We start from the raw sequence: 55,997 nt of genomic DNA on the forward strand, positions 1-55,997 counted from the left end.
TGTAGACATGATGGATGACCTGCCAACCTCGTAAACGTGGGTTATGTTTCGAGGTTGGAGAACTTCGTAACACAGAGCCATTAACGAGGAGACAGGTCATGGAAAAGTTTAACGGCATTTATGTTGGCTTGGACGTACACAAAGCCACGATAGCGGTGGCGCTCGTCAGGGGGCTGCGCTCACAGGTGCAGTACTTTGGCGAAATCGCCAACACACCCGCGGAAATCAAAAAGCTGGTCAAAAGACTCAGCCCGCAGGGCGAAGTGATGAACTTCTGTTATGAGGCCGGAGGCTGTGGGTACGAGGTCTACTACCAGCTCAAAAAGCTTGGTCAGGCGTGCGAGGTGGTGGCGCCCTCGCTGATCCCGCGCAAGGCTGGCACGCGCATCAAGACAGATCGACGCGATGCCATGATGCTGGCCAAACTGCACAGCAGTGGAGATTTGACAGCCGTGTGGGTACCCGACAAAGAGCAGGAAGCCATGCGAGACCTCAGCCGCGCCCGCGAGGACATGATGCAAATGCAAACCAAGGCGCGCCAAAGACTGGGGGCGTTCTTGCTGCGCCACGGCAAGGTATATGAAGGCAAGAGCCGCTGGACCCAGGCTCATTGGCGCTGGATGGAGACGATCACCTTTGAGACGGCCATGCAACAGATTGTGCTGCAAGAATATATCGAAGCAGCCAAAGACCTGGAGCGCCGGGTGCTGGGCTTGGAAGGCCAGATCAGACTGGCCATGGCGGGCTGGAACCTGGAGCCGGTGGTCAAGGCCCTGATGGCACTGCGCGGGGTCAGCATGATCACGGCCGTCGCCACAATCGCCGAACTCGGAGACCTCACTCGCTTTGACACCCCGAAAGAACTGATGGCCTATCTGGGTTTGGTGCCCAGCGAGCACTCCAGTGGAGGCAGCAAACGCCAGGGTGGCATCACCAAAACGGGCAATGGCCACGTTCGCCGCATGTTGGTGGAGTCTGCTTGGAACTACCGCTTTGCGCCAAGAAAAACGCGCGACATCCAAAAGCGCGCTGAGCAAACCAGCGAGCAGGTGCAGGCGATCGCTTGGGAAGGGCAAAAGAGGCTATGCGCCCGGTATCAAAAGCTGATCAATGCAGGCAAGATCAAACAGCAAGTGACCACGGCGGTGGCGCGAGAGCTCACGGGCTTCATTTGGGCTATCGCCTGTGAAGTCAGTGGCAAGGCGCACGCCAGCAAGGCCACCCAATGAGCACCAGAGTCGGTGACTGCGGTTCAGGGGTTGCAGGAGCCTTTTGCAGAACCCCTGACGCTCCCATGTGGCGCTTCTTTGCAAAAAGGAGCTGACCCACGACTGTAGAGAAGGGCAGCTGCGCGATGAAGACAAGTCAGGTCGGTAACCAACCCACGCATATCAGAGTGATCCACCGTCGCCCCACAGCCTTGTAGCCCCTGAACCACAGTCACTGACTCAGAAAAACCAAGAAACAGAGAAAAAACCTAATCAACTTATTGACAGGTCAATCCATATCGGGAGCGAGATTGGAGCTATGCAACTTGTGGTCAAATTATAGGTTTCACTCTTTAGCGACCACGCCCGGAGGGACTTTGAAGACCATACGCAAATCAGCCAAACTGGCCAACGTCTGTTATGACATTCGCGGCCCGATCATGGACGCCGCGCGCCAGATGGAAGAAGAGGGTCACAAGATCATCAAACTCAACATCGGCAATCTGGCGGTGTTCGGCTTTGATTCGCCTGAGGAAATCCAGCAGGACATGATCCGCAACCTGCCCAATTCGGCGGGCTACTCCGACAGCAAAGGCATCTTTGCCGCGCGCAAGGCGGTCATGCACGAAACCCAGAAACAGGGCATCAAAGGCGTCACACTGGACGACATTTACCTCGGCAACGGCGCCAGCGAACTGATCGTGATGGCCACCAACGCTCTGCTCGACGATGGCGACGAGATTTTGCTGCCATCGCCAGATTACCCTTTGTGGACGGCAGCTGCCAGCCTGTCGGGCGGCACGCCGGTGCATTATCTTTGTGATGAGGCCAATGGCTGGATGCCCGACCTCAACGACATTCGCGCCAAGATCACGCCGCGCACCAAGGGTCTGGTGGTGATCAATCCCAATAATCCGACGGGTGCGCTGTACGCCGATGAATTGCTGGTATCCCTGGTGCAAATCGCCCGTGAACACGGCCTGGTGATTTTTGCCGACGAAGTCTATGACAAGGTGCTATACGATGGCGCCAAGCACACGGCCATGGGCTCGCTGAGCGAGGATGTGTTGACGCTGACGTTTAATTCACTGTCCAAAAGCTACCGCTCGTGCGGCTACCGCGCGGGCTGGATGATTGTCTCGGGTGACAAAAAACCCGCCAAGGACTACATCGAGGGCCTGAACATGCTCTCCAACATGCGCTTGTGTTCCAACGTGCCGGGCCAGTGGGCGATTCAGACGGCGCTGGGTGGCTACCAGAGCATCAACGATCTCGTCTGTGAGGGCGGCCGGTTGCGCCGTCAGCGCGATCTGGCCTATGAACTCATCACTGCGATTCCGGGTGTGAGCTGCGTCAAGCCCATGGCCGCGCTGTACATGTTCCCCAAGCTTGACCCGGTCATGTATCCCATTGCCGACGACCAGCAGTTCTTTTTGGAACTACTGCAGGAAACCAAGGTGATGCTGGTGCAGGGCACCGGCTTCAACTGGCCTGCGCCCGACCATTTCCGCATGGTGTTTTTGCCCTATGAAGACGAGTTGCGCGAGGCCATTGGCCGTGTGGCCAAATTCCTAGAAGGCTACCGCAAGCGGCACAGCAACTAAATTTTTTCCTTATCAACTTTATGAAATCTATTCAAGTCGGCCTGTTGGGCATCGGAGTCGTGGGCTCGGGCACTTTCAATGTGCTCAGGCGTAATCAGGAAGAAATCAAGCGTCGCGCCGGGCGCGGCATCGAGATCACACAAGTGGCCGACCTGAACGTGGCGCGTGCCCAGGAACTGGTGGGGCCGGATGTGACCGTGGTCAACGACGCCCGTGCCGTCATTGCCAACCCCGACATCGACATCGTGATCGAGCTCATTGGCGGTTACGGCATTGCCAAAACGCTGGTGCTCGAAGCCATTGCCGCGGGCAAACATGTGGTCACGGCCAACAAGGCCTTGCTGGCTGTGCATGGCACGGAGATTTTTGCGGCAGCATCAGCCAAAGGCGTGATGGTGGCGTTTGAAGCAGCCGTGGCCGGTGGCATCCCGATCATCAAGGCGCTACGTGAAGGGCTCACGGCCAACCGCATTCAGTGGATTGCCGGCATCATCAATGGCACCACCAACTTCATTTTGAGCGAAATGCGCGACAAGGGGCTGGACTTTGCGGTGGCGCTCAAACAAGCGCAAGCATTGGGCTATGCCGAAGCCGACCCGACTTTTGATATTGAAGGCATTGATGCCGCACACAAGGCCACGTTGATGAGTGCGATTGCCTTCGGCGTGCCGGTGCAATTCGACAAGGCCTACATTGAGGGCATCACCAAGCTCGGTGCCGCCGACATCAAATACGCCGAGCAACTGGGTTACCGCATCAAGCTGCTGGGCATCACCAAGCGGCGCCAAGGCGACGCGACCAAGGGTACGGTGGATGGCATCGAGCTGCGCGTGCATCCCTGCCTGATTCCAGCCAAGCGGCTGATTGCCAATGTCGAAGGCGCCATGAACGCCGTGGTGGTGCAGGGCGACGCTGTGGGCACCACGTTGTACTACGGGAAAGGCGCCGGTTCAGAGCCCACGGCCAGCGCGGTGATTGCCGACCTGGTGGACATCACCCGCCTGCACACCGCTGACCCCAAGCAGCGTGTGCCGCACCTGGCCTTCCAGCCCAACGCCATGAGCGACCTGCCGGTGTTGCCGATGGGCGAGGTCGTGACCAGCTATTACCTGCGCTTGCGTGTGGCCGACGAGACCGGCGTGCTGGCCAAGGTCACGGGCATTCTCGCGGATGCTGGCATCAGCATCGACGCGGTGCTGCAGCGCGAAGCCGACGAGATTGGCATCGAGGTGGCCAGCGGCCAGCCCCAGGTGCCGCAAACCGATGTCATCATCCTGACCCACGACTGCATGGAAGCCCGCATGAACGCGGCCATCGCGCAGATGCAGGCGCTGCCAACGGTGCTGGAGCCCATCACCCGCATTCGCAAGGAAGAACTGGCCTGACATGAAGTACATCTCGACCCGGGGCGACCAAAGCCCCAAGCATTTTTGCGACATCCTGCTTGAAGGCCTGGCGCCTGATGGTGGTTTGTACCTGCCTGAGTCTTACCCGCAGATTGACGATGCCACGTTGAGCCGCTGGCGTGGTGTGTACCACAGCCAAGGTTATGCCGAGCTCGCTTTCGAAGTGCTGTCGCTTTACATCGACGACATTCCCGCGGCCGACCTGAAGGCCCTGTGCCACAAGACCTACACGTTTGAAGTGTTCGGCACCCCGGAGATCGTGCCGCTACGTCCGCTTGAAGATGGCATCTGGCTGGAGGCCCTGTCCAACGGCCCGACGCTGGCCTTCAAGGACATGGCGATGCAATTGCTGGGCAACTTGTTTGAGTACGAGCTGGCGCGCCGTGGCGAAGAGCTCAACATTCTGGGTGCCACCAGCGGCGACACCGGTAGCGCCGCTGAATACGCCATGCGCGGCAAAAAGGGCGTGCGCGTCTTCATGACCAGCCCCGCCGGGCGCATGAGCCCGTTCCAGCAGGCGCAAATGTTCAGCCTGATGGACGACAACATCGTCAACATCGCGGTGGACGGCGTGTTCGACGACTGCCAGGACATGGTCAAGGCGGTCAGCAACGACCTCGATTTCAAGCGTCAGTACAAGATTGGCACCGTCAATTCGATCAATTGGGCGCGCCTGCTGGCGCAGGTGGTCTATTACTTTGCCGGTTACTTCCAAGCCACTCAAAAGAATACCGAAAAAGTCAGCTTCACCGTGCCCAGTGGTAATTTTGGCAATGTCTGCGCCGGGCATGTGGCGCGCATGATGGGCTTGCCCATTGCCCGTCTGGTGGTGGCCACCAACGAAAACGACGTGCTCGACGAATTTTTCAGGACCGGCGTTTACCGGGTGCGCAGCAGCACCGACACGCACGAGACCTCCAGTCCGTCGATGGACATTTCCAAGGCGAGCAACTTCGAGCGCTTTGTGTTCGACCTGTTGGGGCGCGACGCGGCCTTGACCAAATCGTATTTCGGCGATGCCCTGAGCCGCGTGGGTTTCTTTGACCTCGAAGCGCACCCGGCCTTCAGTCAAGCGGCCAGACGCTACGGCTTCGACAGCGGCAAAAGCACCCATGCGGACCGCCTGGCGACCATCAGGGACACCTGGGAGCGCCACGGCATGATGATCGACACCCACACTGCGGACGGCGTCAAGGTGGCACGAGAACACGTGCAGGCTGGCGTGCCGATGATCGTGCTCGAAACCGCTTTGCCCATCAAGTTTGCCGAAACCATCGTCGAGGCCACCGGCCGCGAGCCGGACCGTCCGGCCAAATTCATCGGCATCGAGGCCCTGCCCAAGCGCGTGGTCAGCATGGCGGCCGATGTGCAGGCCATCAAGACCTTTGTCGCCGGGCATTGCGCATGAAGGTGGTTGGCTTTGCCGGTTTTTCCGGTTCGGGCAAGACCACGCTGGTCGAGCGGCTGATTCCAGCGCTGCGGCTCAAGGGCCTGCGCGTCTCGGTGGTCAAACACGCCCACCACCGTTTTGACATTGACCACGAAGGCAAGGACACGTATCGCCATCGCGAGGCCGGGGCCTTTGAAGTGGTGGTGGCATCCGACAAACGCATGGCTCTGATGCGCGAATTCGAGGTCGCCAGGCGGCCCACGGTGCACCAGTTGCTGGCCGAGCTGTACGAGGGCGTGGACTGGGTGCTGGTGGAGGGCTTCAAGGATTCCGATTTGCAAAAAGTGGAAGTCTGGCGCGCCGTATCGGAGAAGCCCGCGCGCTACCCGCAAGACGACTTCATCACGGCCATCGCCACCGATTCGCCCGATCACTTGCCCGTGCCCACGCAACTGCCGGTGCTCGATCTCAACGACCCCGATGCGGTGGTGGACTGGCTGATCGCGCAAGGGCCGCGTTTTGACTATCATTTTGAGAATTACGCATGACCACAGCCCGTCCCGCCCCCAAGCCTTTGATGGCGCTCGATGATGCGCTGGCACAATTGCTGGGCCACGCCACAGCGCTGGTGGGTCAGGAGCAGGTGAGCACTTTCGATGCCGATGGGCGGGTGCTGGCGCAAGATTTGGTGTCGCAACTGCAAGTGCCGCCGCAAGACAACAGTTCGATGGACGGTTACGCGCTGCGGTGTGCTGATTTGGCTGACCTGGCTGATCTGACCCAGTCGCTGCCTGTGTCGCAGCGCATCCCGGCGGGAAGCGCGGGCGCGCCCCTGAAGCCCGGGACCGTGGCGCGCATTTTTACCGGTGCGCCGATTCCGTCAGGCGCCGATGCCGTGGTGATGCAGGAAGACTGCGATGTGCTCGCCGATGGCAGCGTGCGCGTCAAGACCCGGCCTGAATTGGGGCAGTGGATACGTCGCGCTGGTGAAGATGTCACGCGCGGCGCGGTCGTGCTTCAGCAAGGCCAGCGGCTCACGCCCGCCGCATTGGGAATGGCGGCCAGCATTGGCATGGATGTGCTGAGCGTGGCACGTCGCCCCAGGGTGGCCCTGTTTTCAACCGGCGATGAGCTGGTGATGCCGGGCACGGTGGCACCGCAGGACATGCCGCCCGGTGCCATTTACAACTCGAACCGATTTTTCCTGAGGGCCCTGCTGATTCGCCTGGGTTGCGAGGTGACCGACCTGGGAATCGTGCCTGATCAGCGCGATGCCACCATCGACGCCTTGCGCGGTGCTGCCGAACATCACGACGTGATTTTGACCAGCGGCGGAGTTTCGGTGGGTGAGGAGGATCACATCAAGCCTGCGGTGCAAAGTCTGGGGCATCTGGACCTGTGGCAAATTGCCATCAAACCGGGCAAGCCGTTCGCTTACGGTCGCGTTGCCAAGGCACACGTTATCGGCTTGCCGGGTAATCCGGTGTCGAGCTTCGTCACCTTTTTGCTGCTGGTGCGGCCGTTTTTGCTGAAGCTGCAAGGGGTACCGGACGTTGCGGCCAAGCCCATTGCCATGACGGCTCATTTCAGCTGGCCCAAGGCTGACCGGCGGCGCGAATTTTTGCGCGTCAAGCGCGACGGGGCGGGCGGCCTCGACCTGTTTGCCAACCAGAGTTCGGGTGTCTTGACCTCGGCGGTATGGGGCGACGGTTTGGTGGACAACCCGCCGGGCTGCCTGATTGCGCCCGGTGATGTCGTGCGTTTCATTCCCTTTTCGGAGTTGCTGGCATGAAGGTCACCGTTAAATATTTTGCCTCCATCCGCGAAACCATCGGCACCGCCAGTGAACAGCGTGACACCCGGGCAAACTCGCTGGCCGCGCTGCGCGATGAACTCATCGCCTTGGGCGGCGGCTACGCCGAGGGTTTGGCGCGCGGCAAGGCGGTGCGCCTGGCGCTCAACCAGGTGATGTGCGATGAAAGTGTGGTCCTGGGTGAGGGCGTCGAAGTGGCGTTTTTTCCGCCTGTGACCGGAGGCTAAGTTCATGCGCACTGGCAACACGCCCCGGGTTTCCATTCAGACCTCCGACTTCGACCTCGGCGCTGAAGTCGCGGCATTGCGTGCGCAAGATCCGCGCGTAGGTGCCGTTTGCAGCTTCATCGGCACTGTGCGCGATCGCACCGCGGGCGAACCTGGCGCCATCGCGAGCATGGAACTGGAACACTACCCGGGCATGACCGAGAAGTCGATCGAGGCCATGATCGATGCGGCACATCAGCGCTTTGATATTTTTGGTGCCCGCATCATCCACCGTGTCGGGCTGTTGAAACCCCTGGATCAAATCGTCATGGTGGCGGTGACCTCAAAGCACCGGGGCGAGAGTTTTCAGGCCTGCGAGTTTTTGATGGATTACCTCAAGACCCAGGCGCCCTTCTGGAAAAAAGAACAAACGCCGACAGGCGCACGCTGGGTCGATGCCCGCGTCAGTGATGACGCGGCGCTGGCCAAATGGGGCATTGCCCTCGAAAATACGAGCTTATAAGCCCAACCATAGATTGACATGCAAGACAAGACCCCCGAAACGCAAGCTGATCACCGCGTCATCAAGAAGTATCCCAATCGCCGTCTCTACGACACTAAGACGTCCAGCTACATCACCCTGTCGGAAGTGAAGGGCCTGGTGATGCAAAGCGAGCCGTTCGAGGTGGTGGACGCAAAGACCGGGGACAACCTGACGCGCAGCATTCTGCTGCAGATCATTCTGGAGGCCGAGACCAGCGGTTCACCGATGTTCACCGCGCCGGTGCTGGAAAGCCTGATCCGCTTTTACGGCCACGCCATGCAGGGTTTCTTGGGCGGCTATCTGGAAAAAAATATCCAGACCCTGATCGACACCCAAACCCGTTTTGCCGAGCAAACCAAGGGCTTCACACCCGAGATGTGGAAACAGTACACCACCCTGCAGCCACCGGCGATGCAGGCCATGCTGGGCGGCAGTCTGGAACAATCCAGGTCGTGGTTGGCGCAAATGCAGGAGCAAATGCAAAAGCAGGCCGGACAAATGCTTGGCGCCTTTGGCATCAACAACGCGCCTCCCAAAAAAGGTTGAATGTTTGAATGAATGCATCCATCTTGCCGGCGGTTAGAGCGCCGAAAGTAGGCTTTGTCAGCCTGGGGTGTCCCAAGGCGCTGACCGACTCCGAACTGATCCTGACGCAGCTCAGCGCCGAGGGCTATCAAACCTCCAAGACATTCGAGGGTGCCGACCTGGTCATCGTCAATACCTGCGGCTTCATCGACGATGCCGTCAAGGAAAGCCTCGACACCATTGGCGAAGCGCTGGCCGAGAATGGCAAGGTGATCGTGACCGGCTGCCTGGGCGCCCAAACGGGAGAGGGCGGAGGCAACCTGGTGCGCCAAATGCATCCCAGCGTGCTGGCCGTCACCGGTCCGCAGGCTACCCAAGAGGTGATGGACGCGGTACATGCCAACCTGCCCAAGCCGCACGATCCATTTTTCGATCTGGTGCCCAACGCCTTCGGTGTGGCGGGTATCAAGCTCACGCCCCGGCATTACGCCTACCTCAAGATCAGCGAAGGCTGCAACCACCGCTGCACCTTTTGCATCATTCCGTCGATGCGCGGTGACCTGGTGTCGCGTCCGATTGGCGATGTGCTCAAGGAAGCGCAGGCGCTGTTCGCGGGCGGTGTCAAGGAATTGCTGGTGATCAGCCAGGACACCTCGGCCTATGGCGTTGATGTGAAATACCGCATGGGTTTCTGGAACGGCAAGCCCATCAAAACGCGCTTGTTCGAGTTGGCCCATGCCTTGGGCGAGATGGCGAAAGCGAATGGTGCCTGGGTGCGACTGCACTATGTCTATCCGTACCCAAGCGTGGATGACATTCTGCCGTTGATGGCCAGTGGGCTTATCCTGCCTTATCTGGATGTGCCGTTTCAGCACAGCCACCCCGATGTGCTCAAGCGCATGAAACGCCCGGCCAGTGGTGAGAAAAACATGGAAAGGCTGCTGCGCTGGCGCGAGGCTTGCCCGGACATCGTGGTGCGCAGCACCTTCATTGCCGGTTTTCCGGGCGAAACCGAAACCGAGTTCGAACACCTGCTGGATTTTGTGCGCGAAGCACAAATTGACCGTGCCGGGTGTTTTGCCTACAGCCCGGTGGCAGGCGCTGCCGCCAATGAGCTTGGCGGCATGTTGCCCGAGGCGCTGCGCGAGGAGCGCCGTGCCCGCTTCATGGCGGTGGCCGAGGCTGTTTCTGCTTCCAAGCTGCAAAAGCGGGTCGGCACCACAATGCAGATTCTGGTGGACTCGGCGCCTGGCCTGGGGAAAAAAGGGGGCGTCGGGCGCTCTTATGCCGATGCGCCAGAGATCGATGGCCTGGTCAAGCTGCTGCCGCCGGAGAAGATCAGCAAAACGCTGCGCGTGGGCGAATTCACCAAGGCGAGAATCGTCGCGGCGCAAGGCCATGATCTGATTGCCCAGCCATTTTGACGGTCCCGGTTAAAATGGCTGTAACCCACAAAAAAGCCGTTGCAGAAATGTCCACTTTGGTGGCCACTCATGCAACGGCTTTTTGTTCAAAACCCCCAATTACTTTCACAAAAGATAATTGGAATTCATTTATATTGGTGCCCAGGAAGGGACTCGAACCCCCACGAAGTTACTCGCTAGTACCTGAAACTAGTGCGTCTACCAATTCCGCCACCTGGGCATTTCAGGAAAGAAAGGCATTGTATCAAAAATACCAAGCAAACCAGCGCACTGCTGGAAGAAGTTGAGGGAATAGTTCAAGGGCATCGCGACGGTCACGGCTTTGTCATCCGCGATGATGGTGAGGCCGATATTTACCTGCCACCCAACGAGATGCGCGCGGTGCTGCACAAGGACCGCGTCAAGGTGCGCGTGGTGCGCAGCGACCGCAAAGGCCGGCCGGAAGGGCGCGTGGTCGAGATTGTGGAGCGCAGCACCCAGGTCATCATTGGCCGCCTGCTGTGCGAGAGCGGCATCTGGATCGTGGCGCCCGAAGACAAGCGCTATGGACAGGACGTGATGATCCCCAAGGCAGCCACCGGTTTGGCCAAGGTGGGCCAGGTGGTGGTGGTCGAGCTGACCGAGCCACCGGCGCTGTTCGGGCAGCCGGTGGGCCGCATCAAGGAAGTGCTGGGCGAAATGGACGACCCCGGCATGGAGATTGAAATTGCGGTGCGCAAATATGATGTGCCGCATGAATTCTCGGAGGCCTGCATTGCGCTGGCCCGCACCTTGCCCGATACGGTGCGCCCGCAAGACAAAAACCAGCGTGTCGATCTGACCGATGTACCGCTGGTCACCATCGACGGCGAAGACGCGCGCGACTTCGACGATGCCGTCTATTGCGAGCCCACCAAGATCGGCCGTGGCAAGGCGGCTGTGCCGGGCTGGCGTTTGCTGGTGGCCATTGCAGATGTCAGTCATTACGTGGGAAACGGCTCGGCCATCGACATCGATGCCTACGAGCGCGCCACCAGCGTCTATTTCCCGCGCCGGGTCATTCCGATGCTGCCCGAAAAACTGTCCAACGGCCTGTGTTCGCTCAACCCCGAACTGGAGCGCCTGTGCATGGTCTGCGACATGTTGGTGAGCCAGGACGGCGAGGTCACCGCGTACCAGTTTTATCCAGCAGTAATGTGGAGTCACGCGCGCTTTACCTACACCGAGGTGGCCGCCATTTTGGCCAACACGCGCGGCCCGGAGGCAGCCAAGCGACCGGAGCGCATCACCGACCTGATGAATCTGCACGACGTTTACCGTGCCCTGCTCAAGTCGCGTGAGCGCCGCGGTGCGGTTGATTTTGAAACGGTGGAGACGCAAATCGTCTGTGACGAGGCGGGCCACATCGAGAAAATTGTGCCGCGCACGCGCAACGACGCGCACAAGCTGATCGAGGAAGCCATGCTGGCGGCCAACGTCTGCAGCGCCGACTTCATTGCGCAAAGCAAGCACGTCGGCTTGTACCGGGTGCACGAAGGTCCGACCCCTGAAAAAATTGAATTGCTGCGCAATTTCCTGAAAATCATCGGGGTGGGTCTGAGCGTCAGTGACGACCCAACGCCTGCTGAATTCCAGGCCATCGCCAAGGCCACCAAAGACCGGCCAGACGCGCAGCAGATTCAAACCATGCTGCTGCGCTCCATGCAGCAAGCCATTTACACGCCCGAAAACAGCGGCCACTTTGGCCTGGCTTTTGAGGCCTATACCCACTTCACCAGCCCGATCCGGCGCTACCCTGACCTATTGGTGCACCGGGTCATCAAGGCGATTTTGCTCAAGGGCAAGTACCAGTTGCCAATTTTGCCGACACCGGGCGAACAGCACGCCAAGTTATCCAAACGGCTGGAAAAAAACCTGGCTTCGCGCGTCAAGGAGCCCGGCCAGAAACCGCGCAAGCTCAGTGCCGAGATGCAGGGCTGGCAAGCCGCCGGCCTGCATTGCAGCGCCAATGAGCGCCGCGCCGACGAAGCCAGCCGCGATGTGGAAGCCTGGCTCAAGTGCAAGTACATGCGTGATCACCTGGGCGAAGAGTTCGGCGGCGTGGTCAGCGCGGTGACCAGCTTCGGCATTTTCGTCACGCTCGACGCCATGTACGTCGAGGGCCTGGTGCACATCACCGAGCTCGGTGGCGAGTATTACCGTTTTGATGAAGCGCGCCAGGAGTTGCGTGGCGAGCGCACCGGCATGCGCTATGCGCTGGGCACGCGGGTGCGGGTGCAGGTGAGCCGGGTTGATCTGGACGGCAGGCGCATTGATTTCCGCCTGCTCGCCGAGAGCGATGGGCTGCTGGCCCGTCCGTCAAAGGAGCGTGAGTTGGCCTATGAAGGCATCGACCGCAAGTTGTTCGCCGACGATGCCGGTTCGGGCAGTGCCGGTCGGCGCAACCGCAGCATCACCGAGCCTTTGCCTCGTGCCGGTGCAGCCAAACGCTCGGGTGGTGCCAAAACGTCTGTGCCAGCCAAAGCTAAGGACAAGGCGCGCAAACCACGCCGGCGCAGTTGATCAAAACTTGAATCACTTGAAAACCATGACGGATACAAACAGGGTCGCACTGGTCACAGGCGCGGGTTCAGGTATCGGCAAAGCGGCCGCGCTGGCCTTGTTGGCCGGTGGCTGGCGGGTGGTGCTGGCGGGGCGGCGCTTGCAGCCTTTGCTGGATGTGGTGGTCTTGTCGGGCGCCGTCGAACGCGCACTTGCCGTGCCTGCCGACGTTTCGCAAGAGGCTTCGGTGGTCGCGCTGTTCGATGCCGCCGTGCGGCAATTTGGCCGAGTCGATGTGCTGTTCAACAACGCCGGTACCAGTGCACCGCCTGGCGTGCTACTGGAAGACCTGACATTGGCCGATTGGCAAAAGGTGGTAGATGTCAACCTGACCGGCATGTTCTTGTGCCTGCGCCAAGCCTTTCGCGTCATGAAAGCGCAAACGCCGATGGGCGGGCGCATCATCAACAATGGCTCGATTTCAGCCAACGCACCGCGCCCCAATTCCATCGCCTACACGGCCACCAAGCACGGCGTGTCGGGCCTGACCAAAACTGCCTCGCTCGATGGTCGCAAATACAGCATTGCCGTGGGACAGATTGACATTGGCAACGCGGCCACCGACATGACCCAGCGCATGCAGACGGGTATCTTGCAGGCCAATGGCACGCTGGCGGTCGAGCCGGTGATGGACGTGGCCATTGTGGGCCACTCCGTGCTTTACATGGCCAATTTGCCGCTGCAGGCCAATGTCATGTTCCACACCGTGATGGCGACCAACATGCCGTTTGCCGGGCGCGGCTAATAAGCCGCGCTCAAGCCTTCAGCGCCTGGGCCAATCTCGAGGCCGTCAGCGCCTGGTCTTGCGGCCATTGGTCTGCTGCGGAACCATGCTGATAGACGGCCTGGCAAGCGGCGTCGAAGGTATGGAGGCCAGCCGCCAGGCGCGCACCGATCAAACCCGCCAGCACATCCCCCGTGCCGCCCGTCGCCAGCCGGGCATTGCCCGTTGGGTTGATCACCGGTACCACATCGGCTTCGGCGATCACCGTGCCGGAACCCTTGAGCACCACGGTGCAAGCAAAACGCCGGGCCAGTTGTTGCGCCGCTGCCATGCGATTGGTTTGAATGTCGGCAGCACTGCATGCCAGCAGCCGGGCCGCTTCCAGCGGGTGCGGCGTCAGGATGGTGGCGTGTTGCTGCCGGCCGCGCTCGGCCAGCAGGGCTTGCAACGGGGCGAACTGGGCGATGGCGTTGAGGCCGTCGGCGTCGATCACCAGGTGTTTGGCAGACTTCAAAATTACCGGCAGTTGGGCTGCTATCGCATCACCACCACCGCAGCCACACACCACGCTCATCGTCTCCAATGGCAGAGTGTCCAGATCCCGGAACATCAGCTCAGGCTGCACGGTGTCGAGTCGCAAGGGCTGCTCGTCCAACAGACTGACAAACACCCGCCCGGCGCCGCCGTGCAACGCTGCCGAGGCTGCCAGCAGGGCGGCACCGGACATGCCTCGGGCGCCGCCGACCACGGCCACGTCCCCAAAACTGCCTTTGTGGCTGGCATGGGCGCGGCTCGTTTTCAGTGGCCTGCCTGCCAGCCAGGCGCTGGGTGGCAAGGGTGGCGGGGCGCTCGGGTCGGACTGATCCTGTCGCAAGTCGTCCAACCAGACGGTTCCTGCCAGGTCGCGGCCCTGTCCGGTGAACAAGCCGGGCTTGAGCGTCAACAGGCTCAGTGTATGGGTGGCTTTGACATGGCACCTGCTGGCGGCACCAGTGTCGGCCTGCAAGCCACTGGGCACATCCACCGCCAGCACCGGCGCACCGCAAGTGTTGATCTGATGCATCCAGTCAGCCATCAAACCCGCAGGCTCGCGCAATTGCGAGCCGATACCCAGCAAGGCATCGATGCACAGGTCGAAGTGCGTCGGCGGACCAGCGCCAAATGCCACACCCGCGTCGAGGGCGGTTTGATAGGCCAGGCGTGTGTCGGCAGGCGCCTGGTCTGGCTTGCCCAGCCAGCTCATCAGGGGCTGTTTGCCCCAGCGCTGCAAATGCATGGCGGCCACGATGCCGTCGCCACCGTTGTTGCCGGTGCCGGCCGCAATCCAGATGCGTTGGGCGTGGGGTGCTATGGCCAGCGCCAGCCTGGCCACGGCCAGACCGGCGCGCGCCATCAGGCTGTGCTCGGGCAGGCCATGCTGCAAGTGGTGTTCGAATTGCCGCGTCGTTGCCACGTCATGCAGCGCTTGCCGATTCAGGAAGTTGACCAGGCGCACGGCAAAACTCAAATCAGCTCGTTAGAACTCAAAGCAGTCGCCTTCGCGCGCCAGGCGGTAGATGGGGTCGCCGGCCTGACGCGGGTGTTCCGCAATGGCCTCGGCAAAAGCCGCCTCAAGCGCGTCGTCGCTGCGCGTGGGTTCATGGTGGGTGCAAAACAGGTTTTTGACTCCGGCTTTTTTGGCGTATTGGATGCTCGAATGATAAGTGCCATGGCCCCAGCCAATTTTGGCCGGGTATTCGGCAGTGGTGTAGGAGCAATCTGCGATCAACACATCCACCCCCTGCATGGCCTGCAACAGATAGTTGTTTCTGGCCTCTATTTCTTGCTGCAACTGTGCAAAACCGGCATCACCCGGGGCGAGGTGGTTCAGGGGCGGCTCATGGTCGCCGGTGAAAAACAGGGATTTGCCGTTTTCCTCAATCCGGTAGCCAAAATCGACCACCGGATGACACATCAGGTACGGCGTGACCGTGGCGCTGCCGATCTGGAAGCCTTCATCGGGCGCCAGGGTGACGTACTCGATGCGCGCCTTCATTTCTTCCTCGCGCACGGGAAAGTAACTGTACTGAAGCTGCACCGCCATGACCTGCTCGATCCCCTTGCCGGCAATCGGATCGAAGGCGCCATGCAAACGCATGGTGTTACCCGCGATGAAGTTCGGCTGGAAAAAAGGCAAACCCTGAATATGGTCCCAATGCGAATGGGTGATGAGCACATTGGCGGTGACCGGTAATTCGTTGAGCAGGGTTTGGGACAACGGAAAGATACCGGTACCGGCATCGATGATGATGAGTTCGTTGTTGTCAGTACGGATTTCAATGCAGGTGGTGTTGCCGCCATAGCGCATGGTGTTGGGGCCGGGCGAGGCGATGGAGCCACGGACTCCCCAGAATTTGACTTTCATGCCGTACCTCTAAATTGTGCGATCCGCACACATGTCGCCAACCTGAATGGCAAACTGTTGATTCATGTCAGGACTTGCTGAGTGCATAGGGTGCTGATCGTACCGCCAAATGTTTTAGACAGGCCTGATTTGGCAATTGACCTGTTGGCAAAAAATGGTCATCTGGCAATTCAATACTAAAATTGCGACGTTGGTGCTCGCGTCGTGGTTCACACGCCGCAGTTCAACGGGAAGCAGGAGGTCACGCCGTTCGCACTGAGCTTGTCGAAGTGCCGAGTGGTTGAACTAACCTGCGCTGCCCCCGCAACGGTAAGTGGACGCATCTTTTTGATGCCGCTTTGATCATTGCCACTGAGCGTTCTGAACACGCGCTTGGGAAGGCGACCAAGGTTGATTCCATCAGCCCGGATACCGGCCAACACGGTGGCTGCGCGCGCGAGTGCGCAACCGTGACGCTCATGCACTGTCGGGGACGACGGTGAGAGCTTTTTGATGGTTCTTATTCCAATTATGAAAACTTGTATTTCTTCCATGCGCGGTCGCGATGGCGTGCGCTTGTGCGCGTCTGTTGTGGCCGTTTTTGCTGCTTTTCCGGTGCTGGCTCAGGGTCAGACTGCAACACTTCAGGAGGTGGTGGTGACGGCCAGCCGCAATGAGCAGTTGCTCGGTTCCGCCTTGCCGCACACCAGCGTGATCAGCCGCGAGGACATCGAGCGCTCGCAGGCCACCGATCTGGTCACGCTGCTGCAACGCGAGGCCGGCTTGCAGCGCACCCAGAATGGTGGTATCGGAACGGTGTCGAGCGTGTTCGTGCGCGGTGCGCCCTCGCTGCAAACCCTGGTGTTGATCGATGGCGTGCCGCAAAACAAGCAGGATGCCTCTGGCGCCGTCAGCCTGGAGCATTTGATGCTCGACAATATCGAGCGGATCGAGATTGTGCGCGGCAACGTGTCGGCCATTTATGGCTCGGGCGCCATTGGCGGTGTCATCCAGATTTTTACCAAAAGGGGCAGCCGTGAGCCTGCGGCCAATGTGTCGCTGGAGGTCGGGCCGCGTGCTTCACGCAAAATTTCCGGCGGAGTGGGCACTACTTTGGGTGCCACGACGATCAGCGCCGGCCTGTCGAGGGTGAGCACGGATGGCTTTTTGGCGATCGACACCACACAGTTGCCAGGCGCCAATCCGGATGCCGACGGCTACAGTAATACCAGTGGCACTATTTCCCTGGAGCACAAACTCTCTGCTGCGCATAACTTTGGCTTGCGGCTCGTTCGGTCCGACGCTGACACAGAATATGACAATGCCTATGGTGCGCCCGCTGACATTCAAACATCGACGAATCGCTTGAGCCAGTCCACGCTGTTCGCAGACAACACCTGGGGTAACTGGCGCAGCCGTTTGTCGCTCAGTGAGCAGTCTGACAAAAGCGAGAGCCATGACAACGGTATGTATGGCTCCAACGATGGCTTCACAACGCAAGCCACAGTGTTGAGTTGGGTCAACGCCGTGGCGCTGAGAGACAATTGGCGGGTCAGCGCCGGACTGGAGCAGCAGCGCCAGCATGTGGATACCCGCAGTGATTCTCCTTACGCGTCAACGTATGACGCGGATCGTGACACCAGCGCCTTGTTTGCAGGCCTTGAAGGCCAACTGGGCAAGGGCAATGTCCAACTCAATGTGCGTCATGACAGGGTGGGCGACTTGAGTGAAAGCACCGGTTTCCTGGGCTTAGGCTACCCGGTGACGGAGCACATCAAGCTGACGGCAAGCACGTCGAGCGCCTTCAATGCGCCGCCGCTGGGTTACTTGTTTGCGCCTGGCTACGGCAACCCCCTGCTCAAACCAGAGCGCGCCCGCAGCAAGGAACTGGGCGTGCAGTACGAGCAGGGTAGCCAATGGCTGCGCGCCACCTATTTCGATACGCGCATTGAGGACCAGCTCAACTATGATTTCATCACTTCAGCCTTTGAAAATATTGGCCGCACCCGAAATTCCGGTCTGGAACTCTCGTACCGGGGCAGCGTGGGCGCCAGCGATGTGCGCGCCAGTCTGACCGTGCAGGATCCGGTAGATGAAATCACCAACCAGCGCCTGTCGCGTCGTGCTGCTACGCTGTTGTCGCTTGGGGTTTCATACCCGTTGGGGCCGTGGCGAATGGGTGCCGACCTGCAATACAGCGGCGACCGACCCGATACCTACAGTGACTCGGCCACTTTCAGTACCGTCAACACCACACTGGACGCCTATTCGGTGCTTGATTTGACGCTGTCCTACGCGGTATCGCCCACTGTGCTTCTCAAGGCGCGCCTGGACAACGCCACAGATGAAAAGTACCAGACGGTTTACGGTTACAACCAGCAGCCACGTAGTCTGTATGTGGGCCTGATCTGGGCTCCCAAGCTCTGATTTCACCGATGAACCCGTCTCTCGCCCAAGCAATGTCTCCCCGGCGCATTGTCTGCCTGACCGAGGAAACCACCGAGTGGCTCTACTTGCTGGGGCAGGAGAACCGCATCGTCGGCATTTCGGGCTACACGGTGCGGCCGCGCCGGGCGCGGGAGGAAAAGCCGCGGGTGAGCGCGTTCACCAGCGCCAAGATCGACAAGATTCTGGCGCTGGAGCCGGACTGTGTGCTGGGCTTTTCCGACATGCAGGCCGACATTGCAGGCAGTCTGATTCGGGCTGGTGTTCAGGTCACGGTGTTCAACCAGCGCAGCGTGACCGAGATTTTTTCGGTGCTATACCAAGTGGCGGCGATGGTGGGGCAGGGCGAGCAGGGCTTGGCGCTGATTGCTGACATGCAGCAGCGGCTGGCTGCCATTGCCAAGACAGCGGCCGGCTTGCCCCGTCGTCCCAAAATCTATTTTGAAGAGTGGGATGTGCCGCTCATCAGCGCGATACGCTGGGTGTCCGAGCTGATCGGCATCGCGGGCGGCGACGACATCTTTCCGGAGCTGGCAGCGCAATCGCTGGGCAAGCACCGCATCATTGCCGATGGTGCCGAAATCGTCCGGCGCAATCCGGACATCATCTTCGGCTCCTGGTGCGGCAAGAAGTTTCGTCCGCAAAACGTGGCGGCGCGCCCGGGGTGGGGCGAGGTGGCGGCTGTCCAAACCGGCCAACTGTTCGAGATCAAGTCAGCCGATATTCTGCAGCCCGGCCCGGCCGCGTTGACCGACGGCGTGGCGCAACTGCACCGCATCGTCATGGCCTGGAGCCAGGCGCATGGCTGACTTCACGAGGCTGAACGTGGCGCGCAGCGAGTTGATTCTGGGCGGCCAGAAGAGCGGCAAATCACGCCGCGCCGAAGCCCTGGCGCAAAGCTGGCTGGCGCGGTCTGACGCGCACCGCGCCGTGCTGATCGCCACCGCGCAAGCCGGCGATGACGAGATGCGCCTGCGCATCGCGCGCCACCAGGGCGACCGGGCGCAACGTCTGCCCGCCATGGTCACTCTGGAGGCGCCTTGGCAACTGGCGCAGGCAATTCAGACTCACAGTGCTCCCGACACCCTGATCGTGGTGGATTGCCTCACGCTGTGGTTGACCAACTGGCTGATGCCGGTCGCGTTGAGCTCTGCCAGTCAACCCGCAGGAACCGACACACCGGAGCCAGCCTTTGAGGCGCAAAAAACCAGATTGTTTGCAGTGGTTCAATCATCGCCCGGCCCGCTGGTGATGGTTGGCAACGAAATTGGTCTGGGCGTGATTCCCCTGGGCCGCGAGGTGCGCGCCTTTGTCGATGCGCTGGGCCTGCTCAATCAAGGCGTGGCGCAAAACTGCCAGCGGGTAACGCTGATGACGGCGGGCTTGCCACTGACTTTGAAGGACTCGCTATGAAACCGGCGTTGGTGTTGGTCTGGTTGGTATTGCTGCACACGGCCCATGCCTTTCAGGTCACCGACGACCGGGGTATGACAATCAGTTTTGAGACGACCCCCCAGCGCATCGTCAGCCTGCTGCCGTCCTTGACCGAGACCGTGTGCGCATTGGGCCAATGTGAGAAACTGGTGGCGGTGGACCGTTATTCCAATTACCCGGACCGCGTCACAAAACTGCCGCAAGTAGGCGGTGGACTGGACCCCAACATCGAAGCCATCGTGGCGCTCAAGCCCGATGTGGTGCTGATGGCCACCTCATCAAGAGTCGGCGAGCGTTTGCAGGCGCTGGGCATCAAGGTGGTGGCGCTGGAGCCCAAAAACCATGCCGATGTCAAGAGCGTGCTGGCCACGCTGGGCGTGTTGCTGGGCACCAGCGCCGCGCCACAGGTCTGGCAGTCCATCGAGCTCAGCATGGCGTCTGCGGCGCAGTCGCTGCCTGTGCGTATCAAGTCCAACCGGGTTTATTTCGAGGTCAACCGTGCGCCGTATGCGGCCGGTGAGGCATCGTTCATCGGCGAGACCCTGACGCGCCTCGGCGTGCAGAATATCGTCCCTGCCAGTTTGGGGCCGTTTCCGCTGCTGAACCCGGAGTTCGTGGTGCGCGCCAACCCGGACGTGATCATGGTGGGTGACATCAATTTTGCCGGCATGGCGGGGCGCCCGGGTTGGGACAACGTTCGCGCCATTGCGCGCCAGCAGGTGTGCATCTTCACTCCGGCGCAGGCCGACGTGCTGGTACGGACCGGCCCGCGCATGGCCGAGGGTGCGCAGTTGATGGCGCAATGCCTGCGCAAGGTGCTGCCATGACCGATGTGGGCCGGCAACTGCGCCTTGCCTCCAGACTGGAACTGGGTTTGCTGCTGGCCGGCCTGCTGTTGCTGCTGCTGGGCGCCAGTGTCGGCAGCACCGGCTTCGAGAGCGTGCTGCAGGCCTGGAGTGACCCGCTGGCGCTGCAAATCGTTTGGGACATCCGGCTGCCGCGCACGCTCGGTGCTTGGGCCGCCGGCGCCCTGCTGGGGTTGGCCGGCGCGCTGGCGCAGGGCCTGTTTCGCAATCCGCTGGCCGACCCCTATTTGCTGGGCAGCGCCTCGGGCGCCTCGCTGGGCGTGGCGCTGGCGCTCATTCTGTTTGGCGTCTCGCCATTTGCTTCTGAGTGGCTTGTGCGCCTGGGGCTGACCGGCGCGGCGTTTGCCGGCGCGGTCGGCGCGGTGCTGCTCACGCTGGTGCTGGCGCAGGGCGTGCAGCACACGCTGCGCCTGTTGCTGGCCGGTGTCATCGTCGGTGTGGTGCTGGGCGCCATGACGTCGCTGGTCATGCTGATGAGCCCGGAGGTGATGCAATCGATGCAGGCTTTCATGCTCGGCAGCACCGGTTTTGTCGGATGGAGCGCCTGGGTGCTGATGGTGCTGGTCTGGCTGGCCTGCATGGCGGTGGCCTGGCTGCTGAGCCCGGTGCTCGACGGTCTGTCGCTGGGCGAGGCCACCGCGGCCAGCCTGGGCCTGCCGCTGGCACAAATGCGCGCCTCCCTGGTCGCGGTGCTGGCGCTGGCCACGGGCGCGGCGGTGGCACAAACCGGCTTGATCGCCTTTGTCGGCCTGGCCGCGCCGCACCTGGTGCGCTCGGTCACCAAGACCACGCATCGGCGCCTGATATTTCTGTCAAGTCTGATGGGTGGCGTGCTGCTGATGGCCGCCGACGTGCTGGCCCGCGGTTTGCTGGCGCCGCAGGAATTGCCGGTGGGGGTGCTCACCGCGGTGCTGGGCGGCGGCTATCTGCTGTGGCTGATGCAGCGCAGCACGCGCTCGGTTTCGGGCACCGGGTTATGAAAAACGCAATGGCTTATCAAGCGCTGCAGGCCGGCGGCATCAACGCCAGCCTGGGCCATGTCCCGATCCTGAAGGACATCGATCTGGCGCTGCCAGCCGGGCGCTGGTGCAGCATCGTCGGCCCCAACGGGGCCGGCAAATCGACGCTGCTCAAGGTGCTGGCCCAACTGTTGCCACACACCGGCAGCGTCACCTTGCTGGGCCAGCCGCTTGCCACCCTGCCTGCCAGGGTGCGGGCGCAACAACTGGCCTGGCTGGGGCAGAACGAGGTCACCGGTGACGACCTGACCGTGTGGGACGTCGCCATGCTGGGCCGCCTGCCGCACCAGGCTTGGCTGGCTGCGCCCAGCGCTGCCGACCATGCCGCGGTCGAGCAAGCCTTGCGCGCCACCCAGGCCTGGGACTGGCGCGGACGTACGCTGGGCCAGCTCTCGGGCGGCGAACGCCAGCGCGTGCTGCTGGCGCGCGCGCTGGCGGTGCAGGCACAGGTGCTGCTGATGGACGAACCGCTGGCCAACCTCGATCCGCCGCACCAGGCCGACTGGCTGCACATGGTGCGCGACCTGATTGCCCAGGGCAAGACCGTGGTCAGCGTGCTGCATGAAATCTCGATGGCGCTGCATGCCGACGACATGCTCATCATGGCGGCCGGCCGCATCACGCACCAGGGTGCCTGCAGCGATGCCGCCACGCACCGGGCTCTGGAGACGGTGTTCGAAGGCCGCATTGCCATTCATGCGCTGGCCGGGCAGTGGCTGGCGTTGCCAAAATAATTGGAATCTGACCCCCATTATTTTCCCAAGGAAAAACATGACTTTTACTTTTCCCGAACTCGCAGATATTCGCTCGATCACTTTCACTCAAGCGCTGCAGCACAAAATTGATACCAAGACCAAGCCGTTGGGCTCCTTGGGACGGCTTGAGTCGCTGGCGCTGCAGCTCGGAGAAATATTGGGCGCCGACAGCCCGGTGCTCACAGCGCCGCAGCTGGTAGTGTTCGCCGGTGACCACGGCCTGGTGCGCCGCGGCGTCTCGGCTTACCCGAGCGACGTGAGCTGGCAGATGGTGGAAAACTTTCTGGCTGGTGGCGCAGCCGTGAGCGTGTTTTCAGGCGCCAACCAGATCGCGCTCACGGTGGTGGACTGCGGTGTCAAGCACGACTTTCTGGCGGGTTTGCCGGCCGGTGCCGCGCGCCCGGGCCTGCGGGTGTGCAAGGTGGCAGGGGCAGAACGCGGCACGGCCGACTCCAGCGAACAAGCCGCCATGACCGCGCTGCAATGCCGGCAAGCCATACAACACGGCATCGAATTGGTCAAAACCCTGCCCGGCAACGCGCTGTTGCTCGGTGAGATGGGCATTGGCAATACCTCGGCAGCGTCGCTGCTGCTGGCGCGTTTGGCAGGTCTTGATATTGAACTGTGCACCGGCGCCGGTACCGGCCTGGACGCCGCCGCCGTGCAGCGCAAAACTGCCATTTTGCGCGAGGTGCTGGCGCGCCACCCGCAGGCCACCGCGCCGCTGGACGCGCTGGCCGCCTTTGGCGGTTTCGAGATTGCCACCATGGTGGGTGCCGTGCTGCAAGCCGCGCACGAGCGCCGCGTGATCGTGGTGGACGGATTTATTGCCAGCAGCGCGGTGCTGGTGGCGCACGCCTTGCAGCCGCTGGTGCTGCAACGCTGCGTGTTTGCGCATCGCTCCGGTGAACGCGGTCACGAGTTCATGCTGCAACATCTGGGCGTGCAGGCGCTGCTGGACCTGGGGCTGCGCCTGGGTGAGGGTTCGGGGGCCGCGCTGGCCTGGCCGCTGCTGCAGGCCGCCTGCGCCATGCTGCGCGAGATGGCCAGTTTCGAGTCAGCCGGGGTGTCGGAAAAAACTGGAGCAGAGCCCGTGACAGTAGTTTGAGTTGTCGCTTGGCAGCTTGCGCGCCATGCTCATGGCTGTTGAATTTCCAGCATAACCTCGTTGCGCCGGAACATCGGCAGCGTCCAGGGCGGGTTGTAGCGTGCCAGTTGCGGGCTACCAAGGGTTTTGATTTTTTTGTCTGCCAGCCAGGCCACCAGTTCGTCAGTTTTACGCTGAACGCGGGCTTCTGTGTTGAACCCGGAGTAGCGCAGCACCGCCCAGGTTTTGGCTGGCACCTCGCGCAGGCTCACCGCCGGATTGTTAGGCTTGGGCAGGCCGGCCAGCGTGTACTGGCTGGGCATCACAAAATGCATGCGCCAACGGCTTGCACCTTGCAGGGCGGGCAGGCCGGTGCTGCCGGCAGTCTGGCTGACCAGCGGTTCCATGGCCACCGGCGCCGTCATGGCGATTTTTTGTGACGCAGGGGCCACCGGCTCCATCGTCACCGGCGCGGTCATGGCAATCTTTTCGGACGCGGCGTCCGGGCTTGGCACCACCGACTGGTTGTTGCCAAAAATATAGTCGGCAATCGCCCTGAAGCCCTTGCCGGAGGCCGCTTCCATGTCGCCTTCCACCGTGGTTTCGGCCACCACGAACGCCGGGTAGCGGCGCAGCTCGATGTTTCCTTGTTGGGACAAGAGTTCAAATTGGGGTTCTTCTGTGGCCATGACGGCACCTCCAGGCAGCACCAGTGCCGCCAACAATGTCAATCGGAGGCTGGTGGACAATCCCAGCCTGTATCGCGCCAGAGTGCGCCACCCTGTCCTGGTTGATTTCAATGCCTTCATTTTTGCTTCAATTCTTTCGCCACTATTTGTTGAGTCTGCAGTTTTTCACCCGCATACCGGTCACCGGACGCTTGGCGGAGTGGGTGGGTTACAGCCCCACCATGTTACGTGCCAGCGCCGGTCATTTCCCGGGTGTGGGCATTCTGCTGGGCGCTGTGCTGGCGCTGTTCACGGCCGGGCTGTTGGCATGGCTGCCGCCCACCGGTTCGGCGCCGCTGGTGGCGGCCGCACTCGGTACGGCGCTGGGAGTGTTACTGACTGGCGCGTTTCACGAGGACGGGCTGGCCGACGTGGCCGATGGTCTGGGCGGCAGTGCCGACCGCGACCGGGCTTTGCTCATCATGAAAGACTCGCGCGTCGGCGCTTTTGGCGCCATTGCCGTGATGCTGGTGCTGCTGTGCAAGGTGACGCTGCTGGCGCTTTTGGGCGACATCAGCGCGCCACTGCTGGTGGCGGCGCTGTTTGTGGCGCACGTGGTCTCGCGCACCTGGCCACTGCTTACCATCCGCTTGCTGGCGCATGTGGGCGATGCGGCGGGGTCCAGGTCAAAACCGCTGGCCGATCAAATCAGCGGGTTAGCCCTGCGCACGGGCTTGATCTGGTGCCTGTTGGCGCTGATCCTGACGGTTTCTGTGCAGGCGGCCACTGATTTTGTCGCCATCGACATGACCGATGAAGGCTTGCTGCTTGCCTTGTTGAACGCCTTAATGGCTTCTTTGGTGGCTTGGGCCGTGATGGCGCGCTGGTTCTGGCGGCGCCTGGGTGGCTTCACCGGCGACTGCCTGGGGGCCACTCAACAGGTCTGCGAAGTCGCCTTTTACTTGGGGCTGGGGTTGAGCCTGTGATCTGGCTGATGCGCCATGCGCAGCCCCTGATTGCACCCGGTATTTGCTACGGCGCGCTGGATGTGCCCGCCGATGCAGCTGCCACGCAGCAGGCGGCGCAAGGCCTGGCGGACCGTCTGCCGACCGGGGCGAGTGTTCTGGTGTCGCCGCTACAGCGCTGCCAGCAACTGGCTCAAGCCCTGGAAGTTTTGCGACCCGATGTGCGCTTTGGCACCGACCAGCGGCTGAGTGAGATGAACTTTGGCAGTTGGGAGGGCCAGCGCTGGGACGCTTTGCCTCCCGACGCTTTTGATGCCTGGATCAGTGACTTCTGGCGCCACCCCGTCGGTGGCGGCGAGTGTGTGGCCGACTTCATGGGCCGCGTCGCAGCGGTGTGGGATGCAGCTACGGCCGCCTGCCTGGTCGATGTGCCGCTGGTCTGGATCACCCATGCCGGTGTGATTCGGGCAGCCCGTTCGATCGCGTCTGGCCAGCGCGAGGTGCATGCGGCGGCCGATTGGCCAGCGGCTGCGCCCGGTTACGGGCAGTGCTGGCGTTACCAGGCGCCTTGCAACTGGCAGGAAGATGCCTGTTGACTTTTGCGTAATCCGCAGCGCGCATTGGGTATCTGACTGCGCTCATGTCCCCCGGCTCGGGCTTGCGCCCGAACCTCCTCCTTTACTTCGCTCCTTCAGACACCCAACGCACGCTGCTCGGGTTATCTGCGCGTCATCCGGGTTAGCCGGTATTCATGCTTCGAACACCAGAGTGGTCCAGGCCATGCGGGCCAAGGCGGGTGACCGATGTCGCAAAGCGAAGCGCGTCTGAGGCCGCCTGCCTTGGCCCGCATGGCCCATCCCAAGCGCCAAGCGGCCACTCATTCCAATCGCCAATCATCAAGCCATCAATGAATGCGCCATCAACTCCGGCTTTTTGGCTGCGGTGTTTTGTCCTTGAAATCGCAATACGGCGCCACCGCGCATTGCCAGCATTGCGGCGTTCGCGCCTGGCAGACGTAGCGGCCCAGCAAGATCAGCCAGTGGTGGGCGTGCATCCGGTAGGGCTCGGGAATGCGCTTGAGCAGTTTCATTTCGACCTCAAGCGGCGTCTTGCCAGGCGCCAGCCCGGTGCGGTTGCTGACCCGAAAGATGTGCGTGTCCACCGCCATGGTCGGCTCGCCAAAGGCCACGTTGAGCACCACATTGGCCGTTTTGCGGCCCACGCCGGGCAGCGTTTCCAGCGCCTCGCGCGTGCGCGGCACTTCGCCGTTGTATCGATCCACCAGGATCTGGCAGGTTTGCAGCAGGTGTTTGGCTTTGCTGTGGTACAGGCCGATGGTCTTGATGTAACGCTCCAGACCTTCCAGGCCCAGTGCCAGCATTTTTTGTGGCGTGTTGGCCACCAGGAACAGGCTTTGCGTGGCCTTGTTGACGCTCACATCGGTGGCCTGGGCCGACAGCAGCACGGCGGTCAGAAGTTCAAACACGCTGCTGTATTTCAGCTCGGTTTGTGGCGCCGGGTTGGCTGCGGCCAGGGTGGCAAAAAAATGGTCGATGGTGTGGGTGTTCATGGCTTCATTCGCGTGGGTTGAATCTCGGTGACAATTTGACCTCCATTCATCCGAGCTTATCCCATGCAATTCGCCACCCGACTCGACGCCATCGAAACCTCCGCCATCCGCGAGCTGTTCAAGCTGTTGGGCAAGCCCGGCATCATCAGCTTTGCCGGCGGTTTTCCCGACCCCGCGTTGTTCGACGCGGAAGGCATTGCCAGGTCCAGCGCGGCGGTGCTGGCCTGCAACCCGGGCCCGGTGCTGCAATACGGCGCCACGGAGGGCTATCAGCCACTGCGCGAAGGCATCAGCAGCTTCATGGCCGGCAAGGGTAGCACGGTGGCCCCAGATGGATTGATCGTCACCACCGGCAGCCAGCAGGCGCTCGACCTGATCGGCAAGACCATGATCTCGCCCGGCGACACCGTGATTGTGGAAGCGCCCACTTTCCTCGCCACCATCCAGTGTTTCCGGCTCTATGGCGCACACATCATCGGCGCGCCGATCGATGCCGACGGCGTCGATGTGGACAAGCTCGAAGCCCTGATCGAGGAGCACAAGCCCAAACTGGTCTATCTGATCCCCACCTTCGGCAACCCGAGTGGCGCCACCCTGAGCCTGGCACGGCGCAAGCGAATTCTGGAAATTGCCGCACGCACCCAGACGCTGATCGTGGAAGACGATCCCTATGGCGAGCTGTACTTCGATGCACCGCCGCCACCGAGCCTGCTGGCGCTAAGCGACGACGTTCCCGGCAGCCGCGACTGGCTGGCGCACTGTGGCAGTTTCAGCAAAATCCTGAGCCCCGGCCTGCGCGTTGGCTGGCTGATTGCGCCGCCCGAACTGCTGGCCAAGGCCACCATGTGCAAGCAATTCAGCGACGCCCACACCAGCAACTTGACGCAGGCCATTTGCGCCCACTACCTCACCTTGAACCGCTTGGGCGGTGCGCTGGCCGTGGTGCGCAAAACCTACGCCGAGCGCGCGCGCGTGATGGCTGAGTCGCTGCGCCGGGAATTGGGTGATGCCATCGCCTTCAACCAGCCGCAAGGCGGCATGTTTTTCTGGGCCAGGCTCACCGGCGCCCATGGCAAGCCGGCCAACGCCGCCGAATTTGCCAAGCGCGCCATCGACAAGCTGGTGGCCTTTGTGCCCGGCGCGCCGTTCTACGCGCACGACCCCGACCTGGCCACGCTGCGCCTGAGTTTTGCCACTGCCGATGTGGCCAAGATCGAAGAAGGTATTGCGCGGCTGGGGCGAGCGCTCTGAGAGCTTGATTTGATTTCTGAAATCCTGCCGGGGGAAAAACATGAACGAAAACGACCTGATCTACAGTTTTGCCAAGGCGAATGTCATCCAGGCCTCTGGTTTGATTGCGCTGATGATGCCGCAGACGCTGGGCGCCGGGGTTGCCGTCAAGGCCATGGACGGCCGTTACAAGTTGGTCAACCAGGTCATGCAAGGCTATTTCAGCAAGACCTCGCAGCAGTTCTCCAGTCTGACCGATGCCGAGCTGTTTCCGACCGAAGTGGCGGCGCAACTGCAGCAATCCGATGCGCAGATCATGGCGGGTGCCGCCACCTGCAGCGACCAGCTTGATTGTTGGATTGACGGCCGGTCCATTCAATGCCTCTGGTTCAAGTTCCCGGTGCACGGCCCGGATGGGCAAATCCTGTTCATCGGGGCCGCCATGCTCGACACCGCACGCATGGGAGATATCGACAAGATGCAGAAGTCGCTGGAACTTTTGCAAAACACCAACCAGGAGTTGCAGAAGACCCTGGTCGAACTGTCCAAACTGGCCAGCACTGACAAGCTCACGGGGGCCTGGAACCGGCGCCGGCTCGAAGAAGCCCTGCTCAATGAAATGGACCGGCTCAAGCGCTACGACCACCCCTTGAGCATGCTGATTCTCGACATCGATCTGTTCAAAAAAGTCAACGATGAACACGGCCACAGCGTAGGCGACGAGGTGCTGGTGAAACTGGCGAATGTGCTGCAGTCAAGCCTGCGCGCATCAGACACGCTGACACGCTGGGGTGGCGAAGAATTTGTGGTGCTGTGCCCCAACACCACTCTATCCACTGTGACCTTGCTGGCAGAGCGCTTGCGCACGAATGTCGCCATGGCCATTTTTCCCACGGCAAAGCATGTGACGATCAGTCTGGGCGCGGCAGAGTGCATGGTGGGAGAGGCTTGGGAAGACTGGTTCAAGCGCGCCGATGCGGCGCTTTACCGGGCCAAGGCGGGCGGTCGCAACCAGGTGCAAGTTGCCCCGGAAGCGCCTCAGCGCGATGGTGCCGGAAATGCCATGACCGCTAATCTCGTACGATTGTCCTGGCATGCGGCCTACGAGTGCGGCAACCCGGTCATCGACGAACAGCACCGCGGCCTGTTTGCCGATGCCAATCATCTGCTCGGCGCGGTGCTGTCAGACCGTCCCGAAGCAGAGGTGGCTGCGCTGGTCAATACCCTGGTCAGGGATGTGGTGCAGCATTTCAAGGATGAAGAAGTCATCATTCGCGCAGCGGGCTATCCGCACGCCGCCGAGCATGCGGCCATTCACAACGCGCTGGTTGACAAGGCAGTGCTGCTGGTCAAACATTTTCATGACGGCACGCTGGCGATTGGCGAGCTGTTTCAATTTCTGGCCCACGACGTGGTGGCACGGCATATGCTCGGCGCCGACCGCGAGTTCTTTGGCTACCTGCAGCCCAAACCAAAGTCCTGAATGAATGTGCCCGACGCAGTCTCAATGCCTGTGGCGATGTTGCGCGTCCGGGAAATGCGGATGGCTGTGGGTCAAGGTGCCATGCTGATGCGCATGGTCGTGGCGTTCGGTCAGGTGCAGCCAAACGCCGACGCCCATGGCCAGAGCGGCAAACAGCAGGCTGGGCGTGACCGGGTCGCCCAGTAGCGGCACGGTCAGCGCAGCGCCAAAAAACGGTGCCACTGAAAAATAGGCGGCGGTGCGCGCCGTTCCCAAATGCCGCAGACCCACCACAAACAGCGTCAGACTCACGCCGTAGGCCATAAAGCCGACGCCTGCCGCGCCCAGCAACAGCGGCAGCGACGGCAAACTGGCCCCGGCAAACAAAGCCAGGGCCAGGTTGACGCTGCCGGCCACCGCGCCTTTGACAGAGGCGAGCCAACTGGCATCCACTTGTGATACGCGCCGTGTCAGGTTGTTGTCGAGTCCCCACGCAAGACAGGCGCCAAGAATGGCCAGCGCCGGCCAGCCAGGGGCAAAACCAGTGGCTTGAGACCAGCTCAGGCTCAAGGCCCCGAGCACAATGGCCAGCATGCCCAGCGCGGTGCGCCGGTTCACGTTTTCCTTGAAGATGAACCAGGCCAGCAGGGCGGTAAAAATGCTCTCGGCGTTGAGCAACAGGGCGGCGCCAGTGGCGGGCATGTTGGCCAGCCCCAGCATCAACAACACCGGGCCGATCACGCCGCCCGTGACGATGGCGCCGCCCAGCCAGGGCCACTCGCTGCCCGGCAGGCGAACCGGCGCGGCGCGGCGCAGTCGTCGCAGCAGCCACAGGCCCAGACCGGAACCCAGATAAAACAAGCCAGCCAGCACCCAGGGGTCGATGTTGCCCAGCAGCAGTTTTGCCAGCGGCGTGCCAGCGCCAAACAAGACGGCTGCGCCCAGTGCGGCGAAAACACCGGATTGGCCCAGGCGGGCAGCCACTGTCATGGGGCTGCGGGCAGCGGGTCCACATGCACCTGCAGCCACCACTCCAGCAGCGCCAGGTGCCATAACTTGCTGCCATTGATGCGGGTGAAATGCTCGGGCGCCTCCGGGTTGGCCAGCAGCTTGTTGACGTAATCGCGCTGGTACAGGCCGCGCTTGCGGCAGGCCTCTGACATCAAGATGCCGCGCATCATGTCCAGAAACGGGCCGCGCACGTACTTCAAGGCAGGCACCGGGAAGTAGCCCTTGGGCCGGTCGATGACCGAGTCCGGAATCAGCCCGCGCGCAATCGCCTTGAGCGGGAACTTGCCGCCTTCTTTCAATTTGAGCCCGGGGGGCATGTGCGCGGCCAGTTGCACCAGCTCGTGGTCCAGAAACGGCGTGCGCACCTCCAGGCCCCAGGCCATCGGCATGTTGTCCACACGCTTGACCGGGTCATCGACGATCAGCGTGGTGGCGTCGAGCCGCCAGACCTGGTCGAGAAATTCATCGGCGCGCGGTTTGCCGAGTTCGCTGGCAATGAGTTCCGAGGTGACATCGCCCACCTGGAACGCTGGCGCGATCATCTGCAGATACTCGGCGTGGTCGCGGTCAAAATAATGCTGGCTGAAACGCTCCAGCGGCGTGCCTGGCGTGCGATCCATTTCGGGGTACCAGAAATAGCCGCCAAAAACCTCGTCGGCGCCTTGGCCGCTCATCACCACCTTGACCTCTTTGGCCACGCGCTCGGCCAGCAGATAAAACGCGATCACGTCATGGCTGACCATGGGCTCGGTCATTTGCGCCACCGCCTCTGGCAGGCGCTCCATGACCTCGTGGTTGGGGATGCTGAACTGCTGGTGCCGGGTGTGAAAATGCTGCGCGATCTGGTCGGAGAATTCAAATTCATCGGCTTTTTCCGAGCCGGCACCCACATCCTCGAAGCCGATGGAAAAGGTGCGCAGATCGGCCACCTGGTCGGTGAGCAAGCCCACCAGCAGGCTTGAATCGAGCCCGCCGGACAGGAGAACGCCGACCGGCACGTCAGCAGCCAGCAGTCGGCGCTTGACACTTTGCGCCAGTTGTTCGCGTGTGGCGGCGAGCCACTCGGTTTCAGTCAGCGGCTGCGCGGGCCGTGTGGCATCCAGCGTCCAAAAGACTTGCTCGGTGACCGTGCCGTCCGGGTCGAAGCGCAGGGTAGAGGCGGGTGGCAATTTACGCACGCCTTGCAGAATTGTGCGTGGCGCCGGCACCACGGTGTGCAGCGTAAAGTGGTGGTGCAAGGCCACTGCGTCGAGCGTGGTATCGACGTCGCCAGCGGCCAGCAGCGCGGGCAGGCTCGACGCAAAGCGCAGCCGGTGACTGGTCTGGTTCAGGTACAGCGGCTTGATACCAAAACGGTCGCGCGCCAGAAACAACTGGCTGCTGCGCTGGTCCCAGAGGGCAAAGGCAAACATTCCCTTGAAACGCGTGACGCACTGCTCACCCCAGGCGTGGTAGGCCTTCAGAATGACTTCGCTGTCGCCTTCCGAGAAAAATTGGTAGCCCCTGGCTTGCAGTTCGGCGCGCAGTTCGCGGTAGTTGTAAATGGTGCCGTTGAAGACCAGCGTGAGCTGCAACTTTGCGTCAACCATGGGCTGGTGCGCATGGCTTGAGAGGTCGATAATCGACAAGCGCCGATGACCAAAGGCCAGTGCGCCGTCCTGGTAGGTGCCCGCGTGGTCGGGGCCGCGGCGCGCCAGCTGGTCGGACATGCGGCCGATGGCCGCCATGTTGGGCACTGCGCCATCAAAGCGCAACTCGCCGCAAATGCCGCACATCAGCGGGCTCCTGCGGCAATCTTGGTTGACGGCACCACAATCACCGGCGCAAAACCTCCGCCCTGAGTGCGGAAATTGGTGGTTTGACCGGCATACATGCGCGCCGCCAGCAGTTGCACCTGGCCGGCATAGGTATAGGCGCGGATGTCGAACTTGAGATCAGTCTGCACACCATCGACCTCGATCTTGCGGCCGCTCGGCGGCACCAGCGCCTGCGCCACAAAGTCGCTCTCCAGAATCTCGGACCAAACGCGACGCGTGAGCTTGTCGCCACGGTAAGCGGCCTTGGCGCCGTAACCCGCCACCGGCTTGAAGAATAGCTGGCGTCGTTGTGCCCACAATTCTTCGGCGCGCTCGATTGTGACCAGGCGTGTGGCGGGAACGCTGGCCGAGAGCAGCTTGCGGTCGGCCGCAGCAGCGCCCCAGGCCAGCAGCAGCTCATCCTGGCTCAGGGCGATCAGGTTGCGCTTGTCGGCCAGCAAGGCGTGGGCGCGCGGGTGCGGCGTCAGCACCACCGCATTGGCTTCAAAGGCCTGGCGCAAGGCCAGGTGGCCGGGCTCGGTGAGGGAAAAGTCGGTCAGTCGGTTATAGACCATATCGACCGGCGTGCCCTGGTGCAGCAGACGGCCGTTTTGCCAGATCAGCTCTGACGGGTCGGCAATGGCAGCGTGAATGCCGTTTTGCGCAAACAACTGGCGAAACAGCTCGAATTCTGGAGCCAGGTATTGCGCCAGGGGCGCATCGTCCACGATCACCACCGAGCGCCAGGGTGCGCTGCCGCACTGCAATTGCCACTCAGACGCAAACATGTCAAAAATGGTTTTTTTCAGGGTGTCGCGCCGCTCACTGGATGGAAAAGCCCAGTCCATCTCGTCGCAACAGGCCTCCTGTGCGCGCGCCAGGGCCACGTTGAGCAGCAGGCCACCGGCGTTGGTGTTGATTTCGATGAGCTGCGGACCGTCTGCACTCAGGTGAAAGTCATAACCCATACAAACGCCCAGCGGACCAAAGTCTTGCTGCGCCGAGGCGTCTGCGCGCGACAACGCCTGCACCCGGTAGCCGGGCAGGGCCGCGACACGCTCGATGGCCGCAATGGTGTCCGTGATTTGCAGCTGTACCTCTTGCGAAATAAACACGACTGTGGAAGAAAACAGATTGGGCCTGGTTTGGGTGATGTTGCTCATCATGCCTCTCAGGCTGGGCTCGCTTTCAAGCTGCTCGCGCAGGCGATCCATGTTCAGGGTGCGGCAAAAACAGTCGCGGTTGAGGGCCTCGGCAGAAGGCGAGGCAGTTGCGGTGGAGGGTTGGGCGGTCATACAGTGCTGGATTCTGCCTCAGTCGGCCTGGCCTTGTCAGAAAGCAGAAACGAGCACTTGCTATCCACGTGCCTTGCGCATGATAAAAATCAACGTGGCATGACGTGACTTGTCTAGACTGCCTGCATGCATTCACCACGGAGTAAACCATGAAGAAGACATCATCGCTGGCAACGCTTCTGTTGCTCAGTTTGGCTTTGACAGCCTGCACCACGACCGGTATCGGTGGCGGGCAATTGGCGGGCGGCGGCGCAGCAGATGAACCGGTCACATTCAGCTGGACCAGCACCGACGGCGGCCTGTCTGGCTCCATGACGGCGACTTTGCCCGACATGAGCTACCAGGGGAAATTCTTTCAAATCACCCAGCAGACGCGGTCTGAAGTGCTGACACCGTTGTGGACGTACTGGAACCGTGGCTGGTACGACTGGCCGTATTGGGGCAGCCCCATGATGCAGCCTTACCCGACGACCCAGTTCATCACCCACTACTCCGGCAAGGTGGTGGCCACGCTGACAGGGCAGGGCGACCAGCGCATGCGTTGCCGCTTTCACCTGGTTGCGCCAGCCAGCGGCATGTCTGGCGGTGGCGAAGGCCAGTGCCAACTCGCCGACGGTCGGGTGGTGCGGGCAGTTTTTCCTGGCAAATAGGCGATACGACTCCTTCTTGCCGCTGCAAGAGCTAGTCTTTTTGGCAGCCCATGCCCGGCCGCAAGCCGCAAATTAGCGCATAAGCCGGGGTTTCCAGTTGCAGCGTGACATGGCGGATTTCAAAGTGCTCGTGCAACTCTTTCTCAGCCTCATGCAGTAGCGCACCGGTGTTGGTGGTGTCGGTGACCAGATGGGCGGTAAGCGCAATCTGGCTGGTGCCCATGGCCCACACATGCAGGTCGTGCACGTCGGCCACGCCGGGCAGGCCTTGCAGCAGGCTGCGCACGGCGCCCGGGTTGACGCTGTCAGGAACGCCGTCGAACAGCATGTGCAACGACTGTTTGAACAAATCCCAGGTGCCCCACAAAATCACCGCAGCAATGAGCAGGCTGACCACCGGGTCGAGCCAGACCCAGCCCATCCAGAGCGTCAGGGCACCGGCCACCACGACGCCGACTGAGACCAGCGCGTCAGCCGCCATGTGCAAAAAGGCGCCCCGGATGTTGAGGTCGTCTCCTCCGCGCATGAACAGCAGCGCGGTGGCGGTGTTGATGACGATGCCGATGCCCGCCACCATCATGATGGTCACGCCCTGCGCCTGCAGCGAGACATCGCCAGACATCAGCCGCCCAATGGCTTCCCAGACCAGGCCGCCCATGACCACCAATAGCAGCAAAGCATTGGCAAAGGCCGCCAGAATGGTGGCGCGCTTCCAGCCGTAGGTGTGGCGCGCATTGGGCACCAGCTTGACGGCCAAGGCGCCGCCCCAGGCCAACACCAGGCCGGCCACGTCGCTCAGGTTGTGCCCGGCGTCGGCCAGCAGCGCCAGCGAGTTGATGCGCCAGCCATAAAACGCCTCGATGGCGACAAAAATGATGTTGAGTGCAATGCCGATGGCAAATGCCCGGTTGAAATTGGCTGGCGCATGGCTATGACCGCTGTGGCTGTGCTCGTGTGTCTGGCTCATGTGGTTCCTTGGAATTGGCCTGACTGATTTTGGCTGGCTTGCTGGCTTTTGTCACCGTCGAAGCAGACGGTGATCAGTTCACGGTCGGTGGTACAGGCTTCTGACATGCAGGTATTCACAAAGCGGAAGCGGGAGTATGAGCAACTCAGTGGGTTAATTTTCAGGGCTGCCAAACAGCCGGCGCCACCAGCTCGCGCGTGCGCCGGGCTGGGGCGTGTCGTCTTCGAGGAGTGTTGGCTTGCTGCGCGACAGCACCCAAAGCGGCTGAACCGGTGTGCTGCTGCAACTGCAAAAAGAACCCATGTTGTGCGGGTCGTAGATTTTGATGAAACCGGGTTGCTCGCGGTTGTCAGCGTAAACAATGCCGCAAAATGGTTGCTTGTGCTCGCGTCGCAGCAGCGCATCCACCTCGTCGATGAATCGGTTCAGCGCGCCATTCGACAGCGGGCTTTGCGGCACAGCTTCGCCGCTCTGGCTGGCATACCAGCCCTGTGGTTCGGACCGGACCCGGAGCCACAAGGCATCCAGTTGCGGCCAGTCCAGCATGCCGACAAAATTGCCGTTGAGTTGTTGCGAGAACGCGGTCGTCATGGTGTGTGGTGAACGGTCATCAGAAATCTCCGTTGTGTTGCTTGTCAGGTCCGCTCGTACCAGCCCTTGCTGCGGTTGACGATGTTGACCACCAGCAGCATGACTGGCACTTCGATCAGCACACCGACCACGGTGGCCAGCGCAGCCCCTGAGTTGAAGCCAAACAGGCTGATGGCCGCCGCCACCGCCAGCTCAAAGAAATTGCTGGCGCCAATCAGCGCCGACGGGCAGGCGATGTTGTGCTTTTCGCCGACCGCGCGGTTGAGCAGGTACGCCAGGCCCGAATTGAAAAACACCTGAATCAGAATTGGCACCGCCAGCAGGGCAATGATGAGCGGTTGCTTCAAGATTGCCTCGCCCTGAAACGCAAACAGCAGTACCAAGGTGGCCAGCAGGGCGGTGATCGACCACGGGCCAATTTTTTCCATGGCGGCATCAAACGCAGCCTGACCATTTTTCAGCAAGGCTTTGCGCAGCAATTGGGCCAGGATGACCGGAATCACGATGTACAGGCCCACCGAGATCAGCAGCGTGTCCCAGGGCACGGCGATGGCCGACAAGCCCAGCAAAAACGCCACCAGCGGCGCATAGGCCACGATCATGATGCCGTCATTCACCGCCACTTGTGACAGGGTAAACAACGGGTCGCCCCCGGTGAGCCGGCTCCAGACAAACACCATGGCCGTGCAGGGTGCGGCGGCCAGCAAAATCAGTCCGGCGATGTAGCTGTCAATCTGGTCCGGCGGCAACCACGGCGCAAACAGATGGCGAATGAACAGCCAGCCCAAAAAAGCCATGCTGAACGGCTTGACCAGCCAGTTGACAAACAGCGTAACGCCGATGCCTTTCATGTGTTTGCCCACCTCGCGCATGGCCGAAAAGTCCACTTTCAGCAGCATCGGGATGATCATCACCCAGATCAGCACGCCCACCGGCAGGTTAACGTGCGCGACCTCCATGCGGCCAATGGCCTGGAATACGCCTGGAAAGAACTGTCCCAAGGCGATGCCGGCCACAATGCACAAGGCCACCCAGACCGTCAGATAACGCTCGAACACGCTCATGGTCGCGCCAGTGGCGCGTTTACCCGTTATTTCACATTGGGCGCTCATGTTCAGGCTCCTTGTTTGGACAATTGCCGCAGGCGCTGTACGGCGACAGGTTCTACTTTCAGCAACGGGGAACTCAGGGCGGCTACGCTGCAAATCAAACCGGTGTCAGGGCACCAATGCGGTCCAGTTCGGCCTTGAGGCGGGCCGGATCGTACCGCAGTTGTGCCAGCGGCAGCGCCAGAAAGGCCTCGATGCGTGTGCGCAGCGTGCGGTAGGTGGTCATGAAGGCGGCGTCGATCTCGGCATCGGTGCCGGTGGCGTGCGCCGGGTCTTCCACGCCCCAATGGGAGCGCAGCACCGGACCCAGGTAAGCGGGGCAGGTCTCTCCGGCAGCGTTGGCGCACACCGTGACCACGATGTCGGGCGTCTGCGGCAAGTTGTCCCAGGATTTGCTGTGGTAGCCCGTCGTGGCAATACCCTCGCGCGCCAGCAAGGCCAGCGAGCGTGGATGCACCGTGCCGCTGGGCTGGCTGCCCGCGCTCATGGCGTGCCAGCCCTTTGGGGCCAGGTGGTTGAAAGTGGCTTCGGCCAGGATCGAGCGGCAGGAGTTGCCCGTACACAAGAAGAGAATGTTCATGGTTTGGGAAGATGAGAAGGCGTGGACAAGGTTCAGGAACAGACAGGTTCCAGACAGATTTCGGCGCACTGCTCGGGGTGGCCAGCGCAGCACTCGGCGGTCAAATACACAATCAGTTGCTGCATCAGCGCGAGGTTGGCGCGGTAGCGCTGGAAGCGACCCTCCTGCACCACCGACACCAGTTGCGCGTGCGCCAGGGCCTTCAGGTGAAACGACAAATTGGTCGGCGGCACGTCCAGTGCGCTGCCAATTTCACCGGCCACCAGGCCTTGCGGCCCGGCTTTGACCAAAAGCCGGTAAATATCCAGGCGAACGCCCGAGGCGAGCGATTCAAAAACGGTGGTAGCTATCAGTTTATCCATGAATTTAATCATACAACGATGATTGAAATATTGAATAAATTGACAAAAAGATTTATGCGGCAGCAGTCGCCCACCGCCGCCGTGGCCCCGCCGGCGCTGTTTTTAGAGCGCTTTCTCGATGGCGGCCACCAGGGCCGGGCTGTCCGGTTCGACCTTGCTGGCAAAGCTGGCCAGCACCTTGCCGTTGCGGTCGATCAGGTACTTGTGGAAGTTCCACTGGGGTGACTGGCCGGTGGCCTTGGCCAGCGCGGTATGCAGCGGATTGGCCCGGGCGCCCTTGACCACGCTTTTGGAGAACATGGGAAACTTGACGCCGTAGGTGTTGAAGCAAAAGTCGGCAATTTCCTTGCTGCTGCCGGGCTCCTGTTCACCAAAATCATTGGACGGGAAACCCAGCACCACCAACCCCTTCGCGTTGTATTTGGCATGCAGGGCCTCCAGCCCCTCGTATTGCCCGGTATAGCCGCAGAAGCTGGCGGTGTTGACCACCAGCAGCACCTTGCCCGCATACTGGCACAGGTTTTGTGGCGCTTCGTCCTGCAGCCGGTTGAAGCTGTGCTGCAGGATGGCCGGACAGGCCATGGGCGTTGCGGCGCCGGTCTGCGCCATGGCAGCAGGCGCACCCAGTAGCAACACTGTGCCTGCCACACCTGACAGAGCTGCCAAACAAACGCTACGGCGACGGATCATGCTTGAAAAAATCATCGGTTAGCCCCTGGTTGAATAATCGATTTCTGAGTTTACGGTTTTGTCGATAGGTCCGCCGAGGGTGCTGCCAATGGCAGTCGCACGGTGGCATCGAGCCCGTCGATGCGACCCTGGACCACCCGGTTGACCAGTTCGATCTGCCCGCCCAGCGTATGGGTAATCTCCAGGCAAATGGCCAGCCCCAAGCCACTGCCGCTGTGTGCCTGGCCGGCTGAGAACGGCTGGAACAGGCGCTTGCGCAGTTCCTCGCTGATGCCCGGTCCGCTGTCGCTGATCACCAGCGCGGCGTGGCTGGCATCGCACAGCAGGCGCAGCTGCAGCTTGCCGTGCTCGGGGCTGTAGCGAATGGCGTTGTGCAGCAGGTTGCGCGACAGCTCGCGCAGCATCCAGGCGTGGGTTTGAATGGGCGCGGTTTGGGTGTCGATGTCAAAATCCAGCGCCTTGTCGGCGATCAGGGGGGCCAGATCGAGCGCCACTTCACGCAAGATAATGGCCCAGTCCATCGATTCCGTGGCCTTTTCCTGCGCCAGTTGCGCCACTTTGGCCAGCGCCAGCATCTGGTTGGCCAATTGGGTGGCGCGCTCCACCGTGTGGCTGATTTCCGTCAAACCCTGCCTGGCATCCACGTCGCCACGCAGGGCCGACTGCACCTGCACCTTGAGCACCGCCAGCGGCGTGCGCAACTGGTGGGCGGTGTCGCGCACAAAGCGCTTCTGGTTGTCCAGCAGGTGGTGCAGCCGGCGCATGGTGGTGTTGGTGGCATCGAGCAGCGGGCGCAATTCAACCGGTGTATCGTCCAGCGCCAGCGGTGTCAGGTCATCCACGCGGCGCTGCTGCAGCTGCAGGCTCAGGCGGCGCACGGGCCGCGTGGCGCGCTGCACCACCACAAACACCACCAGCGCGATCACCGAAGCCAGCGCCAGCTGCCGCCACAGGGTGTCCAGCAGAATTTGCCGGGCCAGCGCGCGGCGCAGTTCCAGCGTTTCGGCCACTTGCACCACCGCCATGCTGCGCGCGCGTTTGATGGCCACCGGCTGCAGCAGCACGGCCACGCGCACGGCATCACCGCGGTACACATCGTCGTAAAAATCGACCAGCGCGGCATAGGGTCCCAGCGCGGGCAATTGGCCGCGCCACAGCGCCAGGTCTTCATAGCCGTCGATCAGCGCGCCACGGGTGTCCGAGATCCGGTAGATCATGCGGCTGCGGTTGTCGGCCTCGAACACTTCCAGCGCGGCGTAGGGCACCAGAGCGTGCAGCGTTGCCGACTCGGCCTCGCCGTCGGCCTGGATGTGCTCGCCAATTGCCTTGGCCGAGGCCAGCAGGGTGCGGTCGTAGGCGGTATTGACGGCGGCCAGGGCCTGGCGGTAGATCACCACCGAATCCACCAGAATGAACAGCACCACGGGTAGCAAAATGCCCAGCATCAGGTAGCTGCGCAGGGATAAATGGCGGAAGTAAGTGCGAATGGATGCGCTCATGCTTGCGTACGGCCGGATTCAAGTTTCAGCAAATAGCCCAGGCCGCGCAGTGTGGTCAGGGTGGCGCCAGTGCCCTGGAGTTTCTTGCGCAGGCGGTAGGCCACCACCTCGATGGCTTCGAACTGCACCTCGGCCTGGCCCGGGAAAACCAGTTCGAACAGCCGCTCCTTGGTGACGGCCTGGCCCGCGCGAGCCAGCAGGGCGCGCAGCATGGCGAGCTCGCGGCTGCTCAGGTCGAGCACCTGGCCGGCGTGGTGGATGGCTTTGCTTTCCGGGTCGTAGCGCAGCCCGGCTGATTCATTTTGACTGGCGCCCGAAGTGTCGTGAAGTTCCGGGTGACGGCGCAGCAGGGCGCGCACGCGGGCTTCGAGCTCGTCCAGATCGAAAGGCTTGGGCAGATAGTCGTCAGCCCCGGCGTTGAGGCCCTGCACCCGGTCGCCCACGGTGCCGCGCGCCGTCAGGATCAGGACCGGCGTGGTCAGGCCCTCGTCACGCGCCTGTTGCAGCACCGCCAGGCCGTCGCGCCCGGGCAGGGTCAGGTCGAGCAGCACCACGTCGGGGTGGCTGGCACGCCAGCGTGGCAGGGCGGCGCGGCCATCCACGCACACTTCCACCTGCCAGCCGATCCGGTTCAGCGACCGGCTCAAGGCGGTGTGCAGGGCGGTGTCGTCTTCAATCAGCAGCAGCTTCATGGGCCTGGCCCGCCGCGGGGGCGGGTTTTTGCAGCGCCAGCCGCCACAGCGAGGTAACCTCCCGGGCGCGAGCCTGGTGCAATGCGTCGGTCACGTCAGCGGCCTTGGGGTGCTGGGCCCTGGCGTCGATGCGGCTCACCACGCGCAGGCCGTGTCGGGCAAAAGCGGCCAGCAAGTCGTCGCGCTTGCGCATGCCAAGCAGCTCGGCCAGGTTCGACAAAATCAGCCAACCCTCGCCGCCGGGAGCCAGGTGATCCGCCAGTCCGGTCAGGAGGCCGTTGAGCATGCGGCTGCCTTCGTCGTACACCGCGCGCTCCAGCGGCGAGCTGGGCCGCGCCGGCAGCCAGGGCGGGTTGCAGACAATCAACGAGGCCCGGCCGGGCGGGAACAAATCGGCCTGCAGCACGGTGATGTGGTCTTGCAGCCCCAGTCGCGCCACATTGTCCTGGGCGCAAATCAGGGCGCGGGGTTCATATTCGGTGGCAATCACATGGCTCACGCCGCGGCGCACCAGCACGGCCGCCAGCACGCCGGTGCCGGTGCCAATGTCAAAGGCCGTGAGGCTGCTTTGCCCCTTGGGGGGCTTGGGCAGGTGGGCCGTGGCCACCAGGCCGATGTATTCGCCACGCACCGGCGAAAAAACGCCGTAATGCGGGTGGATGCGGTTGCCAGGTGCCTCGCCGAGCGCGGCAATTTCCACTCCCACGCGGCGCCATTCATGCGCGCTGGTGACACCCAGCAGTTCGCGCAACGACACCACCGAGCTGCCTGCCTCCGCTTGGCCCTCGCCCCAGGCCTCGGTGCAGGCCGCGCTCACATCCGGGGCGCGGCGCAGCGCCATGTGGTAACTGGCGTCGAGCTCGACCAGCAGCATGCCCAGTGTGCGCGCGCGTTGCGCCTGCGTCTGGCGGTGCAAATTGAACGCCTCGGTAATGGGAATGGGCTGGACGGCCTTGACGCGCTTGCGTTTGGGCACTTGGTCGATGCGCCGGGCGATGGCTTGCAGCAGCAGGCGGGCGTTTTGAAAGTCGCCGCGCCATAGCAGCCCGGTGCCAGCGCAGGCCAGGCGGTAGGCGCTGTCGGCAGTCAAAGTGTCGTCGGCCAGCACCACGCGTTGGGGCGCCGGGCCACCGCGTTCGCTGCGCCACTGGGCCGAGCGATCCTGGTCGGCCTCAAGCCATTGAACGCGTGGCAAAAGGGCGGCCGCATCGGTGGCGGGGCTGGCTGGGTGGTGGGGCATGAAAGCAGTCTGGAGTGGAATAGCAAGGGTTGTAACAGATTGGGCCAACAGTGGTCGCGTTGGTATTTTCCCTAGGTTGTCCGGACAGCCGTTTGACAGCTTGGGCCTGCATCATCACAGGGTCATCAACACCTAAGGAGACTTCGATGCGTCGTGATACTTTTCTGAAATCCATGGCTGCGCTGGCCGTCAGCGGCGGTCTGCCGCTATCGGCCTTTGCCGCCACCAACGTCAAAATGATGATTCCAGCCAACCCGGGCGGTGGCTGGGACGGCACCGGCCGGGCCCTGGGCAAGGCCCTGATGGACGCCAAGGTGGCCGACACCGTGACCTACGAAAACAAGGGCGGCGCTGCCGGCGCCCTGGGCTTGGCGCAGTTTGTCAACGCCAGCAAGGGCGACCCCAACGCCCTGATGGTGATGGGCGCGGTCATGCTGGGCGGCATCATCACCGGCAAACCGCCGGTCTCCATCACGGCGGCCACACCGATTGCGCGCCTGACCAGCGAGTACAACGTGTTTGTGCTGCCGGCCAATTCACCGTTCAAGACCATGGCCGATGTGGTGGCCCAGCTCAAGAAAGACCCGGGCAGCGTCAAGTGGGGCGGCGGTTCGCGCGGCTCCACCGAGCACATTGCCGCGGCCATGATTGCGCGCGCCGTGGGGGTCGATGCCGCCAAGATCAACTACGTGGCTTTCCGGGGCGGCGGTGAGGCCACGGCAGCCATTCTGGGCGGCAATGTGACCATTGGCGGCAGCGGCTACAGCGAGTTTTCCGAGTACATCAAGGCCGGCAAGATGAAGCCGATCGGTGTCACCTCTGCGGCGCGCCTCAAGGGTATCGACATTCCCACGCTCAAGGAGCAGGGCATCGACGTGGAAATCGGCAACTGGCGCGGGGTCTATGGCGCCCCTGGCATCACCCCGGCGCAGCGCAAGGCGTTGACCGACATGGTGGTCAAGGCCACCCAGTCCAAAGCCTGGAAGGAAGCCCTGGAAAAGAACAACTGGACGCCCGCCCTGCTCAGCGGCGACGCATTCGAGCAGTTTGTCGACAATGACTTTGCCTCGCTGCGCGCGACCATGGTCAAGTCCGGCATGATCTGACCGCCAGCAGGAGCACACCCATGCGACAGCACGCCCCGGCCACCCACTCACCGTTTTTGCAAGCCTTGGTGGGTATCGGCGTGCTGCTGCTGGCCTTGGGGCTGGGCGTGGGTGCGCTGTTCATTCCATCCAACGCGGGTTATGCCGGCGTTGGACCCAATTTTTTACCCTGGGTCGTTGCAATCGCTCTGGGTTTGTGCGGTATCGCGCTGGTTCGCAAGGCGATCCGGGGCGGCTTTCTCCACATGGAGGAGCATGGCGGCGAACGACCCTATTGGGCGGGTTTTGCCTGGATGACGGCAGGCATGTTGCTCAATGCCGCGCTGATCACCCGCATTGGTTTCATTTTGAGTTGCGCGCTGTGCTTTGTGCTGGCCGCGCGCGGCCTGCGCAACGCGCAAGCCAGCACCGGCTCGGGGCTCAGGAGCTGGCTCACCGATGGGGTGGTGGCCCTGCTGATCGCCGCGCCGGTGTACTGGATGTTCACCAAGTTCCTGGGCATCAACCTGCCTGGCTTGACTGAAAGCGGGTGGTTGTAATGGACCTGATGGAAACCTGGAACCTTCTGCTGCAAGGCTTCGCCACGGCGGGCACGCCGGTCAATCTGCTTTGGGCACTGGTGGGCTGCGCACTGGGTACTGCGGTCGGGGTGTTGCCGGGCATTGGCCCGGCCACGGCTGTGGCCATGCTGTTGCCGATCACCACGCAAGTGGAAGCCACCGCGTCGATGATCTTTTTTGCCGGCATCTATTACGGCGCCATGTACGGCGGCTCCACCACCTCGATTTTGCTCAACACGCCGGGCGAGACCGCCACCATGGTGACCGCCATGGAAGGCAACAAAATGGCCAAAAGCGGTCGTGCTGGTGCCGCGCTGGCCACTTCGGCCATTGGTTCCTTTGTGGCTGGCACCATTGCCACGGTGATCGTCACGCTGTTTGCCCCGGTGGTGGCCGACTTTGCCGTCAAACTCGGGCCGCCTGAATACTTCATGCTGATGCTGCTGGCCTTTACAACCGTGAGCGCGGTGCTGGGGCAGAGCACGGTGCGCGGCCTGACCGCCCTGTTTGTCGGCCTGGCCGCTGGCCTGGTGGGCATGGACCAGATCACCGGCCAGGTGCGCTACACCGCCGGCGTGCCCGAGTTTTTGGATGGCATCGAGATCGTGCTGGTGGCGGTGGGCCTGTTTGCCGTGGCCGAAGCCATGCACGCCGTGCTGTTCGAGGGCAAGACGGTGGAAACCGAAAACCGCATGAGCCGCGTCACCATGTCGCTGAAGGACTGGCGCCGCTCCCTTCCTGCCTGGCTGCGCGGCACGGCCATTGGCGCGCCGTTTGGCTGTATTCCCGCGGGCGGCACCGAGATACCCACGTTTTTGAGTTATGCGCTGGAGAAAAAGCTCGCCAAGGGCGAAAACCAGGCCGAATTCGGCACTAAGGGTGCCATTGAAGGCGTGGCCGGGCCGGAAGCGGCCAACAACGCCACGGTGACCGCGGCATTGATTCCCTTGCTGACCCTGGGCATTCCCACCTCGAACACCACCGCCATCATCCTGGGCGCGTTCCAGAACTACGGCATCCAGCCCGGACCGCAGTTGTTTACCTCCGCCTCCGCCCTGGTGTGGGCGCTGATTGCCTCGCTCTACATTGGCAACGTGATGCTACTGGTGCTCAACCTGCCCATGATCGGTCTGTGGGTGAAACTGCTCAAGGTGCCCAAGCCGCAGTTGTATGCCGGCATCCTGATTTTTGCCACGGTCGGCGCCTACGGCATGCGGCAAAGCGCGTTCGACCTGTTTTTGCTCTATGCCATCGGCCTGGTCGGGCTGGTGATGCGGCGCTTTAACTTTCCCACCGCGCCGGTGCTGGTGGGCATGATTCTGGGGCCGCTGGCAGAAGCGCAGATGCGCAACGCCATCTCGATTGGCGAGGGCAGCCCGATGATTTTCCTGCAACGCCCGATGTCGCTGGGTCTGCTGGTGGTGATCGTGCTGATTTTGGTGCTGCCGCGCTTGCTGAAAAGGCGGGCTTGAGTCATGCGCCAGCCGGCGTGACTTGGTGGAGCCGCTGGCGACGCTTGACCAGGGTTTTGCCGGCTTCGTCAAAGGTAAACTTTTGCAACTGGTCGGCCAGTGGCTTGAAGTCTTCGCCCAGCGCCAGCGCCAGTGCCGCCGCATGCTGCTGGAAAAGCGACAAGGCCGCTGCGTCGCTGTGGCGCAATAGCTCTTCAAGCTGTGCCAACACGGTTTGCACCAGGCGCGCATCCGGCATGACCAGCGGTTCGGTCGGGGCATCCGCCGCATCGCCCGGCCTGCCGGGTTGGACGATGCTGGCGCTGGCTTGCGGTAACCATGTCAGCAGGCTGGCGTACAGGGTCTCCGGCTCGATTGGTTTGGCCACAAAGTCGTTCATGCCCGCCTCACGGGCCAGCTCGCGGTCGGGGGCAAAGGTGTTCCCCGAGAGCGCAATGATCGGTAGCGTTTGCCCCATGGGCAGGGCGCGTAGCGCGCGGGTGGCCTGCAAGCCGTCGATCAGCGGCATTTGCAGGTCCATCAGGATCAGGTCATACCCATCAGGCTGATCGCGCACCAGGTCCAGCACCTGCTGGCCATTGCTGGCAGTGGTGACCAGCAGCCCGACCTGCAGGAGCATTTCTTGCGCCACTTCAAGATTCAGCGGGTTGTCGTCGGCCAGCAAGACCCGCTGGCCGCGGTGCAACGCCAGCAGTTGTTGTCTGCCATTGGCTCCCGATGGCAAGGCGAGCCGGAGCTGCGGGCTTTGTCTGAGTGTGACGCGGGCGGTGAACCAGAACGTGCTGCCCTGGCCCGGTACGCTGCTCACGCCGGCATCGCCGCCCATGAGTTGTGCCAGGCTGCGGGTAATGGCCAGGCCCAGTCCGGTGCCACCATATTGCCGGGTGGTGGAGGCATCGCCCTGCTCAAAAGTAGTGAACAGGCGGCTCACGGTGGCAGCACTCAAGCCAATGCCGGTGTCGGTGACTTCAAAGCGCACGGTGACCTGCTCGCCCACACGGCTGACCTCGCTGACGTCGATGCTGACGCTGCCTTTCGGGGTGAACTTGATGGCATTGCCGGCCAGGTTCAGCAGCGCCTGGCGCAGCCGGGTGGCGTCGGCCTGGACCCATAGCGCCAGGGCGTCGCCCCCCACCTGCAGTGTCAGCCCCTTGTCCAGCGCGTCGGCTTCAATCAGGGTTTGCACATTGCCGACCACCTCGGTGATCTGGAACTGGCGGCTCTCCAGCGTGATCTTTCCGGCTTCTATTTTGGAAATGTCGAGCACGTCGTTGAGGATCGACAACAGGTGGCGGCTGGCGCTGTCGATCTTGTTGAGTTTGTCGATTTGCGCCGGGTTGTCACTGCCGCTGCTGCGCAGCAGGTGGCTGAGTCCCAGGATGGCGTTCATGGGCGTTCGGATTTCATGGCTCATGTTGGCCAGAAATGTGCTTTTGGCCTGGCTGGCCGCCTCGGCCTCGGCGCGCGCCTTCGTCAGCTCCTGCGTGCGCTGGGCTACCAGCTCTTCGAGGTGGTGGCGGTAGCCGTCGAGTTCGAGGCCGATGTTCTTTTTTTCGGTGATGTCTTCCTTGACCGCGACGTAATGGGTGATGCTGCCATCGGGCTGGCGCAGCGGGGTGATGATGGCGAACTCGACGTATTCGCTGCCGTCCTTGCGCTTGTTGTAAAACTCGCCTTTCCACATCCTGCCCTGGCGCATCGCAGCCCACAGGTCGTCGTAAGTGCGCTTGGGCGTTTTGCCGGAATGCAGGATCTTCGGGTTTTGCCCCGTCACCTCCTCCGATGTGTAGCCCGTGGCCTGCAAAAAAGCCTCGTTGACGTATTCAATTTCGGCGTTCAAGTTGGTGATGACGATGCTCTCGGGGCTTTGCGCCACGGCCAGCGACACTTTGCGCAATTGCGCCTGTGTTTTTTCGCGCGTGGTCACATCCTGGACCAAGACCATTTGGGCGGATCGCCCGTCGAAGGTGATCGGGTGCGCGGCGATTTCGACCAGCATCACCTCACCGTTTTTGTGCAAATGCTGGCAGATGCTGCCCTGGCAAGGCGCTTCAGTGCCGCTGGTCAAAATGTCTGGCAGGACGGGTAGCATCTGTTGTGGCCGGATGTCGCGCAGCGTCATGGCCATGAATTCGTCGCGACTGAAGCCATAGTGGTCAACGGCGGCGTCGTTGACCGACAAAAATGCCAGTGTTTCCAGGTCGAACACCCACATCGGGAGGGGGTTGCTGTCGTACAGGGTTTTGTAGAGTGCCTGGCTGTTTTTCAAGGCAGCATCGGCACGGCGCTGGCGCACGATGCGCCAGATGGCCTCGGCAATCAGGCGCACGGTCTCCAAATCTTTGTCGGTGTAAAGCGTTGGCTTGTTGCCCACGCCAGCCATCATGCGCACCACGCCGCCCTCCAGCACCGGCACGCTGATCAGACGGTCCAGCCGCGCGTGGCCCTCTGGCAGACCGTGTTCACCGCTGGCTTTGGCGTAGTCGTTGAATACCACCGGTGCCTTTTGGCGCAGCGCGTCGGCCCAGATGCCCGCCTGGCTGACGGGATAGTTGCTGTCAAAAGCGGCGCTGCAGTAGTGCGCCAATGTGTCGCTCGACCAGGTCACCAGTTCGATGGACTCCTGGTCTTCGTTGACAACATGGATGAAGCCGATCTGGCTGGCGGTGAGTTGTTCGGCGACCTCCAGGCCATGCCGCATGAAGCTGCGCTCGTCCATGGCTTCGGCGGCGGCAGGCAGGTCGAGCAGCGCCTGGGCGCGGCGCGCGAATTGCGTGAGGGTGCTTTGCTCGTGCAGTTGCGCCGCCGCGGACTGCTGGAGCCAGCGCTGGCCCAAAATAAACAGCCAGGCGCTGGTGACCAGCACGAACAAGCCACCCTTGTAGGTGCTGAATCTGACGAGGTCGGCCGGGTCGTTGACCAGCCATCCCAAAATTTGGTCAGAAAAGACGATCCACAACATCGCAAAGCTGGCATAACTCAGCGTGATCTTGAGCGCCATCTGGTTCGGTGTCAGTTCAAGTGAGGTTTTGCGCGCAGACCTTGGCGGCACAGAAGGATTCATGGCGTCATGCAGGGAGCCAGTGGTGGAGTTCAGGCGCTGATCACGGCATCGTCACGATGCTGTACAGCGATGGCGACGAATGCCGCGAAATTGGCCAGAAAGGTATCAACGATATCCGGATCAAAATGCTTGCCACGTTGCTCGGCCATGATGTCCCGGGCTTTGTCAAACGAGATTGCCGCTTTGTACACTCGCGCCGAGATCAGGGCGTCGAATACATCGACCACCGCCATCAGGCGCGCAGCGACCGGGATGGCATCGCCCGCCAGCTGGTCAGGGTAGCCCGTGCCATCCCATTTCTCATGGTGCCAATGGGCAATTTCCTTGGCCAGCGTCAAAAACTCCAGCGGCCGTTCGATGTCCTGCTCTGCCAACTCGATCGCATCGCTGCCCAGTTTTGAATGGCTTTGCATGATGGCCCACTCCGGGTTTGTGAGCTTTCCGGGTTTGTTCAGAATATGGTCGGGAATCCCCACCTTGCCGATGTCGTGCATGGGGGTCGATCGCGTCAACAGGCTGATGCAGCGCGGGGTGAGCGTTGACTGAAAGCGCGGGTGGTCCTTGAGCAAGTCAGCCAGCAGCGCCATGTAGCCCTGGGTGCGCGCCAGATGCTTGCCGGTTTCGGGGTCGCGGGTTTCGGCCAGATGCGCCAGCGCGCGGATGCTGACCTGCTGGATGAGATCGTTCTCGGTCATGCGCCGGGCCACTTCGGCCTCGAGTGTGGCGTTTTGGTCCTGCAGCCAGTCACGCGCCTGCTTGGCCTGCAACTGCGTGCTCACGCGTGCCAGCACAATGGCTGGCGTGATCGGTTTGGTGATGTAGTCCACGGCGCCCATGCCCAGTCCACGTTCTTCTTCGCGCGGATTGCAAAGCGCGGTCAGGAAGATCACCGGAATGTTGGCGCTGAGCGCATCGGCCCGCAGTGCCTGCAACACCTGGTAGCCGTTCATGCCCGGCATCATCACGTCGAGCAGGATCAGATCGGGACGCGGCACGGTCGTGGCAATTTGCACGGCGCGTTCGCCGTTGTTGGCGGCCAGCACACGGTACAGCGGCTGCAGCAATTCGCTCAGGACGAAGAGATTCTCGGGTGAATCGTCAACAATCAGCAGGGTCGGACGGGTGGAGTCGTGCATGCTTGTCTCCAGCAAGTATGAGAACACTACGAAAGGACGCATTAGACATCAAACGCATGGGTGCCTCAACCCGTGATGGCGTGGCTTATTGTTTGGCACCCAGCGCCATTGCAGCAGCCCGAGAGGCGGCCAGAGCGTCGGCGTCGGGAGGCGTCTGGGTCGGCCAGCCCTGCAGGTGCTGCTGGGTGATCTCGCTCAAGGCGGTGATCCAGGCAGGGTCGTCGTTAAGGCATGGAATGTACTGAAACTCTTTGCCGCCGGCGTGCAGGAAAGCCTCGCGCGCTTCCATGTTGATTTCTTCCAGTGTTTCCAGACAGTCGCTGGTAAAGGCCGGGCACACCACATCGACGCGTTTGACACCGGCCTGGCCCATGTCGATCAGGGTCGGCTCGGTGTAGGGCTCCAGCCATTTGGCACGGCCCAGGCGCGACTGGAAGCTCACCTTGTACTGCTCTTTCGACAAGCCCAGATGCTCGGCCAGCAGGCGCGCGGTCTTGAAGCATTCGCAGTGGTAGGGGTCGCCCAGGTGCAGCGTGCGCTCGGGCACGCCGTGAAAACTCATCAGCAGCACATCGGGGCGGCCATGGTCTTGCCAATGGTGCTTGACCCGGCCGGCCAGGGCGGCAATGTAGCGGGCGTCGTCGTGGTAGTGGTTGATGAAACGCAGCTCCGGGATGTTGCGCGTCTTGCCAGCCCAGTCGTAAACCGCGTCGAACAAACTGGCGGTGGTGGTGGCCGAATACTGCGGGTAGGCCGGCACGATCAGCACGCGGGTGGTGCCCTCGGCCTTGAGTTGGTCAAGCTGCGATGCGATCGACGTGCTGCCATAACGCATGGCGTAGCGCACCTGCACCTGGTGGCCGCGCTGACCCAGCCAGCCATGCAGCATCTTGGCCTGTTTTTCGGTCCAGATTTTCAGCGGCGAGCCCTCGGGCAGCCAGACACTGGCGTATTTGGCGCCCGATTTGGCGGGCCGAAAGCGCAGGATGATGCCGTGCAGGATCAACAGCCAGAGCAGGCGCGGCACCTCGACCACCCGCGGGTCGCCCAGAAACTCGCTTAAAAAACGCCGCACATCGGGCGTGCTGGGCGAATCTGGCGTGCCCAGATTGCAGTACAGCACGGCGGTGCGCGGCGTTTGGCCGTGTTGAAACGGCGGTTCTTTGGCGAAGGGGGAGGTGAGTAGGGTCATATGGCTATTTTCGTTGACTTGGATAGATGGATGCCGCACGGGGTTTTTGAATCCGTCACAGCAAGGCCACCACAGCGCAGCCGCTGCGCACAGCGCCTTCCAGCGTGGCAGGGTAAGGGCCGGCCACATAGTCGCCACAGGCCAGCAGGCCCGGCGCAATGTCGATGGGCGGGCGTTGCAGGCCCGGGGTGCAGGCAAAAGTTGCGCGCTTTTCCAGCACCGTTTGCACCGGTTGCAAGGCCAGGCCAAGCTGCGCCTGGGCCTGCGCCAGCACCTGGGTTTGCAGCGTGGCGCGCTCGCCCTGGGCGGCGCTGACCACAAAAGCCAGCAGACCTGCCGGGCCGCCCAACTGACCCCTGTCAAAGACAAACTGGGCTGGCTGCTGTGCGCTGCTGTGCAAGGCGAGCATGGGCTGAGGCAAGCTGGTTTGCGGCGCCCAGGCATAGACCGTGGCAATGGCCTCAAACTGCAGGGCCTGTGTGGTATCGACCCAGTTCTGCACTTTTGCTGCGACGGCCGGGGACGCCTCTTTGGCGCAGGCGTTGATGACTTGTGCCGCTTGGGACGCCGAGGTGGCCAGGATCACTGCGTCGAACAATTCACTCTGCACAAGCCATTGCCGTCCTTGCATTTGCATGGATCCAACGCGCTGCCCCAGCTTGAGCAGGCCGCCGCGCGCAAGCAGCCAGCTTGCGGCCGCGTCAGGAAACAAGGCGCTCAGGTCCATCCGGGGAAGCAGCAGGCGCGAGCCACCTGGCACGCCGAACAGGGCGTCGCGCATGACGCGCAAAAACACCTGGGCGCTGGATTGTTCGGGCGCTGTGTTGAGTGCCGAGACACACAGCGGATCGATCAGTTCGGCGTTAATTTTTGGCGTTAGGTGTCGGCAGAGCTCAGCCACCGAAAGCGTGTCCGCACAGTTGAAACTCTGGCGCTTCCAGCCCAGCGCCGCACGCAACAGCGACCATTTGTCACCCGGCGACCAGCCACGGGCTTGCAGGATGCCACCCAGTGCGTCCAGCGGGGTCGGCCACGCGGCAAATCTCAGGCCCAGGCCGTCGGGGAACTGCAGCGTCATGGGCAAATCGAGCAGCGCGGCCTCGGGCGAAATGCCGACCAGGCGCAGCAAGGCCAGCGCTTCGGTGTAGGCGCCAATCAGGATGTGCTGGCCGTTGTCGAGCCGCACCGGCATGCCATCAGGCAGCGTCCGGGTGGTGCTGCTGGTGATGACTCTGGCGCGGCCGCCGATTGCATGGGAGGCCTCGAAAACCGTGACCCGATGGCCCGCTTGCGTGGCCTTGACGGCAGCTGCCAGACCGGCCCAGCCGGCGCCGATGATGGCAACTTTCAAAGCCGCCCCAGCGCCTGCACTTTCCAGGCCAGCCAGAGCTTGCGCAGGGGCGTCAGGCTGATGCGCTGGTGCAGCACGGCAAAGTTGTCGCGTTCGATCTCGGCCAGCAGCGCGCGGTAAATGCTGGCCATCATCAGGCCGGGTTTTTGCGCGCGGCAGTCCGATGCGGGCAGCAGCGCCAGCGCCTGGTCGTACAGGCTTTGGGCGCGCTTGGCCTGAAAGCGCATCAGCGCAATAAAGCGGTCGGAATAAGTGCCGTTCAAAATCTCTTGCGCCGTGACGCCGAACTGTTTCAGGTCGCTGGCCGGCAGGTAAATGCGACCGCGTCGCGCGTCCTCGCCGACATCGCGAATGATGTTCGTCATCTGCAGCGCCTGCCCCAGGGTGTGCGCGTACTGGATGGTTTGCGGGTGGGTCTGGCCAAATATCTGCGCCGCCACTTCGCCGACGACGCCGGCCACCAGGTGGCAGTAATTTTGCAGGCCTGCGTAGTCCAGGTAGCGGGTCTGGCTGAGGTCCATCTGGCAGCCTTCGATGACGGCCTGCAGGTGGCGCTCCTCAATCTGGTAACTGGCCGCCAGAGGCATCAGCGCCTGCAGCACCGGGTGGCTGGGCGTGCCGGCAAAGGCCTTGGCCACTTCGGCGCGCCACCATTGCAGTTTGGTGGCGGCCACGCCGGGGTCCACCATGTCATCGACCACATCATCGACTTCGCGGCAAAAGGCATAAAAGGCGGTGATGGCGGCGCGCTTGGGCGCTGGCAAAAACAAAAAAGCGTAATAAAAACTGCTGCCCGAGGCGGCGGCTTTTTGCTGGACGTAGTCTTGCGGGGTCATGGGCGGTTCAAGGATGGCGTCCGAGTTTAAACAGGTCGGGCGATTCACCGCATCCACAGCGCCCGCCAAAGCATCCCGGGTACATCCCGGGCTGTGAGTTTGGGCCTTGTGCGCCAGGTGGCAAAGCGCAAAGCCTCGATTTTGTCCAGAATGCGCAGGCCGCCTTGCACGACCAGGCGCAGCTCCCAACCTGCTCGGCCCGGGATGCGGCGGGCCAGCGGCGCGCCGGCTTGCATCAGTGCACGGGCTGACGTGGCGTAGGCGGTGATCAGCCGTGTTGCGCTGTCACTGTGGCTGCCGGGCTGCAGGTCTGCGTCCAGCACGCCGTGCGCGGCCATCGTCTGCACACTGGGGTACCAACGCCCGCGCGCCACATCGGTTGAGACGTCCTGCCAGAAATTGATGAGTTGCAAGGCGCTGCAAATCTGGTCGCTCTGCGTCAGCGAGAGGTTGTCGCTGATGCCGTACAGGTGCAGCAGCAAACGCCCCACCGGGTTGGCCGAGCGCGTGCAGTAGTCCAGCAACTCGGCATCATCCGGGTAGCGGCGCTGCGCTGCGGTGTAACGAACGTCCTGCGCAAAGGCATCGAGCAGGTCGGTCAGCAGGGGCACCGGCAAGCTGAAAGCGCGCAGCACCTCACGCAGGGGCTCGAAAACCTGCGGCCATTGGCCGCTGTGTGCCTGCTCGCTGGCAATGGCCAGCAGGTCAGCCCGGTACCGCGACAGCGCGTCCAGCCTTTGCGCGGCGCTGGCATCGCCTTCGTCGGCCAGGTCATCGGCCGTGCGGGCAAAGTGGTAGATGGCGGCAATGGCCGGGCGCAGGCGTGGCGGGCATAGCCAGGAGGCCACCGGAAAATTTTCGTAGTGTTCAACCGGCGTGCTGGTGGTGTGGGTGTTGTCGGGTGGCGTGTTCACAGGGGTCGGCGCAAAGATCGCCTCTTGGGCAGGATGGAGGACAACTGTAGCAGGCGCGGGCTTGAAAGCCGGACAAATGGCCTCACCTCCTGAACAATCCAATTCGAAGGGAACTCTCATGCGACAAGATAAATTGACCACCAAATTCCAGGAAGCCCTGGGCGACGCGCAAAGCCTGGCGCTGGGCCAGGACCACGCCTACATCGAGCCGGTGCACCTGCTGGTGGCCATGCTCAAGCAGGCCGACGGCCCGAAAGCCCTGTTGCAGCGCGCCGGAGTCAATGTGACGGGCTTGCTGGCGGCCGCCGAGGCCGCCGTCAAACGTCTGCCGCAGGTGACGGGCCAGGAGCAGGTGCAGGTCAACCCCGAGCTGACCAAGTTGCTGCAGGCGACTGAAAAGGAAGCGCTCAAGCGCGGTGACCAGTTCATTGCCAGCGAGCTGTTTTTGTTGGCGGTGACCGATGCCAAGGGCGCCCTGGGTGACATGGCCCGCGCCAACGGCCTGACCCGCAAGAGCCTGGAGGCCGCCATCGAGGCGGTGCGCGGCGGTCAGAACGTGGACAGCGCCGACGCCGAAGACCAGCGCGAGTCGCTGAAAAAATACTGCCTCGACCTGACCGAGCGCGCGCGCCAGGGAAAGCTCGACCCGGTGATTGGCCGTGACGACGAGATCCGCCGGGCCATTCAGGTGTTGCAACGTCGCACCAAGAACAACCCGGTGCTGATTGGCGAACCCGGTGTCGGCAAGACCGCCATTGTGGAAGGCCTGGCGCAGCGCATCGTGGCCGGCGAGGTGCCCGAATCGCTCAAGGGCAAGCGGGTGTTGTCGCTCGACATGGCCTCGCTGCTGGCCGGCGCCAAGTTCCGTGGCGAGTTCGAGGAGCGCCTGAAAAACGTGCTCAAAGACCTGGCCAAGGATGAAGGCCAGACCATTGTTTTTATCGATGAGCTGCACACCATGGTGGGTGCCGGCAAGGCCGAGGGCGCGATGGACGCCGGCAACATGCTCAAACCCGCGCTGGCGCGTGGCGAACTGCATTGCGTGGGCGCGACCACGCTCGACGAGTACCGCAAATACATCGAAAAAGACGCCGCGCTGGAGCGCCGGTTCCAGAAAATCCTGGTGGGTGAACCCACGGTGGAAGCCACCATTGCGATTTTGCGCGGCCTGCAGGCCAAGTATGAAACCCACCATGGCGTGCAGATTACCGACCCGGCGATCGTCGCGGCCGCCGAGTTGAGCCATCGCTACATTACCGACCGTTTTCTCCCTGACAAGGCGATCGACCTGATCGACGAGGCTGCCTCCAAGATCAAGATCGAACTCGACTCCAAGCCCGAGGTCATGGACAAGCTTGACCGGCGTTTGATCCAGTTGCAGATTGAGCGCGAAGCCGTGCGCCGGGAGAAGGACGAATCCTCGCAAAAACGCTTCAGCCTGATTGAAGAAGAAATTGTCAAGCTGCAAAAGGAAATTTCCGACTTTGATGAAATCTGGAAGTCCGAAAAGGCTCAGGCACAGGGCTCCAAGACCATCATGGAGGAGATCGAAACAGTGCGTTTTCAGATTGAAGAGTTCACCCGTAAGGGCGATTTCAACCGCGCGGGTGAGTTGCAGTATGGCAAGCTTCCGGGTCTGGAAAAACAGCTCAAGGACGCGCAAGATATTGAGGCCGGCAAAGCCAAAAACGCCAAAGATGGTGGCCGCCCGCAATTACTTCGTTCCGTGGTCGGTGCCGAGGAAATTGCCGAGGTGGTGAGCCGCGCCACCGGCATTCCGGTGAGCAAAATGATGCAGGGCGAGCGCGACAAACTGCTGCTGATGGAAGACAAACTGCACCAGCGCGTGGTGGGCCAGGACGAGGCCATCGCCGCCGTGGCCAACGCCATCCGGCGCTCGCGCTCGGGCCTGAGCGACCCGAACCGGCCCACGGGCTCCTTCCTGTTCCTGGGCCCGACGGGCGTCGGCAAGACCGAGCTGTGCAAGGCGCTGGCCGGCTTCATGTTCGACTCGGAAGACCACTTGGTGCGCATCGACATGAGCGAGTTCATGGAGAAGCATTCGGTGGCCCGCCTGATCGGCGCGCCGCCGGGCTATGTGGGCTACGAGGAGGGTGGTTATCTGACCGAGGCCGTGCGCCGCAAACCCTACAGCGTGCTGCTGCTCGACGAGGTGGAGAAAGCCCACCCGGACGTGTTCAACGTGTTGCTGCAAGTGCTGGACGACGGCCGTTTGACCGATGGCCAGGGCCGCACCGTGGACTTCAAGAACACCGTGATCGTGATGACCAGCAACATCGGCTCGCAGATGATTCAGGCCATGGTGGGCCAGGACTACGAGGACGTCAAGGAAGCGGTGACGGGTGAACTCAAGAACCATTTCCGGCCCGAGTTCCTGAACCGCATTGACGAAACCGTGGTGTTCCATTCGCTCGACGCCAGCCACATTGCCGACATTGCCCGCATCCAGCTGGCGGTGCTGAAAGCACGGCTGGAGCACATGGAGCTGGGGCTGGAGGTGAGCGAGGCTGCGGTGGCCGAGCTGGCCAAGGTCGGTTTCGACCCAGTGTTTGGCG

At 62.2% G+C, this 55,997-nt stretch carries 50 protein-coding genes, 1 tRNA gene and 1 riboswitch (1 of these 52 running past the window's edge); of the genes, 28 read left to right on the plus strand and 23 right to left on the minus strand.

All coding sequences use genetic code 11. The annotated features are described in order from the left end of the window. Positions 1 to 98: 98 nt before the first annotated feature. The 10 genes from PHF15_RS12920 to rimO all read left to right on the plus strand — a co-directional run bounded on the left by PHF15_RS12920 (position 99) and on the right by rimO (position 10,120). Complete coding sequence (locus PHF15_RS12920; RefSeq protein WP_300121653.1) at positions 99 to 1,229, plus strand: IS110 family transposase; 1,131 nt, start codon at positions 99 to 101, stop codon at positions 1,227 to 1,229. Between the two features lie 356 nt (positions 1,230 to 1,585). Then, positions 1,586 to 2,812 carry a pyridoxal phosphate-dependent aminotransferase gene (locus tag PHF15_RS12925; protein ID WP_300121654.1) on the plus strand — a complete coding sequence of 409 codons (1,227 nt, stop codon included), beginning with the start codon at positions 1,586 to 1,588 and terminating at the stop codon, positions 2,810 to 2,812. Between the two features lie 20 nt (positions 2,813 to 2,832). Then, on the plus strand, positions 2,833 to 4,197 hold the full coding sequence (locus tag PHF15_RS12930) for a homoserine dehydrogenase (protein ID WP_300121656.1): 1,365 nt from the start codon (positions 2,833 to 2,835) through the stop codon (positions 4,195 to 4,197). 1 nt (position 4,198) lies between these two features. Further along, entirely contained in the window at positions 4,199 to 5,626 is a 1,428-nt protein-coding gene (thrC, locus tag PHF15_RS12935) for a threonine synthase (protein ID WP_300121657.1), read from the plus strand. Continuing rightward, on the plus strand, positions 5,623 to 6,156 hold the full coding sequence (gene mobB, locus PHF15_RS12940) for a molybdopterin-guanine dinucleotide biosynthesis protein B (RefSeq protein ID WP_300121660.1): 534 nt from the start codon (positions 5,623 to 5,625) through the stop codon (positions 6,154 to 6,156). The genes thrC and mobB overlap by 4 nt, the downstream gene beginning before the upstream one ends. Then, complete coding sequence (gene glp / locus PHF15_RS12945; protein ID WP_300121662.1) at positions 6,153 to 7,400, plus strand: gephyrin-like molybdotransferase Glp; 1,248 nt, start codon at positions 6,153 to 6,155, stop codon at positions 7,398 to 7,400. The genes mobB and glp overlap by 4 nt, the downstream gene beginning before the upstream one ends. Then, positions 7,397 to 7,648 carry a MoaD/ThiS family protein gene (locus PHF15_RS12950; protein WP_300121664.1) on the plus strand — a complete coding sequence of 84 codons (252 nt, stop codon included), beginning with the start codon at positions 7,397 to 7,399 and terminating at the stop codon, positions 7,646 to 7,648. The genes glp and PHF15_RS12950 overlap by 4 nt, the downstream gene beginning before the upstream one ends. A 4-nt stretch (positions 7,649 to 7,652) precedes the next feature. After that, a complete protein-coding gene (locus PHF15_RS12955; RefSeq protein ID WP_300121666.1) occupies positions 7,653 to 8,150 on the plus strand; it encodes a molybdenum cofactor biosynthesis protein MoaE in 498 nt (165 codons plus the stop codon). Positions 8,151 to 8,168: 18 nt separating this feature from the next. Further along, positions 8,169 to 8,717 (plus strand): polyhydroxyalkanoate synthesis repressor PhaR, encoded by a 549-nt coding sequence (phaR, locus tag PHF15_RS12960; RefSeq protein WP_300121668.1) that lies wholly within the window; start codon positions 8,169 to 8,171, stop codon positions 8,715 to 8,717. A gap of 8 nt (positions 8,718 to 8,725) precedes the next feature. Continuing rightward, the gene (gene rimO, locus PHF15_RS12965; protein WP_300121670.1) at positions 8,726 to 10,120 is read left to right on the plus strand and encodes a 30S ribosomal protein S12 methylthiotransferase RimO; all 1,395 of its coding nucleotides are present in this window, start codon (positions 8,726 to 8,728) and stop codon (positions 10,118 to 10,120) included. Between the two features lie 135 nt (positions 10,121 to 10,255). Here rimO and PHF15_RS12970 read toward each other — a convergent pair. Beyond that, positions 10,256 to 10,340, minus strand: a tRNA-Leu gene (locus PHF15_RS12970). Between the two features lie 23 nt (positions 10,341 to 10,363). Between PHF15_RS12970 and rnr the strand changes: the two genes are divergently transcribed. Together rnr and PHF15_RS12980 are read left to right on the plus strand one after the other, a co-directional pair. Continuing rightward, positions 10,364 to 12,661 carry a ribonuclease R gene (rnr, locus tag PHF15_RS12975; protein ID WP_300121761.1) on the plus strand — a complete coding sequence of 766 codons (2,298 nt, stop codon included), beginning with the start codon at positions 10,364 to 10,366 and terminating at the stop codon, positions 12,659 to 12,661. A gap of 25 nt (positions 12,662 to 12,686) precedes the next feature. After that, positions 12,687 to 13,445, plus strand: a complete 759-nt coding sequence (locus PHF15_RS12980) for an SDR family oxidoreductase (RefSeq protein WP_300121672.1) — start codon at positions 12,687 to 12,689, stop codon at positions 13,443 to 13,445. A 10-nt stretch (positions 13,446 to 13,455) separates the two neighbouring features. Here the strand turns inward: PHF15_RS12980 and PHF15_RS12985 are convergent, their stop codons facing one another. Both PHF15_RS12985 and PHF15_RS12990 read right to left on the minus strand, forming a co-directional pair. Then, positions 13,456 to 14,931, minus strand: a complete 1,476-nt coding sequence (locus tag PHF15_RS12985; protein WP_300121674.1) for an NAD(P)H-hydrate dehydratase — start codon at positions 14,929 to 14,931, stop codon at positions 13,456 to 13,458. A 9-nt stretch (positions 14,932 to 14,940) separates the two neighbouring features. Then, positions 14,941 to 15,828 carry an MBL fold metallo-hydrolase gene (locus PHF15_RS12990; RefSeq protein WP_300121676.1) on the minus strand — a complete coding sequence of 296 codons (888 nt, stop codon included), beginning with the start codon at positions 15,826 to 15,828 and terminating at the stop codon, positions 14,941 to 14,943. A 174-nt stretch (positions 15,829 to 16,002) separates the two neighbouring features. Beyond that, positions 16,003 to 16,263, plus strand: a riboswitch (cobalamin riboswitch). 75 nt (positions 16,264 to 16,338) lie between these two features. Between PHF15_RS12990 and PHF15_RS12995 the strand changes: the two genes are divergently transcribed. Genes PHF15_RS12995 through cobT form a run of 7 tightly spaced genes read left to right on the plus strand, consistent with a single transcriptional unit; the run spans position 16,339 to position 23,434 of the window. After that, positions 16,339 to 18,234, plus strand: a complete 1,896-nt coding sequence (locus tag PHF15_RS12995) for a TonB-dependent receptor (RefSeq protein WP_300121678.1) — start codon at positions 16,339 to 16,341, stop codon at positions 18,232 to 18,234. An 8-nt stretch (positions 18,235 to 18,242) separates the two neighbouring features. Then, the gene (locus PHF15_RS13000; RefSeq protein WP_300121679.1) at positions 18,243 to 19,061 is read left to right on the plus strand and encodes an ABC transporter substrate-binding protein; all 819 of its coding nucleotides are present in this window, start codon (positions 18,243 to 18,245) and stop codon (positions 19,059 to 19,061) included. After that, the gene (locus PHF15_RS13005) at positions 19,054 to 19,665 is read left to right on the plus strand and encodes a bifunctional adenosylcobinamide kinase/adenosylcobinamide-phosphate guanylyltransferase (protein WP_300121681.1); all 612 of its coding nucleotides are present in this window, start codon (positions 19,054 to 19,056) and stop codon (positions 19,663 to 19,665) included. Before PHF15_RS13000 ends, PHF15_RS13005 begins: the two co-directional genes overlap by 8 nt. Then, on the plus strand, positions 19,662 to 20,513 hold the full coding sequence (locus PHF15_RS13010) for a helical backbone metal receptor (protein WP_300121683.1): 852 nt from the start codon (positions 19,662 to 19,664) through the stop codon (positions 20,511 to 20,513). Before PHF15_RS13005 ends, PHF15_RS13010 begins: the two co-directional genes overlap by 4 nt. Further along, complete coding sequence (locus PHF15_RS13015) at positions 20,510 to 21,532, plus strand: iron ABC transporter permease (protein ID WP_300121684.1); 1,023 nt, start codon at positions 20,510 to 20,512, stop codon at positions 21,530 to 21,532. The genes PHF15_RS13010 and PHF15_RS13015 overlap by 4 nt, the downstream gene beginning before the upstream one ends. Positions 21,533 to 21,540: 8 nt before the next feature. Then, positions 21,541 to 22,305: an ABC transporter ATP-binding protein gene (locus PHF15_RS13020; RefSeq protein ID WP_300121685.1), complete on the plus strand. Its 765-nt coding sequence runs from the start codon at positions 21,541 to 21,543 to the stop codon at positions 22,303 to 22,305. 37 nt (positions 22,306 to 22,342) lie between these two features. After that, on the plus strand, positions 22,343 to 23,434 hold the full coding sequence (cobT, locus tag PHF15_RS13025) for a nicotinate-nucleotide--dimethylbenzimidazole phosphoribosyltransferase (protein ID WP_300121687.1): 1,092 nt from the start codon (positions 22,343 to 22,345) through the stop codon (positions 23,432 to 23,434). A gap of 29 nt (positions 23,435 to 23,463) precedes the next feature. Here the strand turns inward: cobT and PHF15_RS13030 are convergent, their stop codons facing one another. After that, entirely contained in the window at positions 23,464 to 24,102 is a 639-nt protein-coding gene (locus tag PHF15_RS13030) for a heme-binding protein (RefSeq protein WP_300121688.1), read from the minus strand. 110 nt (positions 24,103 to 24,212) lie between these two features. Between PHF15_RS13030 and PHF15_RS13035 the strand changes: the two genes are divergently transcribed. Further along, the gene (locus PHF15_RS13035; RefSeq protein WP_300121689.1) at positions 24,213 to 25,067 is read left to right on the plus strand and encodes an adenosylcobinamide-GDP ribazoletransferase; all 855 of its coding nucleotides are present in this window, start codon (positions 24,213 to 24,215) and stop codon (positions 25,065 to 25,067) included. Then, positions 25,064 to 25,642, plus strand: coding sequence for a histidine phosphatase family protein (locus tag PHF15_RS13040; RefSeq protein ID WP_300121690.1), 579 nt, complete (start codon positions 25,064 to 25,066; stop codon positions 25,640 to 25,642). Before PHF15_RS13035 ends, PHF15_RS13040 begins: the two co-directional genes overlap by 4 nt. A gap of 323 nt (positions 25,643 to 25,965) precedes the next feature. On the opposite strand, the gene nth is transcribed toward PHF15_RS13040, so the two are convergent. Beyond that, a complete protein-coding gene (gene nth / locus PHF15_RS13045) occupies positions 25,966 to 26,616 on the minus strand; it encodes an endonuclease III (RefSeq protein WP_300121691.1) in 651 nt (216 codons plus the stop codon). A 63-nt stretch (positions 26,617 to 26,679) separates the two neighbouring features. Between nth and PHF15_RS13050 the strand changes: the two genes are divergently transcribed. Further along, positions 26,680 to 27,867 (plus strand): PLP-dependent aminotransferase family protein, encoded by a 1,188-nt coding sequence (locus tag PHF15_RS13050; RefSeq protein WP_300121692.1) that lies wholly within the window; start codon positions 26,680 to 26,682, stop codon positions 27,865 to 27,867. Between the two features lie 40 nt (positions 27,868 to 27,907). Continuing rightward, entirely contained in the window at positions 27,908 to 29,329 is a 1,422-nt protein-coding gene (locus PHF15_RS13055; RefSeq protein ID WP_300121693.1) for a diguanylate cyclase, read from the plus strand. Between the two features lie 21 nt (positions 29,330 to 29,350). Here the strand turns inward: PHF15_RS13055 and PHF15_RS13060 are convergent, their stop codons facing one another. The 3 genes from PHF15_RS13060 to PHF15_RS13070 are packed head-to-tail and all read right to left on the minus strand — an operon-like array spanning position 29,351 to position 33,410. Next, positions 29,351 to 30,298: a DMT family transporter gene (locus tag PHF15_RS13060; RefSeq protein WP_300121694.1), complete on the minus strand. Its 948-nt coding sequence runs from the start codon at positions 30,296 to 30,298 to the stop codon at positions 29,351 to 29,353. Next, positions 30,295 to 32,094 (minus strand): N-acetylglutaminylglutamine amidotransferase, encoded by a 1,800-nt coding sequence (locus PHF15_RS13065; RefSeq protein ID WP_300121696.1) that lies wholly within the window; start codon positions 32,092 to 32,094, stop codon positions 30,295 to 30,297. Before PHF15_RS13065 ends, PHF15_RS13060 begins: the two co-directional genes overlap by 4 nt. Then, positions 32,094 to 33,410, minus strand: coding sequence for a hypothetical protein (locus PHF15_RS13070; RefSeq protein WP_300121697.1), 1,317 nt, complete (start codon positions 33,408 to 33,410; stop codon positions 32,094 to 32,096). Before PHF15_RS13070 ends, PHF15_RS13065 begins: the two co-directional genes overlap by 1 nt. 149 nt (positions 33,411 to 33,559) lie before the next feature. On the opposite strand from PHF15_RS13070, the gene PHF15_RS13075 reads away from it, so the two are divergent. Further along, complete coding sequence (locus tag PHF15_RS13075; RefSeq protein ID WP_300121698.1) at positions 33,560 to 34,060, plus strand: hypothetical protein; 501 nt, start codon at positions 33,560 to 33,562, stop codon at positions 34,058 to 34,060. A 31-nt stretch (positions 34,061 to 34,091) separates the two neighbouring features. Here the strand turns inward: PHF15_RS13075 and PHF15_RS13080 are convergent, their stop codons facing one another. The 9 genes from PHF15_RS13080 to PHF15_RS13120 form a co-directional block, all read right to left on the minus strand. Further along, the gene (locus PHF15_RS13080; protein WP_300121700.1) at positions 34,092 to 35,027 is read right to left on the minus strand and encodes a cation diffusion facilitator family transporter; all 936 of its coding nucleotides are present in this window, start codon (positions 35,025 to 35,027) and stop codon (positions 34,092 to 34,094) included. 153 nt (positions 35,028 to 35,180) lie between these two features. Continuing rightward, complete coding sequence (locus PHF15_RS13085; RefSeq protein ID WP_300121701.1) at positions 35,181 to 35,618, minus strand: hypothetical protein; 438 nt, start codon at positions 35,616 to 35,618, stop codon at positions 35,181 to 35,183. A gap of 44 nt (positions 35,619 to 35,662) precedes the next feature. Beyond that, positions 35,663 to 36,730 carry an ACR3 family arsenite efflux transporter gene (arsB, locus tag PHF15_RS13090; RefSeq protein WP_300121702.1) on the minus strand — a complete coding sequence of 356 codons (1,068 nt, stop codon included), beginning with the start codon at positions 36,728 to 36,730 and terminating at the stop codon, positions 35,663 to 35,665. A 94-nt stretch (positions 36,731 to 36,824) separates the two neighbouring features. Continuing rightward, positions 36,825 to 37,307, minus strand: coding sequence for an arsenate reductase ArsC (locus tag PHF15_RS13095; protein WP_300121704.1), 483 nt, complete (start codon positions 37,305 to 37,307; stop codon positions 36,825 to 36,827). Positions 37,308 to 37,339: 32 nt separating this feature from the next. Then, the gene (locus PHF15_RS13100; protein ID WP_300121706.1) at positions 37,340 to 37,669 is read right to left on the minus strand and encodes a helix-turn-helix domain-containing protein; all 330 of its coding nucleotides are present in this window, start codon (positions 37,667 to 37,669) and stop codon (positions 37,340 to 37,342) included. Between the two features lie 102 nt (positions 37,670 to 37,771). Then, positions 37,772 to 38,359, minus strand: coding sequence for a glutathione peroxidase (locus PHF15_RS13105; protein ID WP_300121763.1), 588 nt, complete (start codon positions 38,357 to 38,359; stop codon positions 37,772 to 37,774). Between the two features lie 50 nt (positions 38,360 to 38,409). Then, positions 38,410 to 39,858 (minus strand): sensor histidine kinase, encoded by a 1,449-nt coding sequence (locus PHF15_RS13110; RefSeq protein ID WP_300121707.1) that lies wholly within the window; start codon positions 39,856 to 39,858, stop codon positions 38,410 to 38,412. Next, complete coding sequence (locus PHF15_RS13115) at positions 39,855 to 40,550, minus strand: response regulator transcription factor (protein ID WP_300121708.1); 696 nt, start codon at positions 40,548 to 40,550, stop codon at positions 39,855 to 39,857. The genes PHF15_RS13110 and PHF15_RS13115 overlap by 4 nt, the downstream gene beginning before the upstream one ends. Next, on the minus strand, positions 40,531 to 41,790 hold the full coding sequence (locus PHF15_RS13120; protein ID WP_300121710.1) for a class I SAM-dependent methyltransferase: 1,260 nt from the start codon (positions 41,788 to 41,790) through the stop codon (positions 40,531 to 40,533). The genes PHF15_RS13115 and PHF15_RS13120 overlap by 20 nt, the downstream gene beginning before the upstream one ends. 146 nt (positions 41,791 to 41,936) lie before the next feature. Between PHF15_RS13120 and PHF15_RS13125 the strand changes: the two genes are divergently transcribed. The 3 genes from PHF15_RS13125 to PHF15_RS13135 are packed head-to-tail and all read left to right on the plus strand — an operon-like array spanning position 41,937 to position 44,928. Then, positions 41,937 to 42,896, plus strand: a complete 960-nt coding sequence (locus tag PHF15_RS13125; RefSeq protein ID WP_300121712.1) for a tripartite tricarboxylate transporter substrate-binding protein — start codon at positions 41,937 to 41,939, stop codon at positions 42,894 to 42,896. 20 nt (positions 42,897 to 42,916) lie between these two features. Beyond that, on the plus strand, positions 42,917 to 43,435 hold the full coding sequence (locus PHF15_RS13130; protein WP_300121714.1) for a tripartite tricarboxylate transporter TctB family protein: 519 nt from the start codon (positions 42,917 to 42,919) through the stop codon (positions 43,433 to 43,435). Between the two features lie 8 nt (positions 43,436 to 43,443). Continuing rightward, complete coding sequence (locus PHF15_RS13135) at positions 43,444 to 44,928, plus strand: tripartite tricarboxylate transporter permease (protein WP_300121716.1); 1,485 nt, start codon at positions 43,444 to 43,446, stop codon at positions 44,926 to 44,928. Position 44,929: 1 nt separating this feature from the next. On the opposite strand, the gene PHF15_RS13140 is transcribed toward PHF15_RS13135, so the two are convergent. The 6 genes from PHF15_RS13140 to hpnC form a co-directional block, all read right to left on the minus strand. Next, positions 44,930 to 47,992 (minus strand): PAS domain S-box protein, encoded by a 3,063-nt coding sequence (locus PHF15_RS13140; protein WP_300121717.1) that lies wholly within the window; start codon positions 47,990 to 47,992, stop codon positions 44,930 to 44,932. Positions 47,993 to 48,021: 29 nt separating this feature from the next. Further along, entirely contained in the window at positions 48,022 to 49,128 is a 1,107-nt protein-coding gene (locus tag PHF15_RS13145; RefSeq protein ID WP_300121719.1) for an HD domain-containing phosphohydrolase, read from the minus strand. Between the two features lie 85 nt (positions 49,129 to 49,213). Then, positions 49,214 to 50,320 (minus strand): ferrochelatase, encoded by a 1,107-nt coding sequence (hemH, locus tag PHF15_RS13150; RefSeq protein WP_300121720.1) that lies wholly within the window; start codon positions 50,318 to 50,320, stop codon positions 49,214 to 49,216. Positions 50,321 to 50,375: 55 nt separating this feature from the next. Continuing rightward, the gene (hpnE, locus tag PHF15_RS13155; protein WP_300121721.1) at positions 50,376 to 51,671 is read right to left on the minus strand and encodes a hydroxysqualene dehydroxylase HpnE; all 1,296 of its coding nucleotides are present in this window, start codon (positions 51,669 to 51,671) and stop codon (positions 50,376 to 50,378) included. After that, positions 51,668 to 52,507, minus strand: a complete 840-nt coding sequence (gene hpnD, locus PHF15_RS13160; RefSeq protein WP_300121722.1) for a presqualene diphosphate synthase HpnD — start codon at positions 52,505 to 52,507, stop codon at positions 51,668 to 51,670. The genes hpnE and hpnD overlap by 4 nt, the downstream gene beginning before the upstream one ends. 44 nt (positions 52,508 to 52,551) lie before the next feature. Then, positions 52,552 to 53,421 (minus strand): squalene synthase HpnC, encoded by an 870-nt coding sequence (hpnC, locus tag PHF15_RS13165; RefSeq protein ID WP_300121724.1) that lies wholly within the window; start codon positions 53,419 to 53,421, stop codon positions 52,552 to 52,554. Positions 53,422 to 53,539: 118 nt separating this feature from the next. On the opposite strand from hpnC, the gene clpB reads away from it, so the two are divergent. Continuing rightward, a protein-coding gene (clpB, locus tag PHF15_RS13170; RefSeq protein ID WP_300121725.1) for an ATP-dependent chaperone ClpB crosses the window boundary here: on the plus strand, positions 53,540 to 55,997 show its 5' portion. 143 nt of this gene lie beyond the right edge of the window; the window shows 2,458 of its 2,601 coding nt (coding positions 1-2,458); the start codon lies at positions 53,540 to 53,542; the stop codon falls past the right edge of the window.

Origin of the sequence: Rhodoferax sp. (assembly GCF_028689295.1) — a bacterium.
Classification (GTDB): Bacteria; Pseudomonadota; Gammaproteobacteria; order Burkholderiales; family Burkholderiaceae_C; genus Rhodoferax.

Excerpts from the sequence above, each read along its gene's own strand:
- PHF15_RS12920 (WP_300121653.1), top strand. The coding sequence starts at position 99 with ATGGAAAAGTTTAACGGCATTTATGTTGGCTTGGACGTACACAAAGCC.
- PHF15_RS12930 (WP_300121656.1), top strand. The coding sequence starts at position 2,833 with ATGAAATCTATTCAAGTCGGCCTGTTGGGCATCGGAGTCGTGGGCTCG.
- thrC (WP_300121657.1), top strand. The coding sequence starts at position 4,199 with ATGAAGTACATCTCGACCCGGGGCGACCAAAGCCCCAAGCATTTTTGC.
- mobB (WP_300121660.1), top strand. The coding sequence starts at position 5,623 with ATGAAGGTGGTTGGCTTTGCCGGTTTTTCCGGTTCGGGCAAGACCACG.
- glp (WP_300121662.1), top strand. The coding sequence starts at position 6,153 with ATGACCACAGCCCGTCCCGCCCCCAAGCCTTTGATGGCGCTCGATGAT.
- PHF15_RS12950 (WP_300121664.1), top strand. The coding sequence starts at position 7,397 with ATGAAGGTCACCGTTAAATATTTTGCCTCCATCCGCGAAACCATCGGC.
- PHF15_RS12955 (WP_300121666.1), top strand. The coding sequence starts at position 7,653 with ATGCGCACTGGCAACACGCCCCGGGTTTCCATTCAGACCTCCGACTTC.
- phaR (WP_300121668.1), top strand. The coding sequence starts at position 8,169 with ATGCAAGACAAGACCCCCGAAACGCAAGCTGATCACCGCGTCATCAAG.
- rimO (WP_300121670.1), top strand. The coding sequence starts at position 8,726 with ATGAATGCATCCATCTTGCCGGCGGTTAGAGCGCCGAAAGTAGGCTTT.
- PHF15_RS12980 (WP_300121672.1), top strand. The coding sequence starts at position 12,687 with ATGACGGATACAAACAGGGTCGCACTGGTCACAGGCGCGGGTTCAGGT.
- PHF15_RS12990 (WP_300121676.1), bottom strand. The coding sequence starts at position 15,828 with ATGAAAGTCAAATTCTGGGGAGTCCGTGGCTCCATCGCCTCGCCCGGC.
- PHF15_RS12995 (WP_300121678.1), top strand. The coding sequence starts at position 16,339 with ATGAAAACTTGTATTTCTTCCATGCGCGGTCGCGATGGCGTGCGCTTG.
- PHF15_RS13000 (WP_300121679.1), top strand. The coding sequence starts at position 18,243 with ATGAACCCGTCTCTCGCCCAAGCAATGTCTCCCCGGCGCATTGTCTGC.
- PHF15_RS13005 (WP_300121681.1), top strand. The coding sequence starts at position 19,054 with ATGGCTGACTTCACGAGGCTGAACGTGGCGCGCAGCGAGTTGATTCTG.
- PHF15_RS13010 (WP_300121683.1), top strand. The coding sequence starts at position 19,662 with ATGAAACCGGCGTTGGTGTTGGTCTGGTTGGTATTGCTGCACACGGCC.
- PHF15_RS13015 (WP_300121684.1), top strand. The coding sequence starts at position 20,510 with ATGACCGATGTGGGCCGGCAACTGCGCCTTGCCTCCAGACTGGAACTG.
- PHF15_RS13020 (WP_300121685.1), top strand. The coding sequence starts at position 21,541 with ATGGCTTATCAAGCGCTGCAGGCCGGCGGCATCAACGCCAGCCTGGGC.
- cobT (WP_300121687.1), top strand. The coding sequence starts at position 22,343 with ATGACTTTTACTTTTCCCGAACTCGCAGATATTCGCTCGATCACTTTC.
- PHF15_RS13030 (WP_300121688.1), bottom strand. The coding sequence starts at position 24,102 with ATGGCCACAGAAGAACCCCAATTTGAACTCTTGTCCCAACAAGGAAAC.
- PHF15_RS13035 (WP_300121689.1), top strand. The coding sequence starts at position 24,213 with ATGCCTTCATTTTTGCTTCAATTCTTTCGCCACTATTTGTTGAGTCTG.
- nth (WP_300121691.1), bottom strand. The coding sequence starts at position 26,616 with ATGAACACCCACACCATCGACCATTTTTTTGCCACCCTGGCCGCAGCC.
- PHF15_RS13050 (WP_300121692.1), top strand. The coding sequence starts at position 26,680 with ATGCAATTCGCCACCCGACTCGACGCCATCGAAACCTCCGCCATCCGC.
- PHF15_RS13055 (WP_300121693.1), top strand. The coding sequence starts at position 27,908 with ATGAACGAAAACGACCTGATCTACAGTTTTGCCAAGGCGAATGTCATC.
- PHF15_RS13060 (WP_300121694.1), bottom strand. The coding sequence starts at position 30,298 with ATGACAGTGGCTGCCCGCCTGGGCCAATCCGGTGTTTTCGCCGCACTG.
- PHF15_RS13065 (WP_300121696.1), bottom strand. The coding sequence starts at position 32,094 with ATGTGCGGCATTTGCGGCGAGTTGCGCTTTGATGGCGCAGTGCCCAAC.
- PHF15_RS13070 (WP_300121697.1), bottom strand. The coding sequence starts at position 33,410 with ATGACCGCCCAACCCTCCACCGCAACTGCCTCGCCTTCTGCCGAGGCC.
- PHF15_RS13075 (WP_300121698.1), top strand. The coding sequence starts at position 33,560 with ATGAAGAAGACATCATCGCTGGCAACGCTTCTGTTGCTCAGTTTGGCT.
- PHF15_RS13080 (WP_300121700.1), bottom strand. The coding sequence starts at position 35,027 with ATGAGCCAGACACACGAGCACAGCCACAGCGGTCATAGCCATGCGCCA.
- PHF15_RS13085 (WP_300121701.1), bottom strand. The coding sequence starts at position 35,618 with ATGACGACCGCGTTCTCGCAACAACTCAACGGCAATTTTGTCGGCATG.
- arsB (WP_300121702.1), bottom strand. The coding sequence starts at position 36,730 with ATGAGCGCCCAATGTGAAATAACGGGTAAACGCGCCACTGGCGCGACC.
- PHF15_RS13095 (WP_300121704.1), bottom strand. The coding sequence starts at position 37,307 with ATGAACATTCTCTTCTTGTGTACGGGCAACTCCTGCCGCTCGATCCTG.
- PHF15_RS13100 (WP_300121706.1), bottom strand. The coding sequence starts at position 37,669 with ATGGATAAACTGATAGCTACCACCGTTTTTGAATCGCTCGCCTCGGGC.
- PHF15_RS13105 (WP_300121763.1), bottom strand. The coding sequence starts at position 38,359 with ATGATCCGTCGCCGTAGCGTTTGTTTGGCAGCTCTGTCAGGTGTGGCA.
- PHF15_RS13110 (WP_300121707.1), bottom strand. The coding sequence starts at position 39,858 with ATGAGCGCATCCATTCGCACTTACTTCCGCCATTTATCCCTGCGCAGC.
- PHF15_RS13115 (WP_300121708.1), bottom strand. The coding sequence starts at position 40,550 with ATGAAGCTGCTGCTGATTGAAGACGACACCGCCCTGCACACCGCCTTG.
- PHF15_RS13120 (WP_300121710.1), bottom strand. The coding sequence starts at position 41,790 with ATGCCCCACCACCCAGCCAGCCCCGCCACCGATGCGGCCGCCCTTTTG.
- PHF15_RS13125 (WP_300121712.1), top strand. The coding sequence starts at position 41,937 with ATGCGTCGTGATACTTTTCTGAAATCCATGGCTGCGCTGGCCGTCAGC.
- PHF15_RS13130 (WP_300121714.1), top strand. The coding sequence starts at position 42,917 with ATGCGACAGCACGCCCCGGCCACCCACTCACCGTTTTTGCAAGCCTTG.
- PHF15_RS13135 (WP_300121716.1), top strand. The coding sequence starts at position 43,444 with ATGGAAACCTGGAACCTTCTGCTGCAAGGCTTCGCCACGGCGGGCACG.
- PHF15_RS13140 (WP_300121717.1), bottom strand. The coding sequence starts at position 47,992 with ATGAATCCTTCTGTGCCGCCAAGGTCTGCGCGCAAAACCTCACTTGAA.
- PHF15_RS13145 (WP_300121719.1), bottom strand. The coding sequence starts at position 49,128 with ATGCACGACTCCACCCGTCCGACCCTGCTGATTGTTGACGATTCACCC.
- hemH (WP_300121720.1), bottom strand. The coding sequence starts at position 50,320 with ATGACCCTACTCACCTCCCCCTTCGCCAAAGAACCGCCGTTTCAACAC.
- hpnD (WP_300121722.1), bottom strand. The coding sequence starts at position 52,507 with ATGACCCCGCAAGACTACGTCCAGCAAAAAGCCGCCGCCTCGGGCAGC.